At 67.8% G+C, this 56,039-nt stretch carries 51 protein-coding genes and 1 riboswitch (2 of these 52 only partly in view); of the genes, 25 read left to right on the top strand and 26 right to left on the bottom strand.

All coding sequences use genetic code 11. The features are described 5' to 3' along the window. The 3 genes from QMZ16_RS06815 to QMZ16_RS06825 form a co-directional block, all read left to right on the top strand. Window positions 1-2,792 carry the 3' portion of a bifunctional aconitate hydratase 2/2-methylisocitrate dehydratase gene (locus QMZ16_RS06815; protein WP_282602654.1) on the top strand. The gene continues 1 nt to the left of window position 1, outside the view, so only the last 2,792 of its 2,793 coding nucleotides appear in the window; its start codon straddles the left edge of the window (only 2 of its three bases are visible, at window positions 1-2); it ends in the stop codon at window positions 2,790-2,792. 171 nt (window positions 2,793-2,963) lie between these two features. Next, complete coding sequence (locus tag QMZ16_RS06820) at window positions 2,964-4,073, top strand: metallophosphoesterase (RefSeq protein WP_282602655.1); 1,110 nt, start codon at window positions 2,964-2,966, stop codon at window positions 4,071-4,073. Further along, on the top strand, window positions 4,070-6,649 hold the full coding sequence (locus tag QMZ16_RS06825; protein ID WP_282602656.1) for an AAA family ATPase: 2,580 nt from the start codon (window positions 4,070-4,072) through the stop codon (window positions 6,647-6,649). Before QMZ16_RS06820 ends, QMZ16_RS06825 begins: the two co-directional genes overlap by 4 nt. Window positions 6,650-6,653: 4 nt before the next feature. Here QMZ16_RS06825 and QMZ16_RS06830 read toward each other — a convergent pair whose 3' ends face one another. Both QMZ16_RS06830 and QMZ16_RS06835 read right to left on the bottom strand, forming a co-directional pair. After that, window positions 6,654-7,589, bottom strand: coding sequence for a DMT family transporter (locus QMZ16_RS06830; protein ID WP_022706162.1), 936 nt, complete (start codon window positions 7,587-7,589; stop codon window positions 6,654-6,656). 33 nt (window positions 7,590-7,622) lie between these two features. Further along, a complete protein-coding gene (locus tag QMZ16_RS06835; protein ID WP_282602657.1) occupies window positions 7,623-8,168 on the bottom strand; it encodes a TetR/AcrR family transcriptional regulator in 546 nt (181 codons plus the stop codon). 80 nt (window positions 8,169-8,248) lie between these two features. On the opposite strand from QMZ16_RS06835, the gene QMZ16_RS06840 reads away from it, so the two are divergent. Beyond that, the gene (locus QMZ16_RS06840; RefSeq protein WP_282602658.1) at window positions 8,249-9,316 is read left to right on the top strand and encodes an alcohol dehydrogenase family protein; all 1,068 of its coding nucleotides are present in this window, start codon (window positions 8,249-8,251) and stop codon (window positions 9,314-9,316) included. On the opposite strand, the gene QMZ16_RS06845 is transcribed toward QMZ16_RS06840, so the two are convergent. The 3 genes from QMZ16_RS06845 to QMZ16_RS06855 all read right to left on the bottom strand — a co-directional run bounded on the left by QMZ16_RS06845 (window position 9,317) and on the right by QMZ16_RS06855 (window position 12,446). Then, complete coding sequence (locus QMZ16_RS06845; protein WP_282602659.1) at window positions 9,317-10,195, bottom strand: sugar kinase; 879 nt, start codon at window positions 10,193-10,195, stop codon at window positions 9,317-9,319. It abuts the gene before it with no gap. Between the two features lie 115 nt (window positions 10,196-10,310). Continuing rightward, a complete protein-coding gene (locus QMZ16_RS06850) occupies window positions 10,311-11,375 on the bottom strand; it encodes a DUF475 domain-containing protein (protein ID WP_282602660.1) in 1,065 nt (354 codons plus the stop codon). Window positions 11,376-11,537: 162 nt separating this feature from the next. Continuing rightward, entirely contained in the window at window positions 11,538-12,446 is a 909-nt protein-coding gene (locus tag QMZ16_RS06855) for a LysR family transcriptional regulator (protein WP_282602661.1), read from the bottom strand. A 121-nt stretch (window positions 12,447-12,567) separates the two neighbouring features. On the opposite strand from QMZ16_RS06855, the gene QMZ16_RS06860 reads away from it, so the two are divergent. The 4 genes from QMZ16_RS06860 (at window position 12,568) to argE (ending at window position 16,782) form a co-directional block, all read left to right on the top strand. Further along, window positions 12,568-13,539 (top strand): tripartite tricarboxylate transporter substrate binding protein, encoded by a 972-nt coding sequence (locus QMZ16_RS06860; RefSeq protein ID WP_282602662.1) that lies wholly within the window; start codon window positions 12,568-12,570, stop codon window positions 13,537-13,539. Window positions 13,540-13,602: 63 nt separating this feature from the next. Next, window positions 13,603-14,091: a tripartite tricarboxylate transporter TctB family protein gene (locus QMZ16_RS06865; RefSeq protein WP_282602663.1), complete on the top strand. Its 489-nt coding sequence runs from the start codon at window positions 13,603-13,605 to the stop codon at window positions 14,089-14,091. 13 nt (window positions 14,092-14,104) lie between these two features. Further along, window positions 14,105-15,595, top strand: a complete 1,491-nt coding sequence (locus QMZ16_RS06870) for a tripartite tricarboxylate transporter permease (RefSeq protein ID WP_282602664.1) — start codon at window positions 14,105-14,107, stop codon at window positions 15,593-15,595. Beyond that, the gene (gene argE / locus QMZ16_RS06875; protein WP_282602665.1) at window positions 15,592-16,782 is read left to right on the top strand and encodes an acetylornithine deacetylase; all 1,191 of its coding nucleotides are present in this window, start codon (window positions 15,592-15,594) and stop codon (window positions 16,780-16,782) included. The genes QMZ16_RS06870 and argE overlap by 4 nt, the downstream gene beginning before the upstream one ends. Window positions 16,783-16,841: 59 nt before the next feature. Here argE and QMZ16_RS06880 read toward each other — a convergent pair whose 3' ends face one another. Genes QMZ16_RS06880 through QMZ16_RS06895 form a run of 4 tightly spaced genes read right to left on the bottom strand, consistent with a single transcriptional unit; the run spans window position 16,842 to window position 20,420 of the window. After that, on the bottom strand, window positions 16,842-17,291 hold the full coding sequence (locus QMZ16_RS06880) for a YaiI/YqxD family protein (protein WP_022706172.1): 450 nt from the start codon (window positions 17,289-17,291) through the stop codon (window positions 16,842-16,844). A 13-nt stretch (window positions 17,292-17,304) separates the two neighbouring features. Then, window positions 17,305-18,837 (bottom strand): tripartite tricarboxylate transporter permease, encoded by a 1,533-nt coding sequence (locus QMZ16_RS06885; protein ID WP_282602666.1) that lies wholly within the window; start codon window positions 18,835-18,837, stop codon window positions 17,305-17,307. 7 nt (window positions 18,838-18,844) lie between these two features. Continuing rightward, window positions 18,845-19,321, bottom strand: coding sequence for a tripartite tricarboxylate transporter TctB family protein (locus QMZ16_RS06890; RefSeq protein ID WP_282602667.1), 477 nt, complete (start codon window positions 19,319-19,321; stop codon window positions 18,845-18,847). 52 nt (window positions 19,322-19,373) lie between these two features. Then, entirely contained in the window at window positions 19,374-20,420 is a 1,047-nt protein-coding gene (locus QMZ16_RS06895; RefSeq protein WP_282602668.1) for a tripartite tricarboxylate transporter substrate binding protein, read from the bottom strand. 115 nt (window positions 20,421-20,535) lie between these two features. Here QMZ16_RS06895 and QMZ16_RS06900 point away from each other — a divergent pair, with 115 nt between their 5' ends. The 3 genes from QMZ16_RS06900 (at window position 20,536) to QMZ16_RS06910 (ending at window position 22,739) form a co-directional block, all read left to right on the top strand. After that, entirely contained in the window at window positions 20,536-20,688 is a 153-nt protein-coding gene (locus QMZ16_RS06900; RefSeq protein ID WP_282602669.1) for a hypothetical protein, read from the top strand. Continuing rightward, complete coding sequence (locus tag QMZ16_RS06905) at window positions 20,685-21,374, top strand: FadR/GntR family transcriptional regulator (protein ID WP_282602670.1); 690 nt, start codon at window positions 20,685-20,687, stop codon at window positions 21,372-21,374. Before QMZ16_RS06900 ends, QMZ16_RS06905 begins: the two co-directional genes overlap by 4 nt. Window positions 21,375-21,449: 75 nt before the next feature. Further along, window positions 21,450-22,739: an O-acetylhomoserine aminocarboxypropyltransferase/cysteine synthase family protein gene (locus QMZ16_RS06910; RefSeq protein ID WP_282602671.1), complete on the top strand. Its 1,290-nt coding sequence runs from the start codon at window positions 21,450-21,452 to the stop codon at window positions 22,737-22,739. A gap of 56 nt (window positions 22,740-22,795) precedes the next feature. On the opposite strand, the gene QMZ16_RS06915 is transcribed toward QMZ16_RS06910, so the two are convergent. Continuing rightward, on the bottom strand, window positions 22,796-24,181 hold the full coding sequence (locus QMZ16_RS06915) for an NAD-dependent succinate-semialdehyde dehydrogenase (protein ID WP_282602672.1): 1,386 nt from the start codon (window positions 24,179-24,181) through the stop codon (window positions 22,796-22,798). A 181-nt stretch (window positions 24,182-24,362) separates the two neighbouring features. Between QMZ16_RS06915 and QMZ16_RS06920 the strand changes: the two genes are divergently transcribed. Both QMZ16_RS06920 and QMZ16_RS06925 read left to right on the top strand, forming a co-directional pair. Then, complete coding sequence (locus tag QMZ16_RS06920; RefSeq protein ID WP_282602673.1) at window positions 24,363-25,394, top strand: tartrate dehydrogenase; 1,032 nt, start codon at window positions 24,363-24,365, stop codon at window positions 25,392-25,394. Between the two features lie 89 nt (window positions 25,395-25,483). Continuing rightward, a complete protein-coding gene (locus tag QMZ16_RS06925; RefSeq protein WP_282602674.1) occupies window positions 25,484-26,809 on the top strand; it encodes an esterase-like activity of phytase family protein in 1,326 nt (441 codons plus the stop codon). A gap of 21 nt (window positions 26,810-26,830) precedes the next feature. Here the strand turns inward: QMZ16_RS06925 and QMZ16_RS06930 are convergent, their stop codons facing one another. From QMZ16_RS06930 to QMZ16_RS06945, 4 genes are all read right to left on the bottom strand, one after another. Then, the gene (locus tag QMZ16_RS06930; RefSeq protein ID WP_282602675.1) at window positions 26,831-28,006 is read right to left on the bottom strand and encodes an MFS transporter; all 1,176 of its coding nucleotides are present in this window, start codon (window positions 28,004-28,006) and stop codon (window positions 26,831-26,833) included. 159 nt (window positions 28,007-28,165) lie between these two features. Continuing rightward, a complete protein-coding gene (locus QMZ16_RS06935; protein WP_282602676.1) occupies window positions 28,166-28,621 on the bottom strand; it encodes a host attachment family protein in 456 nt (151 codons plus the stop codon). Then, on the bottom strand, window positions 28,621-28,854 hold the full coding sequence (locus tag QMZ16_RS06940; RefSeq protein WP_022706184.1) for a hypothetical protein: 234 nt from the start codon (window positions 28,852-28,854) through the stop codon (window positions 28,621-28,623). Before QMZ16_RS06940 ends, QMZ16_RS06935 begins: the two co-directional genes overlap by 1 nt. Window positions 28,855-28,919: 65 nt before the next feature. Then, complete coding sequence (locus QMZ16_RS06945; RefSeq protein ID WP_022706185.1) at window positions 28,920-29,540, bottom strand: LuxR family transcriptional regulator; 621 nt, start codon at window positions 29,538-29,540, stop codon at window positions 28,920-28,922. 135 nt (window positions 29,541-29,675) lie between these two features. Here QMZ16_RS06945 and QMZ16_RS06950 point away from each other — a divergent pair, with 135 nt between their 5' ends. Continuing rightward, on the top strand, window positions 29,676-29,885 hold the full coding sequence (locus tag QMZ16_RS06950) for a hypothetical protein (RefSeq protein ID WP_022706186.1): 210 nt from the start codon (window positions 29,676-29,678) through the stop codon (window positions 29,883-29,885). 13 nt (window positions 29,886-29,898) lie between these two features. Then, a complete protein-coding gene (locus tag QMZ16_RS06955) occupies window positions 29,899-30,513 on the top strand; it encodes an acyl-homoserine-lactone synthase (protein WP_022706187.1) in 615 nt (204 codons plus the stop codon). On the opposite strand, the gene QMZ16_RS06960 is transcribed toward QMZ16_RS06955, so the two are convergent. From QMZ16_RS06960 to QMZ16_RS06975, 4 genes are read right to left on the bottom strand one after another with little or no spacing between them, the layout of a single operon-like run. Then, window positions 30,510-32,012 (bottom strand): ABC transporter permease, encoded by a 1,503-nt coding sequence (locus QMZ16_RS06960; protein WP_282602677.1) that lies wholly within the window; start codon window positions 32,010-32,012, stop codon window positions 30,510-30,512. The genes QMZ16_RS06955 and QMZ16_RS06960 overlap by 4 nt on opposite strands. Continuing rightward, a complete protein-coding gene (locus tag QMZ16_RS06965; protein WP_282602678.1) occupies window positions 32,002-32,655 on the bottom strand; it encodes an ATP-binding cassette domain-containing protein in 654 nt (217 codons plus the stop codon). The genes QMZ16_RS06960 and QMZ16_RS06965 overlap by 11 nt, the downstream gene beginning before the upstream one ends. Then, window positions 32,655-33,506 carry a putative selenate ABC transporter substrate-binding protein gene (locus QMZ16_RS06970; protein ID WP_282602679.1) on the bottom strand — a complete coding sequence of 284 codons (852 nt, stop codon included), beginning with the start codon at window positions 33,504-33,506 and terminating at the stop codon, window positions 32,655-32,657. Before QMZ16_RS06970 ends, QMZ16_RS06965 begins: the two co-directional genes overlap by 1 nt. Window positions 33,507-33,563: 57 nt before the next feature. Beyond that, the gene (locus QMZ16_RS06975) at window positions 33,564-34,028 is read right to left on the bottom strand and encodes an Lrp/AsnC family transcriptional regulator (RefSeq protein ID WP_022706191.1); all 465 of its coding nucleotides are present in this window, start codon (window positions 34,026-34,028) and stop codon (window positions 33,564-33,566) included. A gap of 109 nt (window positions 34,029-34,137) precedes the next feature. Between QMZ16_RS06975 and putA the strand changes: the two genes are divergently transcribed. Continuing rightward, window positions 34,138-37,527, top strand: a complete 3,390-nt coding sequence (gene putA / locus QMZ16_RS06980) for a bifunctional proline dehydrogenase/L-glutamate gamma-semialdehyde dehydrogenase PutA (RefSeq protein WP_282602680.1) — start codon at window positions 34,138-34,140, stop codon at window positions 37,525-37,527. On the opposite strand, the gene QMZ16_RS06985 is transcribed toward putA, so the two are convergent. Beyond that, a complete protein-coding gene (locus tag QMZ16_RS06985) occupies window positions 37,524-38,759 on the bottom strand; it encodes a Hint domain-containing protein (protein ID WP_282602681.1) in 1,236 nt (411 codons plus the stop codon). The genes putA and QMZ16_RS06985 overlap by 4 nt on opposite strands. Window positions 38,760-38,958: 199 nt before the next feature. After that, window positions 38,959-39,079, top strand: a riboswitch (TPP riboswitch). Window positions 39,080-39,196: 117 nt separating this feature from the next. On the opposite strand from QMZ16_RS06985, the gene thiC reads away from it, so the two are divergent. Together thiC and QMZ16_RS06995 are read left to right on the top strand one after the other, a co-directional pair. Next, window positions 39,197-40,975: a phosphomethylpyrimidine synthase ThiC gene (thiC, locus tag QMZ16_RS06990; RefSeq protein WP_282602682.1), complete on the top strand. Its 1,779-nt coding sequence runs from the start codon at window positions 39,197-39,199 to the stop codon at window positions 40,973-40,975. Window positions 40,976-41,217: 242 nt separating this feature from the next. Next, window positions 41,218-43,002 carry a Hint domain-containing protein gene (locus QMZ16_RS06995; protein ID WP_282602683.1) on the top strand — a complete coding sequence of 595 codons (1,785 nt, stop codon included), beginning with the start codon at window positions 41,218-41,220 and terminating at the stop codon, window positions 43,000-43,002. 3 nt (window positions 43,003-43,005) lie between these two features. Here the strand turns inward: QMZ16_RS06995 and QMZ16_RS07000 are convergent, their stop codons facing one another. Next, the gene (locus tag QMZ16_RS07000; RefSeq protein ID WP_282602684.1) at window positions 43,006-44,184 is read right to left on the bottom strand and encodes a pyridoxal phosphate-dependent aminotransferase; all 1,179 of its coding nucleotides are present in this window, start codon (window positions 44,182-44,184) and stop codon (window positions 43,006-43,008) included. Between the two features lie 17 nt (window positions 44,185-44,201). Beyond that, on the bottom strand, window positions 44,202-44,852 hold the full coding sequence (locus tag QMZ16_RS07005; RefSeq protein WP_282602685.1) for a TetR family transcriptional regulator C-terminal domain-containing protein: 651 nt from the start codon (window positions 44,850-44,852) through the stop codon (window positions 44,202-44,204). A gap of 178 nt (window positions 44,853-45,030) precedes the next feature. Between QMZ16_RS07005 and QMZ16_RS07010 the strand changes: the two genes are divergently transcribed. The 4 genes from QMZ16_RS07010 (at window position 45,031) to QMZ16_RS07025 (ending at window position 48,219) form a co-directional block, all read left to right on the top strand. After that, window positions 45,031-45,798: an ATP-binding cassette domain-containing protein gene (locus QMZ16_RS07010; protein WP_282602686.1), complete on the top strand. Its 768-nt coding sequence runs from the start codon at window positions 45,031-45,033 to the stop codon at window positions 45,796-45,798. Window positions 45,799-45,817: 19 nt separating this feature from the next. Next, window positions 45,818-46,588: a transporter substrate-binding domain-containing protein gene (locus QMZ16_RS07015; RefSeq protein WP_282602687.1), complete on the top strand. Its 771-nt coding sequence runs from the start codon at window positions 45,818-45,820 to the stop codon at window positions 46,586-46,588. Between the two features lie 64 nt (window positions 46,589-46,652). Further along, window positions 46,653-47,372, top strand: coding sequence for an ABC transporter permease (locus QMZ16_RS07020; protein ID WP_282602688.1), 720 nt, complete (start codon window positions 46,653-46,655; stop codon window positions 47,370-47,372). Window positions 47,373-47,388: 16 nt separating this feature from the next. Then, window positions 47,389-48,219 carry an ABC transporter permease subunit gene (locus tag QMZ16_RS07025; RefSeq protein WP_282602689.1) on the top strand — a complete coding sequence of 277 codons (831 nt, stop codon included), beginning with the start codon at window positions 47,389-47,391 and terminating at the stop codon, window positions 48,217-48,219. A gap of 14 nt (window positions 48,220-48,233) precedes the next feature. Here the strand turns inward: QMZ16_RS07025 and QMZ16_RS07030 are convergent, their stop codons facing one another. Next, window positions 48,234-48,968 (bottom strand): class II aldolase/adducin family protein, encoded by a 735-nt coding sequence (locus tag QMZ16_RS07030; RefSeq protein WP_282602690.1) that lies wholly within the window; start codon window positions 48,966-48,968, stop codon window positions 48,234-48,236. Between the two features lie 10 nt (window positions 48,969-48,978). Continuing rightward, window positions 48,979-49,917: an NAD(P)-dependent oxidoreductase gene (locus QMZ16_RS07035; RefSeq protein WP_282602691.1), complete on the bottom strand. Its 939-nt coding sequence runs from the start codon at window positions 49,915-49,917 to the stop codon at window positions 48,979-48,981. A 135-nt stretch (window positions 49,918-50,052) separates the two neighbouring features. Here QMZ16_RS07035 and QMZ16_RS07040 point away from each other — a divergent pair, with 135 nt between their 5' ends. Next, on the top strand, window positions 50,053-50,982 hold the full coding sequence (locus QMZ16_RS07040) for a homocysteine S-methyltransferase family protein (protein ID WP_282602692.1): 930 nt from the start codon (window positions 50,053-50,055) through the stop codon (window positions 50,980-50,982). 76 nt (window positions 50,983-51,058) lie between these two features. Here the strand turns inward: QMZ16_RS07040 and QMZ16_RS07045 are convergent, their stop codons facing one another. Both QMZ16_RS07045 and QMZ16_RS07050 read right to left on the bottom strand, forming a co-directional pair. Further along, a complete protein-coding gene (locus tag QMZ16_RS07045; protein WP_022706205.1) occupies window positions 51,059-52,156 on the bottom strand; it encodes a ParB N-terminal domain-containing protein in 1,098 nt (365 codons plus the stop codon). Further along, the gene (locus tag QMZ16_RS07050; protein ID WP_022706206.1) at window positions 52,153-53,457 is read right to left on the bottom strand and encodes an AAA family ATPase; all 1,305 of its coding nucleotides are present in this window, start codon (window positions 53,455-53,457) and stop codon (window positions 52,153-52,155) included. The genes QMZ16_RS07045 and QMZ16_RS07050 overlap by 4 nt, the downstream gene beginning before the upstream one ends. 427 nt (window positions 53,458-53,884) lie before the next feature. Between QMZ16_RS07050 and QMZ16_RS07055 the strand changes: the two genes are divergently transcribed. Then, the gene (locus tag QMZ16_RS07055) at window positions 53,885-54,577 is read left to right on the top strand and encodes a hypothetical protein (protein ID WP_022706207.1); all 693 of its coding nucleotides are present in this window, start codon (window positions 53,885-53,887) and stop codon (window positions 54,575-54,577) included. 63 nt (window positions 54,578-54,640) lie between these two features. Further along, window positions 54,641-55,654, top strand: a complete 1,014-nt coding sequence (locus tag QMZ16_RS07060) for a GSU2403 family nucleotidyltransferase fold protein (RefSeq protein ID WP_282602693.1) — start codon at window positions 54,641-54,643, stop codon at window positions 55,652-55,654. On the opposite strand, the gene QMZ16_RS07065 is transcribed toward QMZ16_RS07060, so the two are convergent. After that, window positions 55,651-56,039: the 3' portion of a DeoR/GlpR family DNA-binding transcription regulator gene (locus QMZ16_RS07065; RefSeq protein ID WP_022706209.1), read on the bottom strand. The gene runs 370 nt beyond the window's last position; only the last 389 of its 759 coding nucleotides appear in the window; the start codon falls outside the window, past its right edge; the stop codon is at window positions 55,651-55,653. The genes QMZ16_RS07060 and QMZ16_RS07065 overlap by 4 nt on opposite strands.

The following is a 56,039-nucleotide window of genomic DNA, read 5'->3' on the forward strand; positions in this document are numbered from 1 at the left end:
TGAGCTTGTATACCGACTATCTGGACGAAATCGAAACCCGCAAGGCGCAGGGGCTGGGCCCCAAGCCGGTGGACGGCGCCGATCTTGCGCGCGAGATCATCGCCCAGATCAAGGATCGCGAAAACGAGCATCGTGCGGCATCGCTGAACTTCTTCATCTACAACACCCTGCCCGGCACGACCAGCGCCGCGCGCGAGAAGGCGTTCTTCCTCAAGGAGATCATCCTGGGCGAGGTCGAGGTCCCCGAGATCACCCCCGCCTTCGCATTCGAGCTGCTGTCGCACATGAAGGGCGGCCCCTCGGTCGAGGTGCTGCTGGACCTGGCACTGGGTGACGACCAGGCGATCGCCAAGGACGCGGCCGAGGTGCTGAAGACGCAGGTCTTCCTCTACGAGGCCGATACCGACCGCCTGGCCGCAGCCTTCAAGGCCGGCAACGAGATCGCGAAGGACATCCTCGTCAGCTATTCCGACGCCGAGTTCTTCACCAAGCTTCCCGAGATCGACGAGGAGATCAAGGTCGTCACCTATATCGCCGCCGAAGGCGACATCTCGACCGACCTTCTGTCGCCGGGCAACCAGGCGCATTCGCGTTCGGACCGCGAGCTGCACGGCAAGTGCATGATCTCGGAACAGGCGCAGAAGGAAATCGAGGCGCTGAAGCTGCAGCACCCCAACAAGCGCGTCATGCTGATCGCCGAGAAGGGCACGATGGGCGTCGGCTCGTCGCGCATGTCGGGCGTGAACAACGTCGCGCTGTGGACCGGCAAGAAGGCCAGCCCCTACGTCCCCTACGTGAACTTCGCCCCGATCGTGGCGGGCACGAACGGCATCTCGCCCATCTTCCTGACGACCGTGGGCGTGACCGGTGGCATCGGCATCGACCTGAAGAACTGGGTCCGCAAGACCGGCCCGGACGGCAAGGCGATCCTGAACAATGACGGCAACCCCATCCTCGAGCAGAAATACTCGGTCGAGACGGGCACCGTGCTGACGATCAACACGAAGAAGCACAAGCTCTACAACGAGGATGGCAGCGAAGAGCTGACCGACCTCGCGGCCTCGTTCTCGCCGCAGAAGGTCGAGTTCATGAAGGCCGGCAGCTCCTATGCCATCGTCTTCGGCAAGCAGCTGCAGACCTTCGCCTGCGAGACCCTGGGCGTGCCGCTGAAATCGGCCTTCGCCCCGTCGAAGGAAGTGTCGATCGAAGGTCAGGGCCTGACCGCGGTGGAAAAGATCTTCAACGCCAATGCCGTCGGCACCACGCCGGGCAAGGTGCTGCATGCCGGTTCGGACGTGCGCGTGCAGGTGAACATCGTCGGCTCGCAGGACACTACCGGCCTGATGACCGCGCAGGAGCTTGAGGCGATGGCCGCGACCGTCATCTCGCCCAAGGTCGATGGCGCGTACCAGTCGGGCTGCCACACCGCGTCGGTCTGGGACATGAAGGCGCAGGCCAACACGCCCCGCCTGATGAAGTTCATGCATGATTTCGGCCTGATCACCGCGCGCGATCCCAAGGGCGTCTATCACTCGATGACGGACGTGATCCACAAGGTGCTGAACGACATCACCGTGTCGGACTGGGACATCATCATCGGCGGCGACAGCCATACCCGCATGTCCAAGGGCGTCGCCTTCGGCGCGGATTCGGGCACCGTCGCGCTGGCGCTGGCCACGGGCGAGGCGACCATGCCGATCCCGGAATCGGTCAAGGTCACCTTCAAGGGCAAGATGGCCGACCACATGGACTTCCGCGACGTTGTCCACGCGACCCAGGCGCAGATGCTGGACCAGTTCGGCGACAACGTCTTCCAGGGCCGCATCATCGAGGTCCATATCGGGACGCTGCTGGCCGACCAGGCCTTCACCTTCACCGACTGGACCGCCGAGATGAAGGCCAAGGCCTCGATCTGCATCTCCGAGGACGAGACCCTGATCGAGTCGCTGGAGATCGCCAAGAGCCGCATCCAGATCATGATCGACAAGGGCATGGACAACGATGCCGGCGTCCTGGCGGGCCTCGTGGCGCGCGCCGACGCGCGCATCGCGCAGATCCGCTCGGGCGAGAAGCCCGCGCTGAAGCCCGACGAGAACGCGAAGTACTTCGCCGAGGTGGTCGTCGATCTGGACGCCATCAACGAACCGATGATCGCCGATCCGGATGTCGCGAACTCGGACGTGTCCAAGCGCTATACCCACGACACCATCCGTCCGATCTCGTATTACGGGGCGGAAAAGAAGGTGGACCTGGGCTTCGTCGGCTCGTGCATGGTCCACAAGGGCGACGTCAAGATCGTGGCGCAGATGCTGCGCAACCTTGAAAAGGCGCAGGGTCAGGTCTCGTTCAAGGCGCCGCTGGTCGTCGCCGCACCGACCTACAACATCATCGACGAGCTGAAGGCCGAAGGCGATTGGGAAGTGCTGCAGAAATACTCGGGCTTCGAGTTCGACGACAGCGCCCCCAAGCAGACCGCGCGGACCGAGTACGAGAACATCCTGTATCTCGAGCGTCCGGGCTGCAACCTGTGCATGGGCAACCAGGAAAAGGCCGGCAAGGGCGACACCGTGCTGGCGACCTCGACCCGCCTGTTCAAGGGCCGCGTGGTCGAGGATGCCGGCGAGAAGCTGGGTGAATCGCTGCTGGCATCGACCCCGGTCGTCGTCCTCTCCGCGATCCTGGGCCGCACGCCCAATATCGAGGAATACAAGACCGCCGTCGAAGGGATCGACCTGACCAAGTTCGCCCCCCCGAAGGCGACCCCGCTGGACACGCTGTCGGTTCATTACTGATCCGACCCATCCGACAAGAAGGCCCCGGCATCGCGCGATGCCGGGGCCTTTTCGTTGCGCGCGGCGGGCGCGCAATCTTTATGCAATCGTCCGTTTCAACCGCGCGTCCACGCTGTCATGAATGGTCCGGGGCGCATCCCCCGCATTCATCACGGCATTTCACGAGCATCCATGAGTTTCCGCTTCATCCACAGCTCCGACCTGCATCTGGGCAGGAAGTTCGCCAGCATCCCCCAGCCCGCCGACGGCAATATCCGGGGCCGCCTGATGGAGGCCCGCCACGGCGCCATCGCAGCCCTTGCCCGCGCGGCGCGGGATCACGGGGCCGCGCATGTCCTGCTGGCGGGCGACAGCTTCGACACGCCCACCCCCTCGCCCGCGATCGTGCGGCAGGCCGTCGCTGCGATGGCCGAGGCTGCGGACCTGACCTGGTGGCTGCTGCCCGGAAACCACGACAACCTGCGCGACGCCGAACCCTTGTGGGACACGGTCCGGCAGGCGGGGCATTCCAACATCGCCGTGCTGGACGCCGATCGCCCCGTCGCGATCCGCCCGGGCGTCACGCTGCTGCCCTGCCCCGTCCGCTTCCGCGCCGGTGCCTCGGACCCGACCGAGGCGATGCAGCAGATGGAGGTCCCCGCGGGCGACATCCGCATCGGGCTGGCCCATGGCGGCGTGACCGATTTCACCGACAGCGGCGGGGCCATCGCCCCCGATCGCGACGCGCGCGCGCGGCTCGACTATCTTGCGCTTGGCGACTGGCATGGGCGGATGCGCGTGTCCGACCGCGTGCATTACTGCGGCTCGCCCGAACAGGACCGGTTCAAGCACGGCACGCCCGGCCTCTGCCTGGCCGTCACCATCGACGCCCCCGGCGCCGCGCCGCAGGTGACCGAGGTTCGCACGGGGCATTTCCACTGGACCGAGATCGCGCTGCAGGTGACCCCCGGCGCGGATGCCGTGGCGGCGCTGGCGCTGGCGCTGCCGCCCACGGGGCGGCGCGACACGCTGCTGCGGCTGCGCCTGTCGGGCCGCGCGCGGCTGGCAGGACGGGCCGAACTGATGGCGGCTGCCTTGGCTGCCGCCCCCGAATTCGCCCATTTCGAGATCCGCGCAGACGATCTGGCGACCGAGCATGACGCAAGCGATCTGGACCTGATCGACCGCCCCGGCGGCGCGCTGCGCATCGCGGCCGAGGCGCTTGCCGCCGATCCCGACGACCGCATCGCCCGCGACGCGCTGGCGCGGCTCTACTCCTATGTGAAGGAGGGCGCGGAATGAGACTGCGGTCCATCGCCCTGACGAATGTGCGACAGTTCACCGGAACCGTCCGCATCGACGGCTTCCAGGACGGGCTGAACGTGCTGAGCGAACCGAACGAGTTCGGCAAGTCCACCCTGTTCGACGCGATCCACGCGGTCTTCTTCAAGGCCCATGGCAGCGCCGACAAGGAGATCAAGGCCCTGCGTCCCCATTCCGGCGGCGCACCCGAGATCTCGGTCGAGATCGAGCTGCCCGACGGCCGCTTCACCATCACCAAGCGCTGGATGCAGAAGCCTGCCGCGACCGTCACCCGGGGCGGCACCATGATCGCCCAGTCCGACGCCGCCGAGGATTGGATCGCGCGGTGCCTTGGGCAGGACGCGGGCGGTCCGGCGGGGCTCATCTGGGTCCGGCAGGGCATGACGTCCTTGGTCGAGGCCGGCAAGGCCGAGAAGGCCGCCGGGCTGGAAGCGCGGCGCGACCTGCTGTCCTCGGTTGGCGAGGAGGTCGAGGCGATGACTGGCGGGCGGCGCATGGACGACGCGCTGCGCCGCTGCCGCGAGGAGCTGCGGCTCTATGCGACCGATACGGGGCGGGTGAAGGCGAACGGCCCGTGGCGGGCCGCGCAGGATCGCGTCGCGGATCTGACGGTCGAGCGTGACCGGCTGTCGCGGCTGGCCGACGACCTGCACGGCGCACTGGCCCGCAGGCAGACCGCAAGGCGAGAGCTGGCGGAGCTGACCGACCCCGAGGCCGTCGCCGCCCGCGCCAAGCGGCTGGAGATCGCGCAGGCCGAACATGCCGCCGCCGAACGCCATGCGGCCGAGATGGACCGCCTGGGCGGCATCCTGCGGACCGCGCGCCTGCAGGCGGATTCCGCGCAGCGGCGGCTGGCGGATCTGGATCGCGCCCGCGTCGAACAGCAGCAGTCGGCGCAGCTTCTGGCGGATGCCGATCTGTCGCTGGCCGATGCGCAGGCAGCCTATGCCGAGGCGCGGGACGCGCTGGATGCGGCGCAGGCCGAACTGGACGCCGCGACCGCAGCCCTGCAGCGGACCGAGGCCGAGCGCCAGCGCGCCGACCGCGCCCATGCCGCACGCCAATCCGCCGCCCTCCGCAAGGACCTGACCGACCGCATCGCGCTGGCCGAAGCCGCGCGGACCCAGCAGGAACAGGCCCGCGCCCGCATCGGTGGGGTCACGCAGGACCAGCTTGCCCGGATCGAGTATCTGTCGCTGCGCCTTGCCACCGCTGATGCCGCGCGGCGGGCCTCGGCCACGCAAATCACCGCAAGCTATTCCGGCGCGGTACGGTTGCAGCTGGACGGCGCGCAGATCGAGGATGGCGCGACGCTGCCCCTGTCGCGCGTCGCGACCATCGCGATGCCGGGCATCGGCCAGCTGACCATCCGCCCGGCCCAGGGCGGCGACGACCAGGCGCACGAGGACGCGGCCAAGGCGCTCCGCGACGCGCTGGCCGCGCTGGACGTGCCCGATCTGGCCGCCGCGCGCGCAAGCGCTGCCGCAAGGGCGCAGGCGGAACGCCAGCAGGCCGAGGCCGCCGCAAGGCTGGCGGGCATCGCGCCTGACGGCCTGGACGCGCTGCGCAGCCAACTGGCCGCCCTGCCCGAGGATCGCGCCGACCCCGATGCGCCCTTGCCGACCGAGGCCGCAAACGCGCATGACGCGGCCCGCCAGGCCGAAACGCTGGCGCGCGCCACCCGCGATGCCCGCGCAGGTCGTCTGGCCGAACTGCGCGACACGCTTACCCGCGCGGAAATGCGGCAGGCCGAGATCCATGGCCGCCTGACCCGCGCGACCGACAGCCTTGCGGGGTTCGAGGATGCGGACGCCATCGCCGGGGCCGCGCGGGACGCGAATGCCGCGCTTGCCCTTGCCCATGCCGAGCTGGAACGCGCGGGCACCGATGCGCCCGATCTTGCGGGATGCAAGGCGGCGCTGACGCGCGCCCGCTCGGTCGACGAGGGCGCGCGCAACCGGACCGAACAGATCCGGGTCGAGCTTGCGACGCTGGACGAACGCATCGACCATGCCTCGGGCGAGGCGGTCGAGGAACGGCTGACCGCCTGCCTCGAGGAACTGGACTTCGCCACCGGCGAATTGCAGCGGATCGACCACGAGGTCGCCGTGCTGCAACGCCTGGCAACCGCGCTGACGGCCGCCCGGACCGAGGCCCGCGAACGCTATTTCGAGCCGATCGCCCGCGAGTTGCGCCCCCTGCTCGCGCTATTGTGGCCCGATGCCGACCTGTCCTGGTCCGAGGATTCGCTGCTGCCCGACGCGCTGATCCGCGACGGCCGGCCCGAGCCGCTGGACATCCTGTCGGGCGGCACTCAGGAGCAGATCGCGCTGCTGGTGCGGCTGGCCTTCGCGCGGCTTCTTGGCAATGCGGGCCGCAGCGCACCGGTGATCCTGGACGACGCGCTGGTCTTTACCGACGACGAACGGATCGAGCGGATGTTCGACGCGCTGCACCGGCAGGCCGCCGACATGCAGATCATCGTGCTGACCTGCAGGCAGCGTGCCTTCCGCGACCTCGGCGGTCAGAGCCTGCGGCTGATGGCCGAGGCGTGACGGATCAGCCCTGCGGGGTCATCGCGCGGCGCTGGCGGGTGCGTTGCAGCCCCAGCCTGCGTTCGCGCCAGATGATCAGCAGCCCCGCAAGGATCACCAGCGCGGTCCCCGACAGCACGATGGCGGTCGGGGCCTCGCCGAAGGCGAACCAGCCGATGACGATCGCCAGCACCATCGAGGTATAGTCGAAGGGCGCCACCAGCGACGCATCGGCAAAGCGATAGGCCGAGGTCAGCAGGATCTGCCCCAACCCGCCCAGAAGGCCCATCGCGATCAGCAGCGCCAGCGTCTGCCCGTCCGGCATCACCCATCCGAAGGGCAGCGTCGTCAGGCTGAGCAGCGTCGAGGTGATCGAGAACCAGAAGACGATGGCCGATGTCCTCTCCTCCTCGACCAGCTTGCGCACGAAGATCTGCGCCAGCGCCGCGCAGCTTGCCCCGCCAAGGGTCACGACCGCGCCCAGCTGGCGCGCGGTGTCCGACACGCCGATATGCAGCTGCGGCGACAGCACGATCATCACCCCCGCAAGGCCAAGCCCCACCATCCCCAGCCGGAACAGGCGCACCTCCTCGTTCAGGAACATCGCCGCGAAGATCACCACCAGCAGCGGCGCGGCATAGCCGATGGCCGTTACCTCGGGGAAGGTCAGCAGCGACAGCGCCCAGAAGTTCAGGCCCATCGCCATTGTCCCCACGACCCCGCGATAGAAATGGCCCATCGGGCGGTGCGTGCGCAGGCCGACCGACAGCTCTCCTCGGGCGATCAGCCAGCCGAGGATGACGGGGATCGCGAAGAAGGACCGGAAGAAGACCTGTTCACCCGCGGGGACCGCCATCTGCCCGCCCGAGGTGGCCTTCACCAGCGCGGCCATGCAGGTGAAGACGGCCACGCTGAGGCATTTCAGCGCGATGCCGCGAAGGGGGGAATCGTTCGGGGGCATGATGCGGGTCCTTTTGCAGGACCAAGGGCTAGCCTATTGCCGGGGCGGGGCAAAGCCCTGCGGGGGCGATTTCGCGGCATCGGCCCGCAGCAGCGCACCAAGCGCCTGCGCCGCGTCCAATGCGCGGGCATCATGCAGCGTCCAGCCCTGTGTCAGCCCCTCGACGATCAGCAGCAGCGCGACCTCGTGGCCCTGCAGGCCGGTCGCGGCGGCGATGCGCCCCGCAACCTCGGCCTTGTGACGCTGCAGCAGGTCGCGCAGGGCGGCATCCTGCGGGGCGGCGGCGACGGCGGCGTGGAACAGGCAGCCATGCGAGGTCTCGTCCCGCATCCAGCCGGCGACGCGGGCCAGCACCTCGTCCAGCGCGGCGGGACCGTCGGGCAGGTCGTCCAGCACCCGCGCCAGGTATCGGCGGTGCCGGTTCTCCATCGCGGCATGCACCATGTCCTGCCGAGAGGGCACGTATTTGTAGAGCGTGCGCAGGCTGACCCCCGCCGCGTCGCGCAGGTCCTCCACACTGGGTTCGGCAAAGCCGCGCGCCGCGAAGCATGCTTCGAGCCCTGCGGCGATCCTGGTCATCGTCTCGTTCATGCTTGACGATGTAGAACGAACTCTCTACCTCGGCAAGTAGAAGGAACGTTTTACCTAAAGGATCCGAAATGACCCTGACGATGAAAGGCATGGTGCTGACCGGACATGGCGGGCTGGACCGGCTGGAATGGCGCGAGGATCTGCCCGTGCCGCAACCCGCCCCCGGCGAGGTGCAGGTCCGCGTGCTGGCGGCGGCGGTGAACAATACCGACATCAACACGCGCACCGGCTGGTATTCCAAGGCCGTGCGCGGCGATACCGCGTCGGGTGCGGCGGGCGGCTATGACGGGGATTCGGACGCCGATGGCGGCTGGAACGGCGCCTTGCAGTTTCCGCGCATCCAGGGCGCGGATTGCTGCGGGATCGTCAGCGCGGTCGGGGCGGGCGTCGATCCGGCCCGCATCGGGCAGCGCGTCCTGCTGCGCCCGATGTTCGCGCCCGCGGGCGATACCGGCGATCTGCCGCTGGCGACGATGGGGTCCGAACGCGACGGCAGCTTTGCCGAATACACCACCGCCGAGGCGCGTCACGCCATTCCCGTCACCTCGGATCTGAGCGATGTCGAGCTGGCAAGCTTTCCCTGCGCCTTCTCGACCGCCGAGGGGATGATCCAGCGTGCGGGGCTGGGGGCCGAACGCGTGCTGATCACCGGTGCCTCGGGCGGGGTCGGGTCGGCGGCGATCCAGCTGGCCAAGCGGCGCGGGGCGCATGTCACCGCGATCAGCACCGCGTCCAAGGCCGATGCCCTGACCGCGCTTGGCGCGGACGAGGTGCTGGACCGCGACGCCCCCCTGCCCGAGGCCCGCTTCGACGTGGCGCTGGACCTTGTGGGGGGCGCGGGATGGGAAAGCGTCTTGGCCGCGCTGCGCAAGGGCGGGCGCTATGTCACCTCGGGGGCCATCGCGGGGCCGATCGTGGAACTGGACCTGCGCACGCTGTACCTGCGCGACCTGACGCTGATGGGCAGCACCTTTCAGCCCGAAAACGTGTTCACCGACCTGGTCCGCTATGTCGAGGCGGGCGAGATCCGTCCCGCCCTGGCGCGCACCTTCGCCCTGCGCGACCTGCGGGCCGCGCAAGAGGCGTTCCTGGCAAAGGGCCATGTCGGCAAGATCGGCATCGCCGTCGCCGGGTGATCAGCCGCGCGGGATCGCCCCGTGATGCCCGATCACCTGCCCCGAGGTCGAGATGGCCGCACGGGCGGCGGCATCCGGGGCGGTCCCCTTCAGACGCTCGGCCAGGTAGCGGCCGTTGAAGCTGTCGCCCGCGCCGGTCGCATCGACGACGCTGGCCACGGGCGGCACCTCGATCTGGCTGTCTTGTCCGTCCGCGCGCAGGCGGGCGGGCTTCGGCCCGTCCTTCACCACGATCTCGGCCCGGGGATTGGCGCGGGCATAGCGTTCGACGGTCGCCGCCGGATCGGCATCGCCGAAATGCACGGCCTCGTCGTCGAAGCTGGGCAGGACGATGTCCGACAATGCTGCGGCACGCATGATGACGTCGCACATCACCTCGGCGCTTTCCCACAGGATCGGGCGGATGTTCGGGTCGAAGGCGACGCGGCAATCCTTGAGCGCGCCCAGCAGGCGTTCGCGCGCCGCGGGCGACAGGATGGCCAGCGTGATCCCCGACAGATAGACGAGGTCGCGACCCGCCATGACCTGCGACAGGTGGCCCGCATCCTCGGCCAGCATCCGCGCGGCGGAATTCTCGCGCCAATAGGTGAAGTGCCGGTCGCCGTCGCGCTGTTCGATCATGTAAAGACCGGGGCGGCGTTCGGGAATGCGCAGCACGCCGGTCGTGTCGATATCGGCGGTGGCGAAGAAGTCCAGCATCCGGTCCGACATGCGGTCCGTCCCGACCGCGGTATAGAAGGCGACGGGCACGTCACCCAGATGCGCCTTGGCGTGCCAGGCGGTGTTCAGCGTGTCCCCGGCAAAGCCCCCCCGATAAAGATCGTCCTGACCGCCCGAAAGCTCGATCATGCATTCGCCGATACACAGTAGTCCGCTCAACTCGCTTGCTCCGTTTCCACGGCGACGCGCAGGGCGTCCGCCGATATCCTCCACTCGCGGTTTTCTGCCCCGAACGGGGCGCCGGGCGCAACCCGATGTTCCGCCCGGCGCGATTTCATCGGGCGGCCGCCCTGTTGTGACGGACCGATGCCCAGAAGGACAGCCCGATCAGCGCCGCGCCGCCAAGGCCGGTGATGACCTCGGGGATGTGCACCAGCGCCTGCGCATACATGATGACCGACAGCGCGATGATCGCCCAGAAGGCCCCGTGTTCCAGGTACCGGTATTCGGCCAGCGTCCCCTTCTCGACCAGCATGATGGTCATGGATCGCACATACATCGCGCCGATCCCAAGGCCGATGGCGATGATGAACAGGTTCTGCGACAGGGCGAAGGCCCCGATCACGCCGTCGAAGCTGAAGGACGCGTCCAGCACCTCGAGATACAGGAACGCGCCGACGCCGCCCTGCGCACCCGCCTTCAGCGTCTCCTGGCTGCGGTCCAGAAGGCCGCCCAGCACCTCGACCAGCAGGAAGGTCAGCAGGCCCCAGATGGCGGAATGCAGGAAGACCTCGCGTTCGACCGGACCCAGCAGGCGCGAGAAGCCCAGCATGACGACCAGCACGAAGGCCACCTCGATCCCGCGGACGGTGGCGTATTCCTGCATGCGCCGTTCCAGCCAGCGCACCCAGTGCACGTCCTTTTCATGGTCGAAGAAGAAGCTCAGCCCGACCATCATCAGGAAGGTGCCGCCGAAGGCCGCGATGGGCAGATGCGCGTCATGCATGATGCGCGCGTATTCCGCGGGCTGGCTGGCGGCCAGCACCAGCGCCTGCCACGGCCCGATGCCCGCCGCGATCACCACGATCAGCAGCGGAAAGACGATGCGCATCCCGAAGACCGCGATCAGGATGCCCCAGGTCAGGAAGCGGCGCTGCCATTCGGGGGTCATCGTCTTCAGCTTGTTCGCGTTGACGATGGCATTGTCGAAGGACAACGAGATTTCCAGCACGGCCAGCACCGTGCAGATGAAGAAGATGCCAGCCATGCCGCCGATGGTGCCGGTCATCTGCCAGCCCAGCACCGCGCCCATCGCGAGCCCAAGCGCCGTCACGATGAACGCCCACTTGAAATAGCCCGCCATGGCGCGGCCGGGGACGTCGATTGTTCCCTGTGTCATTTTCGGAAATTGTCCGTGCGGCGTGTCTCGTATCGGTGCCGACATCACGGAATGCGCCGCCACATCCGCCAGAGGGGCCCGGTCACCCAAGATGGGCCGCAGGGGACACTGCGACCTTTCGCCACTATGCCTGCGCGGGCCGCGTTCCGCAAGCTGGCCGCATCAGGTGACGATGCCGCTATGCTTCAGGATATCGATCTCGGCCTGGACGGCATCGGCGAAGGCGCGGGCCGCGATGCCGGGGGGACGGTCGCGAGGGGCGAATTCCGCGATCTCCCAGGTGATGGCGGGGACCAGGCGGTGCGAGGTGACCTTGGCGGGGTCAATCAGCCGCAGCGCGACGGGATCGACGATGGCGACGCCCACGCCGCGTTCGACCAGGCTGACGATGCCGTGGAGCGTGCGCAGCTCGGCGGCGATGTCGCGATGGACGTCGATGGTCTGCATCATGTTGTCGATGCGCTGGCGCAGCGGGCTGCCCTGGGCCAGGTCGATGAACCATTCGTGGCGCAGGCGCGGCAGCGGGATCTCGGGCTGGTCGCCCTGGGGGTGACCCTTGGGCAGGATGCAGCGCGCCTCGCAATCGGCCAGCGTCCGAGAGGTGCCGCCGAAGGCCTCGGCGTTAAGGGTGATCCCGAAGGCCAGGTCGCAGCGCCCCTCGCTGATCATGCGCAGCATCTCGGCCATGCCGACATCGACGATCTGGACCGTCACCTCGGGGTGGGTCAGGCGGAAACGGCCAAGCGCGTCCAGAAGGAAGGTGTCGCAGAAGATCGGCTGCGCGGCGATCACCAGGTGCCCGACCTGCCCCGCCGCGATCGCCGAGGCCTCCTGTTCCAGCGACCGCAGGCCCGCAAGGTGACGCGCGACCGTGGGGTGGAAACGGAACGCCTCGGGCGTGGGGGACAGGCGGTTGCGCTTGCGCAGGAACAGCTCGAACCCCAGCTTTTCCTCCAGCGATATCAGCAACCTGCTGATCATGGGCTGGCTGCTGCCCAGGTGCTCGGCAGCCAGCTTGACCCCGCCCAGCCGCATGAAGGCGTCGAAGGCTTCCAGTTCGCGGATCTTCATGGCGTTCCCTCGGTATGCACGTTTCGCATACTGATAGCGCGTTCTTGCCAGCTGCGGAATACTGTGGATGGTGGCCCCGTCCAACAAGATCCACACGGATCAATCAAGGCGAGGTAGCCCCATGAAGAAGATTCTCGGATCCGTCGCACTGGCCGCGATGGCAACCGCAAGCCCCGTATTCGCCCAAGCCTATCCCGATCAGGCGGTCACGCTGGTCGTGCCCTACGGCCCCGGCGGCGCATCCGACCTTGCCGGTCGCGCCTTGGCCGAGGTCGCGCCGGAATATCTGGGCCAGCCGGTCACGGTGATGAACAAGCCCGGCGCGGGCGGCATGAACGGCGCGCGTTCCGTGACCGAGGCCGATGCCGACGGCTATACCCTGCTGCTGGCGCGGGTCGGCATGGCGCTGTCGCCTGCCGTCACGCCGGGCAACGCGGTGCCGCACGATGCCTACACCTTCCTCGGCGCGCTCGAGGCCACGCCGATGATCCTGGCGGTACGCGCCGACGCCCCCTATGACAGCGTGGAGGACCTGATCGCGGCCATTCGCGACAGCAACGGCGCGATGACCTATGCCGCGTCGGGCGCGACGGCGATCGACGGCTTCACCACGCAGGCCCTGCTGGCCGACAGCGATCTCGATCCGCTGACCGCCGCGACGCTGGTCCCCTACAAGGGCGGCGGCGCGCTGGCGACGGCGCTGCTGGGCGGCCATGTCGATTTCGTGGCGATGGCCGCGGGGTCGCTGATGCCGCATATCGCCAGCGGCGACATGAAGCCGCTGATGGTCTTCGCCCCGCAGCGCATGGACGCCCTGCCCGAGGTCGCCACCGCGTCCGAGCTGGGCTTCGAGAAGGCCGGCCAGATCGCGGGCTGGAGCGCGCTCTACGGTCCCAAGGACCTGCCCGCCGAGGTAATCGAGACATGGGACGGCGTTCTTGGCCAGGTCGCCCAGAACGATCAGTGGCAAGAGCTGGCGGAGCGTCGCGGCTCGATCTCGACCATCGGCAGCGTCGAGATGGCGGAGTATGCCCAGTCGCAATACGACCTGTTCCACGGCATGGCCGTCGAATTCGGCTATCTGCCCCAGTAAGGCAACCGCGCGCGGCCCTGCAGGGGGCCGCGCCGCAGTCCACATCCCTTCCAGAGGCATCCCATGTCCAAGCCCGTCCTGCGGGGGCTGCTGATCACTGCCTTCTTCGCGGTGACAGCCGCCCTGCTGATCCCCATCCACGTCCCCCGCCCGGCCTTCATCCCCGGCTTCGCGCCCCCGCCCGACATGTGGCCGCGCACCGTCGCCATCGCGGGCGCGGTTCTGGGCCTTCTGGCCCTGGCCGCGGCCCTTCTGCGCAGCGCGCCCCCCGAGCCGGTCGATCACGACGGCAGCAGCCCCCTTCGCATGGCGATGCGGCTGGCAGGCGTCGTCGCGGCCTTCGCGGCGTTCCTGGCGCTGGTGCCGGTCGCGGGCTTCGTCGTGGCAGGCATGGCCCTGACGCTGGCGATGATCCTGATGACCGGCGAACGCGGCCGCCATGTCTGGATCGCGCTTCTGGCGATCGGCGGGCCGGTGGCGCTGGCGATCTTCTTCCACTCGGCCCTGGGAACGCAGTTCCCGCAGGGCCTGTTCAAGCCCTTCGGCTTCTGAAGGAAGGACCGATATGATCCATGACATCCTGACGGCGATCCAGGCCGTCGCGACGATCCAGAACCTGCTGATCATGGCGGCGGGCATCTGGGGCGGCGTCATCGTCGGCGCCATTCCCGGCATGACCGGGACGATGGCCGTGACGCTGGCCCTGCCCTTCACCTTCTACATGGACCCGGTGCCGTCGATCCTTCTGCTGGTCGCGCTCTACAAGGGGTCGACCTATGGGGGGTCGGTCTCGGCCATCCTGATCAAGACGCCGGGCACGGCATCGGCGGCCTGCACCGCGCTGGACGGCTATCCGCTGGCGCGGCAGGGCAAGGCCGGCAAGGCGCTGAACATGGCGCTATACTCCTCGGTCATCGGGGATTTCGTGTCGAACCTGTCGCTGATCTTCTTCGCCGCGCCGCTTGCGATGCTGGCGCTGAAGATCGGCCCGCCCGAGTTCTTCATGCTGATGCTGTTCGCGCTGACCACGGTGGCGGGCGTCTCGGGCAACTCGTTGCTGCTGGGGCTGGTCTCGGCGGCGTTCGGCCTGCTGCTGGCCACCGTGGGCGAGGACATGTACGGGTCCTTCCGCTTCGCCTTCACGCCCGACATGCAGGCGGGGCTTGCCATCGCGCCGGTGCTGATCGGGCTGTTCGCCCTGCCCGAGCTGATCAAGCTGATCGTCCTGCGCGCCGATACCCGCGAAGAGGCCGCGACCCTTGGCGCGCAGCATGTCACGCGGGCCGAGTTCATGGGCTCGCTCCGTTCGATCCTCAAGGGCTCGGCCATCGGGTCGGTGCTGGGGGCCATCCCTGGGATCGGGCCGTCGGCGGCGGCGTTCTTTTCGTATGGCGAGGCGCAGCGCAGCAGCCGCAACGGCGCGAATTTCGGCAACGGAGAGCTGGAGGGCATCGCCGCATCGGAATCCGCCAATAACGGCGCATGCGGCGCGACGATGATCCCGCTGCTGGCGCTTGGGGTGCCGGGCGATGTCATCACCGGCGTGATGCTGGGCGCCTTCATGATCCAGGGCCTGACGCCCGGGCCGATGCTGTTCCAGACGAACCTGCACGAGATCTACATGCTGCTGATCGGGATGCTGGTATCGTCGGTGCTGCTGTTCTTCGCGGGCAAGGCGACGATGCGCATGTTCCAGCACGTCTCGCACATCCCGCAGACGCTGCTGACGCCGCTGGTCCTGCTGCTGTGCCTGTTCGGGATCTATGCCATCTCGTCCAGCATGTTCGACGTGGCGGTGCTTCTGGTCATGGGGCTGGTGGGCTTCGCGATGTTCCTGCTGAACATCCCCACCGCGCCCTTCCTGATCGCCTTCATCCTGGGCCCGACGCTGGAAGAGAACATGCGCCGCGCCATCGCAATCTCTCGTGGCGATCCGATGGTGCTGGTCTCGACGCCGATCACATGGGGCTTTGCCGCCCTGATCGTCTTCGTGATCGCCATCACCATCCGCCGCGAGATCCGCAAGAACAACGACAGAAAGGCCCTCGCATCATGAGCGCCCCCACCCAAAACCGAAGCAGCGATCTGGACCGGACGATCGGCCACCTGGCCGACCTGATCGGCTTCGACACGGTATCGCGCAACGGCAATCGCGACCTGATCGACCACATGGCAGCCTTTCTGGGGGCCTTGGGCGCACGGATCGCGATCCTGCCCGACGCGACCGGGCAGAAGGCGAACCTGGTCGCCAGCTTCGGCCCCGAGGATGCAGCCGGCATCGTCTGGTCGGGCCATACCGACGTCGTGCCCGCCGACGAGCCCGAATGGCAGGGCGATCCCTTCTCGGCGCGGGTCGCGGACGGGCGGCTTTACGGTCGGGGGGCCTGCGACATGAAGGGCTTCGCGGCCTGCGCGATGACCGTCGCGCCAAGGGTTGCGCAGGCCGAGCTGACCCGGCCCGTCCACCTGTGCTTCAGCCATGACGAAGAAATCGGCTGCCTGGGCGCACCCGCCATCGCGCGGCATCTTGCGGCGATGCCCGTGCCGCCGGAACTGGCCATCATCGGCGAACCCTCGATGATGCGGCTGGTGACCGGCCAGAAGGGCAAGATCGCGATGCGCGCACGGGTCACCGGCACCTCGGGGCATTCGTCCTTCGCGCCCCGGCACGTCAACGCCATCGAACATGCCGCCCGCGCCATCGACATGATCGCCGAACATGCGCGGGGATATGGCGAAAACGGGCCGTTCGATCACGACTTCACCGTGCCCCATGCCACAATGCTGGTCACCATGATCGAGGGCGGCGTTGCCACGAACATCACCCCCGAAAGCTGCAGCTTCACGTTCGAGCTGCGCTCGATCAGCGGGATGGATGCGGAAGGCGACATGGCAGGGCTTCTGGCCCGGATCGAGGAACGTGTCGGACGCCCGATGGCGCAAATGGCCGACGGGGCGGGGATCGTCTTCGAACGGATCTTCGCCTATCCGGCCATGGGCGAGGCGCGCGGCACCGATGCCTTCGCCCGCCATGCGGACCTGTTCCCCGAATGGGGCGGCAAGGTGTCCTTCGGCTCCGAAGGCGGCGTGTTCGAAACGCTTGGCGGGATTCCGTCGGTCATCGTCGGCCCCGGCTCGATCGACCAGGCGCACAAGCCGAACGAGTTCGTGGCGCTGGACCAGCTGGACCGGTGCAACGCGTTCCTTGGCAGCATCATCGACAGGCTGTCGCGCGACGCCTGACGGGTTCCGTGATCCCACTCACGGGGAAAGGGGACCGGCGCCACCCCGGCGCCGGTCCCTCATTTTTTCGCCACCGCGCGCAGGACGCGTTCCAGCCCGTCAAGGAACCGCGACCGGTCGGCCTTGGTGAAGCCGCGCCCCCGCCCCTGCATGAAGGGATCGGCGGATCGCAGGTCGGTCATCAGGTCGCGCATGGCCAGAACGCTGCCAATATTGTTCGGGCCCAGTTCCTCGCCGTCATGGCGCAGGACGCGGGCGCCGGCCTCGACGCAGCGGGCGGCAAGGGGGATGTCGGCGGTCACCACCACATCCCCCGGTCCCGCCTGTTCGGCGATCCACTTGTCGGCCTCGTCCGGGCCTTCGGGCACCACCACCATCCGCACCAGCGGGTTCTGAGATGGGCGGATGCCCCCGTTCGACACGACGACCATCTGGACGCGATGGCGGGTGCCGACACGCTCGACCTCGGACTTGACGGGGCAGGCATCGGCATCGACGAAGATGGTCATGGGGCGCGGGCCTTCAGTTCTTGCTGTGGCCCGCCTTCTGCAACGGACACCCCGCCGGGGCAAGCATCCGCCTGACCGCGCCCAGGATCGCCAGCCCCCAGATCAACAGCACCGCCACCCCGAGCGTGGCCGCGATGGGCCTGTCGAAGAACGCGCCCAGATCGCCGCCGGACTTGATCATCGAGGTCATGAACATCCTCTCGAACATGCCGCCCAGGACCAGGCCCAGGATGATCGGCGCGACGGGAAAGCCGTTCTCCTCCAGCAGCCAGCCCAGCACCCCGAGCGCAAGCATCACCACGATCCCGAAGACCGAATTGGTCATCGCGAACGCCCCCACGATGCAGAAGCTGAGAACCACCGGCAGCAGCACCCGCGGCGGCACGCGCAGCACCTGTCGCGCGGCCTTGACCGCCACCCAGCCAAGCGGGACCATCATCAGCGTCGTCAGGATGAAGATCATGAACACCGCATAGATCAGCTGCGGGTTCTGGATGAACACGGTCGGGCCGGGGTTCATCCCCTTCATGTACAGCACGCCGATCACGATGGCCGTCACGCTGTCGCCGGGGATGCCGAAGACCAGCGCCGGGATCCACGCCCCGCCCACGGCCGAGTTGTTGGCGGCCGAGGCATCGACCAGCCCCTCGACATGGCCGGTGCCATAGGCCTCGGGCGTCTTCGAGAACCGCTTGGACACGGCATAGGACATCCAGGCCGCGATATCGGCCCCCGCCCCCGGCAGCGCACCGATCAGCGCCCCCAGCAGCGATCCGCGCGCGATATTGCCCGGATGACGGCGGATGACGCCGCCGACGCCCTTGAACAGCGCCCCGTCGCCGCGCGGCATGGCGGGGGGCGGGCTGCCGTGGTTCAGCCGGATCACGCCGCGCATCACCTCGGCCAGCGCGAAAAGACCGATCATGGCGGGGATGAACTCGACCCCCGCCATCAGGTCCACCTGACCCATGGTGAAGCGCGGCACCCCCGTCGTGGGGTCCAGCCCGACCGTCGCCATCGCCAGCCCGATCAGCAGCGCCACGCCCGCCTTCAGCGGGTCGGCCGAGGCGATGAAGATCGCGCAGGACAGGCCCAGTGCGGCCAGCCAGAAATATTCGTAGGACGTGAAGCGCAGCGCGAACTCGGCCAGCATGGGGGCGGCGGCGATCAGCACGGCCACGCCGAACAGCCCGCCGATGCAGCTGACCAGCAGGTTCGTCCCAAGCGCGAGGTTCAGCTTGCCCTTCATCGCCAGCCGGTGGCTGTCCTCGACATAGGCGGCCGAGGCGGGCGTGCCCGGAATGCGCAGCAGCGCGCCCGGAATGTCGCCCGCGAAGATCGCCATGCCGCTGGCCGACACGATCGCGGCCAGCGCGGGGATCGGCTCCATGAAGAAGGTCATGGGGACCAGCAGCGCCGTCGCCATCGTGGCCGTCAGCCCCGGCATGGCGCCGACGAACATGCCGAAGGCCCCGGCCAGCAGCGCCGTGATCAGCACGCGCGGTTCGGCGACCAGCATCAGCGCCTGCAGAAGAATGTCGGTCATGGGCATCTCAGACGATCCCTTCCAGCAGACCGCGCGGCAGCGGCACGCGCAGCAGCACCGCGAACAGCCACCAGCACAGCGCCGTCGTCCCGACCGCCAGCCCCGCCGCCTGCAGAAGCGGCAGCCGCAGCACGAGGAACAGCACCAGAAGCCCCGCTACCGAGACCGGAAGATAGCCCAGATGCGGTCCCAGCAGCACTTGCGCCAGCACGTTGCCCAGCACGGCGGCCATCGCGGCCCAGCCCGCGGGACGCCGCAGTTCGTCCGCGAAGGCCACGATCGGCCCGCCCGCCTGCCTGCGCGCGGCGATGTCGCGCAGGACCAGCAGCGCGCCGCCGATCACGAAGCCCGCGGCAAGGATGCGCGGCAGCAGCGCCGCCCCGTAGGGCTGGCCCGCGAACACGGGAAATTGCGCCGCCTGCCACAGCATGAACAGCCCCAGCAGGATCAGCGCCACCCCCGACAGCGCGTCGGTGAGTTTCATGTCGTCCCCCTCGTTGGGTGAAATGGGGCGGGCATGGCGCCCGCCCTTCGGCTCAGCCCTGGATCAGGCCGGCGGCGGTCATGGCATCCGCCATCTGCGCGTCGGCATCCTGCATCATCTGTCCATGGGCCTCGGGCTCCACATAGGAGATGTTGAAGCCGCGGCTGGCCATGAACTCGGTGAACTCGGGATCGACCGCGATCTCGGACAGGGCGGTGGCGATGGTGGACCCGATCTCGGGGGGCAGGTCGCGGGGGCCCGCGATGCCGCGCCAGGTGGCCAGCGCGAAATTGCTGCCGCCGCCCTCGGTCAGGGTGGGCAGGTCGGGGTGGCTGGACGCACGCTCGGTGCTCATCAATGCCAGGTTCACGGCGCGACCCGCATCGACCATCGCCTTGGTTTCCGCCAGCGACACGGTCACGATGTCGATCCCGCCCGCGATCAGGTCCTGCATCGCCGGGGCCGAGCCTTCGGACGGCACCCAGGTCACGTGATCGGCGGCAAGGCCCAGGCTTTTCAGCCAGCCGACCAGCGCCAGGTGCCAGATGCCCCCCTGCCCCGTGCCGGACGCCTTGAAGGTGCCGGGCTCGGACGCCTTCACCGCCTCGGTCAGGGCGCCGATATCGGCAAAGCCCGCATCGCTGGACACGGTGACCGCCGGGCTGTCGGCGTTCATCAGTCCAAGCGGCGTGTAATTCGCCGAGGTCAGCTCGGTCAGGCCCATGTGGTGCATCATCGCGATCTCGACCGTGACGACGCCCAGGGTATAGCCGTCGGCCGGTGCGGTCGCGATGGCCGAATGGCCGACCACGCCCGCGCCGCCCGTGCGGTTCACGACGTTGACGGGCTGGCCCAGCTTGCGTTCCAGCAGCGCCGAGATCATGCGCGCGGTCGCATCGGTGCCGCCGCCCGCGCCCCAGGGCACGATCATGGTCAGCGGGCGCGACGGGTAATCGGCGGCCCATGCCAGCTGCGGCAGCAGGCTTGCACCCGCAAGCGCCGCGGCACCCCGCAGCAGTCCGCGGCGGGTCGAATTGGTGAAGTCGGTCATCGTTTCCTCCCAGATGATGACGCCCGGAACCGGGCACTGGCCGGGCATGCAGCCTGGCCGATCCTCCTTGCGGACAATTGGTAACCGCGATGCACAAACCGGTCAATAGTTGTAAAATGGGCGCGAAGCGGATAACCGTCATCGACAGGGACGGAGGAACCGAATGCAGCCGATGCACATGGCGGTCGCCAGCAGCGAACGCGATCTGATGGAAGGGGGGCGCGTCGTCCCGGCGTGGCCGGACGGCCTGCGCAGGCCCCGGCTGACGGGATCCGCCCATTACTCGGCGGATCTCGGGATCGCAGGGTCGCCATGACCGAAGCACCCTCGCTTGCCGATCAGGTCTATGACCGGCTGCTGCAACGCATCATGTCGGACGAGTTTCCGCTGAACGGACGCCTGCCCTCGGAACAGAGCCTGTCGGCCAGCTTCGGCGTGTCGCGGCCCGTGCTGCGCGACGCGCTTGCCCGCCTGCGCGAGGACGGGATCGTCACCGCAAGGCGCGGGTCCGGTAATTACGTCACCCGCAGGCCCGATCCGCGGGTGGGCGATCTCGTGCCGCTCGGGTCCATCACGGACATCCAGCGCTGCTACGAGTTCCGCGTGGACCTGGAGGGGGCCGCGGCGGGCTGGGCCGCGTTGCGGCGCGACGATGCCGACCTGGCCGTGCTGGAACGCGCCTACGAGGCGCTGGACAGGACCTATGTCCAGCAGATCGTCGGGGTCGATGCGGACCAGGCGCTGCACATGGCCATCGCGAAGGCCGCGAAGAACCCGTTCTATCCCGCCGTGATCGCGCAACTGACCGCCCAGATCCAGTTCGGGATGACGCTGTCGCGGTCGCTGACGCTGCTGGACGTTCCCGAACGGCAGGCGCTGGTGCAATCGGAACATCGCGCGGTCATCGACGCGATCCGCGCGCAGGATGCCGCCGCCGCGACGCAGGCGATGCGCCATCACATCACCGCCGCACGCGACCGCATGTTCGAGGGTCAGACCTGAGCCTGGCATTTCCACGATTGCAGCGAAGGGCGGGCTGCGCTTAACCTTCGGCCCGAACACGGGAAGGGGGAAATCATGACCGGAAACACCAGGGGCTTCGACACGCTGGCCGTCCATGCAGGGGCCGAGCCGGACCCCGCGACGGGCGCGCGGCAGGTGCCGATCTATCAGTCCACGTCCTATGTCTTTCGCGATGCGGAACATGCGGCGCGGCTCTTCAACCTCGAAGAGGTGGGCTATATCTACTCTCGCCTGACCAACCCTACAGTCAGCGCGCTGGCCGCGCGGGTCGCCGCGCTGGAGGGGGCCGCGGGCGGGATCGGCTGTTCATCGGGCCATGCCGCGCAGATCATGGCGCTGTTCCCGCTGATGGGACCGGGGCGGAACGTGGTGTCGTCGTCGCGGCTCTATGGCGGGACGATCACGCAGTTCAGCCAGACGATCCGCCGCTTCGGCTGGTCGGCCAAGTTCGTCGATACCGATGATCTGGACGCCGTCCGCGCCGCCATCGACGAGGACACCCGCGCCCTGTTCTGCGAGACGATCGCCAATCCTGGCGGCTATGTCACCGATCTGGACGCGATGGCCGCCATCGCGGACGAGGCGGGCATCCCGCTGATCGTGGACAACACGACGGCGACGCCGTTCCTCTGCCGCCCTATCGACCACGGCGCGACGCTGGTGGTGCATTCGGCGACGAAATACATGACCGGCAACGGCACCGTCACCGGCGGGATCGTGGTGGACAGCGGCAAGTTCGACTGGTCGGCCTCGGACAAGTTCCCGTCGCTGTCGCAGCCGGAACCGGCCTATCACGGGCTGAACTTCCACGGCGCCTTGGGGCCGATGGCCTTCACCTTCCATTCCATCGCGGTGGGCCTGCGCGATCTGGGCATGACGATGAACCCGCAGGGCGCGCATTACACGCTGATGGGGATCGAGACGCTTGGCCTGCGGATGGAACGCCATGTGGCGAACGCCAAGGCCGTCGCGGAATGGCTGGAAAAGGACCCCCGGATCGAGGGCGTGACCTATGCGGGCCTCGCCTCGTCCCCCTGGGCCGAGCGTGCGCAGCGGATCGTGCCCAAGGGTGCTGGCGCGCTGTTCACGGTGGCGGTCAAGGGCGGCTATGACGCCTGCGTCAAGCTGGTCGACAGCCTCGAGCTGTTCAGCCATGTCGCCAATCTGGGCGACACGCGCAGCCTGATCATCCACCCCGCATCGACCACGCACCGCCAGCTTGAGGAAGATCAGCAGATCGCCGCAGGGGCCGCGCCGAACGTGGTGCGCATCTCGATCGGGATCGAGAATGTGGACGACATCATCGCGGATCTGGACCAGGGCCTGACCAAGGCCACCGCCTGATGCGAAACGCCCCCGGCCATCACGGTCGGGGCGTCCTTCGTTCATGCAAGGTCGGCTCAGGCGGCCTTGGGCGGCAGGAACACGGCCTTCGCGTTCACGAATTCATGCATGCCGAAGCCGCCATGCTCGCGGCCGTAACCCGAGTTCTTCACGCCGCCGAAGGGCATGTTCGGATCGGCTGCGCCGAACGAGTTGATGCGCACCATGCCGGTGTCGAAATGCTTGCGGGCAAGGCGCACGGCCTTTTCCTCGTCCTGCGAGAAGATGCCTCCGCCAAGGCCATAGCGGCTGTCATTGGCGATGCGCATCGCATCCTCGTCGTCCTTGGCGCGGATGACGGCGGCGATGGGGCCGAAGATCTCGTCGTCATAGGCGGGCATGCCGGGCTTCACGTCACCCAGAACCGTCGCCGGATAGAAGGCGCCCGGACCTTCGGGCTTCTTGCCGCCGCAGAGGATCTTCGCGCCGTTCTTCACGCTGTCCTGCAGCTGGTCGTGGATCGTGTCGCGCTGATCGACGCTGCTCAGCGGGCCAAGCTGGGTGTCGTCGTCGCTCGGGTCGCCGACCTTGATCTTGTCCATCTGTTCCACAAAGGCCGCGACGAACCGGTCATAGACCTTGTCGGTGACGATGAAGCGCTTGGCGTTCACGCAGGTCTGGCCGTTATTGTACAGCCGCCCCATGACCGAGGTCTTCACGGCAAGGTCGATATCCGCGTCTTCCAGCACGAGGTAGGCGTCGTTCGAGCCCAGCTCCAGCACCGATTTCTTCAGCGCCGAGGCCGCCTTCTCGCCGATATGCTGGCCGGCCTTGTCCGAGCCGGTCATGGTGACGCCGCGGACCATGTCATGCGCGATGATCTTGTCGGACACGTCATGGCCGATCAGCACGACACCGAACAGGCCCTTGGGCAGGCCGGCTTCCTCGCACAGCTCGCGCAGGCGCAGACCGCTGCCGGTGCAGATCGAGGCATGTTTCAGCACGCAGCCATTGCCCGCCATCAGCGCGGCGGCCAGCACGCGCACCGGCTGGTACAGCGGGAAGTTCCACGGCTGGACCGAGTAGATCACGCCGATCGGCTGATAGGTGACGATCCCGCGGTTGCCGTCGCCATAGGTCCGTTCCTCGTCGGCCAGCGCCTTGGGGCCCTGCTCGGCGGTGTATTCGAAGATCGCGGCGCAGATCTCGACCTCTTGCCGGGCGTCGTTCAGCAGCTTGCCGACCTCGTCGGTCATCAGGCGGGCCAGCTCTTCCTTGTTCTCGCGCAGCTTGGCGGCGATGTCCTTCAGGAACGGCGCGCGTTCCTCGTGGGTCTTCTGCGACCAGTCCAGAAAGGCATCGTGGCTTGCCTTGACGACATCGAAGGCCTGCGCCTCGGACATCTTGTCATAGGATTTGATTTCCTTGCCGGTGGTCGGATTGACGGTGGTGATCGTCGACATGGATGTCTCCTTTCGTGTTGCACCAAGAACGACGATTTCCCCGCCCCCGTTCCTGCCCGCGCCCCGCACGATTTATTGAGCGGCCTTCGGGAACCCGACCTGCACGTCCTGCAAAATCCGCTTTACCCTGCGGCAGTGCTGCGCCATTCAGGCGTCACGCCACAAGATCACGAGGTTCCCCATGTCCATGCAGCGCATCGCACTCATCCCCGGTGACGGCATCGGCGTCCCGGTCACGCAGGCGGCCATGCGCGTCGTCGCGGCCAGCGGCGCATCGGTCGAGACGCAGACCTTCCCCTGGTCCTGCGACTACTACCTGGAACATGGGCAGATGATGCCCGCCGACGGGATCGAGACGCTGCGCGGCTTCGACGCGATCTTCCTCGGCGCGGTCGGCTGGCCCGCGCGCGTGCCCGACAGCGTGTCGCTGCACGGGCTGCTGCTGCCGATCCGCAAGGCCTTCGTGCAATATGCCAATATCCGCCCCCACCGCCTGCTGCCCGGCGTCGAGGGCCCGCTGCGCAGGACCGGCTTCGACATCCTGTGCATCCGCGAGAATACCGAGGGCGAGTATTCCGGCGCGGGCGGCCGCGTCCACCAGGGCACCGACGACGAGGTCGCGGTCGAGACCTCGATCTTCACGCGCACCGGGGTCGAGCGCATCCTGCGCTTCGCGTTCGAGCAGGCGATGACGCGCCGCCGCAAGCTGGCATCGGTGACGAAGTCCAACGCGCAGCGCCACAGCATGGTCTTCTGGGACGAGATGACCGACAAGCTGGCCGCCGAATATCCCGAGGTCGAGGTCAGCCGCTATCATATCGACGCGATGTGCGCGCGGATGGTGATGCACCCCGACAGCCTTGACGTGGTGGTCGCCTCGAACCTGTTCGGCGACATCCTGACCGACCTGGGTGCGGCGATCCAGGGGGGCCTGGGCTTCGCGGCATCGGCCAACATCAACCCCGACCGCAGCGCACCGTCGATGTTCGAGCCCGTCCACGGATCGGCCCCCGACATCGCGGACAAGGGGATCGCCAACCCGATGGCTGCCTTCTGGTCGGCGGCGATGATGCTGGACCACCTGGGCCAGTCCGAACCCGCCGCCCGCATCATGGCCGCGATGGAGGCCGCGACCGCGCAGGGCATCGGCACCGTGCCGGGCCGCGACACGACCGACGCGATCACCGATGCGGTGCTGGGCCATCTGGGCTGAAACTGTCGCGGGACCTTCACGGTCCCGCCACCCGCCTGTCACTGGGCGAAATTAGGACCCGTGGTCAGACACTTGACCAAAGGTATCCGATGACCCGCACCATCCTTGCAGCCCTTCTGGCCACCGCCGCCGCCGCCCATGCAGACGCCCCCCGCTTCGATGCGGTGCTGAAGGGCCACGCCATCCTGCCCGCCGACACGCTTCTGGACGCCCCCGAGGATGCGCCGGCATCGCTGCGCGCCTCGGGGCGCTTCACCGGCGAGGGCAACCGCCGCGACCTGTCGGAACCGGGCGACGGCCCCGCGATGCCGCTGGCGGGCCAGCCGCTGCAGGGCTTTTCCGGCATCAAGGCCGTGGGCGACGGCAGCTATGTCGTGCTGACCGACAACGGCTTCGGGACCAAGCGCAACTCGCCCGACGCGATGCTGTTCTTCTCGGTCGTGACGCCCGATTTCGATGCGGGCACGGTCGCGGTCGATCGCACGGTGTTCCTGAACGACCCCGACCGCGTGATCCCCTTCCCCATCGTGACCGAAGCCACCGACACGCGCTATCTGACGGGCGCGGATCTGGACCTCGAGGGGTTCCAGCTGGTGGGCGATCACATCGTCATCGGCGAGGAATTCGGCCCCTTCGTCATCGTGGCCGACCGCGAGACCGGCCGCATCGCCGAGTTTCACGAGACGGTCGTTGACGGCCGCACCGTGATGTCGCCCGACAATCCCTTCATCCAGCTGCCCGATCCCGGCGCGGATGCGCCCGAGTACGACGCCAAGCGGTCACGCGGTTTCGAGGGGTTCGCGGGTTCGGTCGACGGGCAGCTGCTCTATCCGATGCTGGAAGGTCCGCTGTGGCGCGACGGCGCGTGGGAAACGGTCGAGGATGGCCGCACCGCGCTGCGCATCCTGGAAATGAAGGCCGACAGCCGCGAATGGACCGGGAATTCCTGGCTCTATCCGCTCGAGGCGGAAAACCACGCCATCGGCGATTTCAACATGATCGACGAGACCCGCGGCCTGGTGATCGAGTGCGACGGCGGCCAGGGCGACGCCGAACTGGCCTGCGAAGGCGAGGCGACCGAGGGCTGCTTCGAAAATCCCGCCCGCTTCAAGCGCGTCTACATGATCGACATGGCGGGCGTGGAGGCGGGCGAGCCGGTCCACAAGGTCGCGCATATCGACCTGCTGGACATGGCCGACCCCGATGGCATCGCCCGCCAGGGCAAGCGCGAGGACGGGCGCTTCACCTTCCCCTTCGTCACGATCGAGGATGTGGACATCGTCGATGACAGCCACATCATCGTGGGCAACGACAACAACTATCCCTTCTCGATGGGGCGGGACATGAACACGCAGGACGACAACGAGCTGATCCTGCTGGAGGTCGGCGACTTCCTGAAGGCGCGGGCCGAGTAAGGCCCGCGCCCAAGGGGGTCGTCACGCGGTGACGGCCCCGACTTGGCGATCGGCGCGGCCCGACAGGCGGACCAGCACGATGCCACCGGCCACGATCGCCGCGCCGATGAAGGGTGCGGCGGTCAGGCCCATCCCCTGCACGACCATCCCGCCGATCCAGGCCCCAAGCGCGATCCCCAGGTTGAACGCGCCGATGTTCAGCCCCGAGGCGACATCGACCGCGTCCGGGCTGACCTCTCGGGCGATCTGCACGACATAGGATTGCAGCGGCGGCACGTTGGCGAAGGCGAAGCCGCCCCACAGGGCCACGACCGCGATGGCCGCCACGGGCGAGGGCAGCGCCACGCCAAGCGCCGCCAGCATCACGGCCAGACCGCCGAAGATCACGGTCAGCGCGGGCACCGGACCCATCCGGTCGGCCAGCTTGCCGCCGATGATGTTGCCTGCCGCGACCGAGGCGCCATAGACCAGGATCACGATGCTGACCGCCCCTGCGCCAAGGCCCGTCACCTCGTTCAGCATCGGCGCAAGATAGGTGAAGGCCACGAAGTTGCCGCCATAGCCGACCGCCGTGATCGCATAGACCAGGAGCAGCCGCCCCGAGGTCAGCACCCGCGCCTGCGCCCGCAGGCCCGGCGCGCTGGCCTGGCGCAGGTTCGACGGAACCAGCACCGCCGAAGCGATCAGCCCCAGGATGCCAAGCGCCACGACGCCCAGGAAGGTCGACTGCCAGCCGAATGCCTGCCCGATCCACGTCCCGAGCGGTACGCCCGTCACCAGCGCGACGGTCAGGCCAAGGAACACCAGCGCGATGGCCGAGCTTTCACGCTCGCGGTCCACGAGGTCGGTCGCGATGGTCGAGGCGATGGCGAAGAACACGCCATGGGCAAGCCCGGTGGCAAAGCGCGCGGCGATCAGCGCCTCGTAGGACGGGGCGAAGGCCGCGAAGGCGTTGCCCGCGATGAACAGGACCAGCAGCGACAGCAGCAGCCGCTTGCGCGGCATCCGGCCCGCCAGCGCGGTCAGGACGGGCGCCCCGATCGTCACGCCAAGCGCATAAAGGCTGACCAGCAACCCCGCCGAGGGCAGCGAGACGCCCAGATCGGCGGCGATGGTGGGGATCAGGCCGACGATCACGAATTCCGTGGTGCCGACGGCGAAGGCGCTGATGGTCAGCGCCCAAAGGGCAAGAGGCATTGGATCACTCCATCCGTTCGAATTGACTGGCGAACAGATGGACGCGCGGAGGCTTTGCGTGAACCGACAGTTGTGGAAAGGGTCGTTGCGCGGGGCGCACGAATAAGGAAAGGCCGCCCGCGATGGGCGGCCCATTCCGGTGTCAGGCCAGTTCCGGTGTCAGGCCAGTTCGGCCCGAAGCACCTTCTCGATCTGGTCCAACGGGTGGTTGGTCAGGGTCTTCGGAACCTCGCCCACCACGCGGGATGCGACCTCCTTGTGCATCTTGTCGCGCAGCTCGGCCAGAACCTTGGGCGCGGCGATCAGCACGATCCGGTCGAAACGGCCCTTGTGGGCGCGTTCGTACAGCATCTCGGCCAGGTGGTCGGCAAAGCGTTCCTTGGCAAGCTGGTGCCAGTCGGTATCCTCGTAGGCCGACCGGCCCGAGCCGACGCTCTGATGCTGACGTCCGGGGCGGTTGGCGGATTGCTCGCGGTCCGAGGGGTTCTCCTGCTTCTCCTCGTCGTGGATGCGCAGGTCCAGCAGGTCCTGGTCGCCGTGATTGACAAGGAACAGCGCCTTTTCGCCATCCGCGATCAGGACCCAGGTGCCATTGGTCAGGTTATCAAGCGACATCAGCGGTTCTCCTCGCCCAGGTTCGAGGTTCCGGGCTTTTCCTCGTCGGCCTTGTGGGGGCGGGTGGTGCCCGCGGGCTTCTCGGCCGTGCGCTTCATCTCGTCCTCGGTGCCGATGGCGCGGGCCAGGTTGCCGCCCTCGCGCCCGCCATGCGCCGGAGCGCCTGCCGGATCGTCACCCAGGATACGGTCGGTATCGCGGCTGCCGTCCTTGGACTGAATTCGTTCTGCCATGATGTCCTCCGCAGTCGTTGTGCAGGGGACCAACACGGGCGTTCGGGCCGCAGTTCCTTATCGCCTCAGGACAGGTAGTTCCGGGCGACCGCGATGGCGACGGCCTGCGTGCGCGTCTTGGCCCCCAGCTTGCTGCAGGCCTTCAGCGCACGCTGCTTGACGGTCGATTCCGCGATCCCGAGGCTTTCGGCAGTGTCCGATTGGCCAAGCCCGTCGCGGAAGCAGCGCAGCACCTCCAGCTCGCCCGCGGTCAGGGCGGCGCGGTTCGTGACCAGGTCCGTCCACAGCGTGAAGCGCGCCTGCGCCATCGAGATCTCGTCATCGGTGAATTCGCGATCGGGATGGGACAGGGTCAGGAACGACCGCTTGCCCGCCACCTTGCGAGAGATCGCGACGCCATAGTTCAGCCGGAAGGACCGCGCGGCGTTCATCACCCCGCGAAGGTCGGGAATCCGCACCTCGGACCAGCGCGCGGAACCGTCATGGGTCATCGTCCACATGGCGATGGGATCCCCGAAGAAATAGTTGCGATCCTCGTAGATGCGCCGCCACGCGTCGGGATAGGCGTTATGCAGGTGCTCCGGCCCCCGATAGGTCAGGTTGAACCCCATGATCCAGCCCGTGGGTGCCAGCTCGTGCATGCGGGCGATCTCTTCGTCGAAATTCGGGATCAGGTCGTGCAGCATGGGCCCTCGGCTATGGTTAACCATAGCATATGTCTTTTCGGACATACTGAAAAGGCAACCTAATCGGTTTTCACGCGACTTTCACGCCTGGTGGTACCATCCATTTCGGATCGTCCATCCAAAAGGAGAAATCGAATGGATACCGGTACCAGGGAACCCAAGCTGGCGACTGCCGAGTTCAGCCGGGACATGGTCGAGACCATGCTCGCCTATTTCGACGCCTATGCCGACGAAGGTGTCCTCAAGGTCGAAGTTACGTCCTGGGGGTTGTGGCTTCCCAACAAAGTCACCGGCGGGCGCCAGTTCCTCGGCCTCGCGAAGCTTCCCGATTGCATCAAGCAGTAAGAAAGGACCGACCATGCAGGACGCACCCATCACCATCGACACCATCAGCCTGCCGCGCGACATGCATCGCTTCGACCTGGTGGCCAGCTTCTTCAAGCTGCGCAAGCAGATCTTCGTGGACCGCATGTCCTGGCCCCTTCACCACGCCGAGGGGATCGAGTTCGAGCAGTACGACACCTTCAACGACACCGTCTATGTCATCGCGCATCGCAACGGCCAGGCCGTCGGCGGGGCGCGGCTGAAGCCCACCGATTGCAGCTTCGGGGCGGGCAGCGTCGTCTACAGCTACATGATCCGCGACGCGCATCTGGGGCTGCTGCCGGGGATGCCGACGAACCTGTGCCATGACGAACCGCCCGTCGATCCGCGCGCGTGGGAGCTGACGCGCTTTGCCGCCCTGCCCGTGCCGGGCCTGGCCGAGCGCATCCTCGAGGCCTCGAACGACTACCTGTTCGGGATCGGCGCAAGCGACTGCCTGTTCCTGGGGCCGCCCGCCTTCCTGCGCATGGCGACGCGCCTTGGCTGGACCCCGCAGAAGATGGGCGACCTGGTGTCGAACGACGACGGCAAGTTCCTGGCCTTCTCCTGCGCGGTGCGCCAGCCCGAGATGCCTGCCATGGCGGCCTAGCAGGAGGCGGCCGTCCTCGACGGGGTTTCGTTCACGATCAGCCTGCCCGCGCCCAACCGCGCGCGCAGGCTGCGCGACGTTCTGTCGATCGCAACCGTCACCAGCGCCGTCGCGACCAGGATCACGACGGCGCGGTCCATGCGCAGTTCCGCGATGGCGTCGTCCAGGAAGAACCCGAGCGTGGCGATCCCCAGGATCCCCATGATCGCTGATTCGCGGATGATGATCTCCCACCGGTAGAGGCACAGCGCCACGAAGCTGCCGAACAGGCGCGGCGCGATTTCCCAGCCCCACAGCGTCAGCCCGCGCGGCGCGTCGGGGCGCAGGGTCAGGCCGCGCGCCTGACGGCCCAGAAGATGCGCGATGATCGCCCCGTTATGCAGCGCCAGCGCAAGGATCGCGGGCAGCATCGACGGGCCCCAGACCTGCAGGAACAGGAAGGCCAGCATGTATTCGGGAAAGGACCGCAGCACGACCAGCACAAGGTTCCCGATCCACGCGCCCACGCGGCCTGCGACGCGCGGCACCACCAGCGCCTGCCCCGCGAAGGCCACCAGCCCGGTCAGGACCAGCGCGATCTGCGCCACGACCATCGTGGCCCACAGTCCCGGCAGGATCGCGCCCGTCAGCATGTCCCACGCCCAGGGCGCCAGCGATGCGGGATCGCCCTGCCGCAGCGGCGCGGGCACGATGTCGCTGGTCAGGAACCGCCACAGCGCGCCCCGCCCCATCGGCGGCGCATCGACCTGCGACATGACGGCGGCGGCGGCCAGCAGCCAGCCCGCCACCAGCCGCGGGCGCATCCACAGCCGCACCGTTCCGATCAGCGCGACATAGATGACCATGACCGCCCCCGCCGCGCCGTAATGGCCCTGCCGGAAGAAGGTATCCAGCTGGAAGCCCAGTGTCGGCAGCCCTACGAAGCCCAGCACAGCCGAGGACCGCAGCCCGCATTCCAGCCGATAAAGCGCATAGCTGGCCATCTCGGGCCGCGCCAGGGGCACCCGCGCCCAGAGGAACCTGCTCAGCGGATCGACCCTGTCGCCCAGCCAGTCCGAGGGGCGGCGGTCGGCCTCGTCCAGGATCTCGGACATGACCTTGGCGAAGATCCCCGCATAGGGCAGCGCGATGGCCAGCACCCCCGTCCAGGCGCCGATGCCCAGCACCTGCATCAGCAGCAGCGCCCAGAACAGCTCATGCACCGAACGCAGCGCGATGGCCGTCCAGCGCACCCCGCGCATGGCATAGAAGGGCGCCATCAGCAGCCCCGCCACCCCGCCAAGCGCGACACCCGCGATGGCGAAGCCGACCGTCAGCGCGACGGCCCACAGGATCTGCTCGATCCCCGCGAAATCGGGCGACAGGAACCCCCGCGCCATGCGCGACAGCGCGGCCCAGGGGTCGTGCCCCGCGACCGTCAGATCGGCGAAGGGCAGCAGGATGACGGCCAGCGCCGTGAAGCCCGCAACCACCGCCAGCCGCGAGATCCTAGCGGGCATAGAGATCCTCGACCGTGGCGGCGTCCAGTTCGGCGATGGGCGCGTCGATCAGGATGCGCCCGCCCCGCAGGCCGATCACCCGCGTCGCGAATTCGCGGGCCAGGCCCACATCGTGCAGCGCAAGGATCGCGGTGGGAAAGGCCGCGCGGATCTCGGCCGCAAGGGCCGTGGCCTGCACGGGATCGACGGCCGACAGCGGCTCGTCGCCCAGGATGACGTCACCGCCGCGATGGATGGCGCGGGCCAGCGCGACGCGCTGCTGCTGGCCGCCCGACAGCGCCTCGACCGGGCGGTCGGCCTCGGGGGTCAGGCCCACGCGGGCCAGGACCGCCAGCGCGGCATCGCGGTCCGCGCGGCGCGGACGGATCAGCGTGGCCAGGTTGCGCAGCGCCCCGTGATCGTCCAGCCGCCCCATCAGCACGTTGCGCAGCGCGCTCAGCTGCGGGACCAGCGCGGTATCCTGCGGCACCAGCGCGACGCGCCGGTCGCCAAGCGCGCGGTGCAGCGCGCCCAGCAGCGTCGATTTCCCCGACCCGCTGCGGCCCAGCAAGGCCACGCGTTCGCCGGGACGGACGGTCAGCCGGACATCCGACAGCACGGGCGTGCCGCCGTGACCCAGATCCTGGCCGTCCAGATGCAGCATCAGTCCAGCAGGTCCAGCTGGCGGGCGACATCCTCGATCGGGGCATAGTCGTCGTTCGTGGCCGGGATGAAGCCCTCGCGCGGGAAAGCCGCCAGCAGCTCGGGATCGTCCATGCCGATCAGCGCGGCCTGCACGCGATCGGCGAAGCCTTCGCCCCAACGCGCATCGACATCGCCGCGGATGGTCCAGTTGTAGTCGGGATAGGGCGGCGTCTTCCAGACGACCTTGGCGGTCTCGACCTCGGGGGCGCCTTCGGCGACGGCCTGGTCATAGACGGCAAAGTTCAGCGCGCCCACGTCCCACGCGCCCGATGCGACCAGCCGCAGCGTCTGGCTGTGATCGCCCGAGAAGCCGACGCGGTCGAAGAACGCCTCGGGCGCCTCGCCGGTCTCTTCGCGGATGTGGAATTCGGGCATCAAGCGACCCGAGGTCGAGGTCTTGGCGCCGAAGGTGAAGGACATGCCCTTCGCGGCCTCGGGGAAGGCGTCGGATTCGGTCAGGCCGGTTTCGGTGTTCGCGATGAAGTAGGTCACGAATTCCGCATCCTCGGTGCCCTGCGCGATGGCGCGGGCATCCTCGACCAGCAGGCGGGCCTGCACGCCGGACAGGCCGCCGAACCATGCCAGCTGCACCTGGTCGTTGCGGAAGGCGGTGACCGCCGCGGGATAGGATTTCACGGGCACGAACTCGACCGGGACGCCAAGCTCGTCGGTCAGGTATTCGGCCACGGCGCCGAAGCGTTCGGCCAGGCGGGTCTCGTCCTCGTCCGGGATGGCCGAGAAGTAGAGCGTGTCCTGCGCCTGCGCGGCGCCGGCAAGCAGCATCAGAAGGGCGGTGAGGCGGGCGATCATCCGGGGAACCTTTCGCAGATTGTCAGTGCCCCCATTACCAACCGCCGCCCCCGCCCGCTAGAGCGTGGCGCCGTTTTCCTCGACCACCGCCTCCATCGCGACATGGCTGGAGGTTCCCAGCACGAAGGGCAGCGTCGAGATGCGTTCCGCCATGATCTGCCGGTAATGCGCCATGTCGCGCGACCGCACCTTGATCAGATAGTCGAACCCCCCCGCGATCATGTAGCATTCCTCGACCTCGGGGATGGCGCGGACGGCCTCGTTGAAGGCATCCAGCGCCTTCTGCCGCGTGTCGCTGACGCGCACCTCGACATAGGTGACATGGGTCAGGCCCAGCCGCACGGGCGACAGGATCGCGCGGTAGCCGGTGATCAGGCCCGCATCCTCCAGCTGCTTGATGCGGATGGCGACGGGCGTCTTCGACAGGCCCACCTTGCGCGCCAGTTCCGTCACCGGGATGCGGGCATTGGCGGTCAGTTCGGCCAGGATGCGGCGGTTGATCGGGTCGAGGATCTCTGTCATGTCTGAAAAACGGTCCCATTTCGGTCTGAACGACCATCGCATGGGGCATCATTGGTCACAATGCCCATTCGTCGCGCTGTATGCTGGCGCAAAGACCAAGGATCACGCCATGAATTTCGATTCCTCCGCCAAGTTCCAGCCCGAAGCCCCGCTGCTGGCCCGCCTGATCGCCGATGCGAACCTCGATGCCGCCACGCGGGCGCGCATCTCGGGGCGTGCGGCCGATCTGGTCCGCGCCATCCGCGCGCAGTCGCGCCCCACCATGATGGAGGCGATGCTGGCCGAATACGGGCTGTCCACCCGCGAAGGGATCGCCCTGATGTGCCTGGCCGAGGCGATGCTGCGCGTCCCCGACCGCGCCACCATCGACGCGCTGATCGAGGACAAGATCGCGCCCTCGGACTGGGGGCGCCACCTGGGCGAAAGCTCGTCCAGCATGGTCAACGCCTCGACCTGGGCGCTGATGCTGACGGGCCGCGTGCTGGCCGAGGAAAGCCCCGGCATCGCGGGCACGCTGCGCGGGGCGATCCGCCGCGTGGGCGAGCCCGTCATCCGCACCGCCGTCACCCGCGTCATGCGCGAGATGGGCCGCCAGTTCGTTCTGGGCCAGACCATCGAGGACGCGCTGGACCGCGCCCGCGGACAGGAGGCCAAGGGCTATACCTACAGCTATGACATGCTTGGCGAGGCCGCGATGACCGCCGAGGATGCAGCCCGCTATGCCGCCGAATACCGTGCGGCCATCGCGGCCATCGCGAAATCCTGCGACAAGGGCACGGTCGCGAAGAACCCCGGCATCTCGATCAAGCTGTCGGCCCTGCATCCCCGCTACGAGGTCGCGCAAGAGGCCCGCGTGATGGAGGAACTGGTCCCCGTCGTCCGCGACCTGGCCCGCCAGGCCCGCGCCGCCAACATGGGCCTGAACATCGACGCCGAGGAACAGGACCGGCTGGCCCTGTCGCTGCGCGTGATCGAGGCCGTGCTGCCCGATCCCGAACTGGCGGGCTGGGACGGTTTCGGCGTCGTGGTCCAGGCCTATGGCAAGCGCGCGGGCGCGGCGATCGACCGGCTCTATGCGCTGGCAGAAGCATCCGACCGACGCATCATGCTGCGCCTGGTCAAGGGCGCGTATTGGGATACCGAGATGAAGCGCGCCCAGGTCGAGGGGTTGCAGGACTTCCCGCTGTTCACCGCCAAGACCGCGACCGACGTGTCCTATGTCGCGCTGGCGCGCAAGCTTCTGGGCATGACCGACCGCATCTATCCGCAATTCGCGACGCATAACGCCCATTCGGTCGCCGCCGTCCTGGAAATGGCCGACGGCCAGCCCTTCGAGTTCCAGCGCCTGCACGGCATGGGCGAACGCCTGCACGACATCGTGCTGAAGAACGAGGGCACCGCCTGCCGCATCTATGCCCCCGTGGGCAAGCACCAGGACCTGCTGGCCTATCTGGTGCGCCGCCTGCTGGAGAACGGCGCGAATTCCAGCTTCGTGAACCAGATCGTCGACGAGGAGGTCACCCCCGAGGAGATCGCCGTCGACCCCTTCGACGCGCTTGAGACCGCGCAGGCGCCCGCGTCGCTGGTCGCGCCCGACGCGATCTATGGCGAGGGGCGCGTGAACTCGATGGGGTTCGACCTGACCGCCGATGACGTGCTGGCCCGCATCGACCAGGCCCGCCGCGTCGACTTTGCCGATGCCGGTCCGATCACCGCCTGCGAGGCCAGCGGCCCGCAGGTGCAGGTCCTGAACCCCGCCACCGGTGCGCCCGTCGCGATGGCCGGCCATGCCGATGCCGCGACCGTCGATGCGGCCATCGCCGCCGCCGCGCCCTGGGATGCCGCACCCGCCGAACGCGCCCGCATCCTGCGCCATGCCGCCGATCTCTACGAGGCCGATTTCGGTCCGATCTTCGCCCTGCTGGCCGCCGAGGCCGGCAAGACGATGAACGACGCCGTGGCCGAGCTGCGCGAGGCGGTCGATTTCCTGCGCTACTATGCCGCGCAGGGCGAAGGCCGCACGGATGCCCCGCGCGGGCGCATCGCCGCGATCAGCCCCTGGAACTTCCCGCTGGCGATCTTCACCGGCCAGGTCACGGCCGCGCTGATGGCCGGGAACGCGGTCCTGGCGAAACCGGCCGAGCAGACCACCCTGATCGCCGCCCATGCCGTGCGCCTGCTGCACAAGGCGGGCGTCCCCGCATCCGCGCTGCAGCTGCTGCCGGGCGACGGTGGCGTGACGGGCGCCGCCCTGACCGCCGATCCGCGCATTGACGGCGTCGTCTTCACCGGCGGCACCGACACCGCGCAGCTGATCGCACGCAGCGTGGCCCGCAACATGGCCCCCGGCACGCCCCTGGTGGCCGAGACCGGCGGCCTCAATGCCATGATCGTGGACAGCACCGCCCTGCCCGAACAGGCCGTGCGCGACATCGTGGCCTCCAGCTTCCGCAGCGCGGGCCAGCGCTGTTCGGCGCTGCGCTGTCTTTACGTGCAAGAGGACGTGGCCCCGCACCTGATCCGCATGATCAAGGGCGCGATGGACGAGCTGCGCGTGGGCGATCCGTGGCACATCTCGACCGATGTGGGTCCGGTGATCGACGACGAGGCACGCCAGGGCATCGCGGATTACCTGGAAGCCCATCGCGACCGTATCCTGCATTCGATCCCCGTGCCGCAGGGCGGGCACTTCATCGCGCCGACGCTGATCCAGGTGGACGGCATCCAGCAGATGGAGCGCGAGATCTTCGGCCCCGTCCTGCATGTCGCGACCTACAAGGCCCGCGATCTGGACCGCGTGATCGAGGCGATCAACGCGCGCGGCTACGGCCTGACCTTCGGCCTGCACACCCGCATCGACACCCGCGTGCAAGAGGTGACGGACGCGGTGCATGCGGGCAACCTCTATGTGAACCGCAACCAGGTCGGCGCGACGGTGGGCAGCCAGCCCTTCGGCGGCGAGGGGCTATCGGGCACCGGACCCAAGGCGGGCGGGCCGAACTATCTGCCGCGCTTCTATGCCCCCGAACCCGGCCAGCCCGGCACCGCATGGGACCGCGCGGACGATCCCGCACGCATCGCCCGCGCATTGCAGGACGCCCCCGCAGGCGCCCCGCGCGACGAGACGCTGATGCCCGGCCCCACCGGCGAGTTGAACCGCCTGGCATCCCTGCCCCGCGGTCCCGTTCTGTGCATGGGTCCCGGCACCGCGGCGGTCACCGCGCAGGCGCAGGCCGTCGAGGCGCTTGGCGGTCAGCCGGTGCAGGCGCAGGGCAGCCTCGATCCGCAGGCGCTGCGCGATCTGCCGGATCTGGCGGCGGTCCTGTGGTGGGGCGACGAGGCGACGGGCCGCGCCATGGCCGAGGCGCTGGCCCTGCGCGACGGCGCGCTGGTTCCGCTGATCGCGGCCAGGCCCGACCGCGCGCATCTGCGCCACGAACGCCACCTGTGCGTGGACACCACCGCGGCAGGTGGCAACGCCACCCTGCTGGCGGGCTAGGACAGGACCGGTCGCTCGTTCTTCAGGTGACGGGCGACCAGCCGCTTCTGACGGGCGGCATCGGGGACGTGGCGCGCCATGGGCCGCGCGTCCCCGCGCCGCAATTCGGGAAAGATCGTGAAGATCTCCTCTCGGCCCTCGTCGGTGATGCTGTCCATGGCCTGCGGGCCGGTATGCAGGCTCTCGGCGGGGGCACCCTCGGCCAGGACGATCTCGTGCCGGTCGAACATCAGGTGAAGATAGGTGACCTGCGTCACCTCCTTATCGACGAAGATCCCCGGCAGCGCGGTCAGCCGGATCGCGGGCAGCAGCACCTCCCGTTCGCCGAACATCCGTTCCGCGATGGCCGAGGACAGAAGGATGCGATGCTGGCGCGACACCAGCAGGTCGCGGCGCGGCAGCCCGCCGCCAAGCGCGCCAGAAAGGATGCGGACGGGGCGCAGCCGGGGGTTCGCCTCCATCTCGGGGCGGGTGATGCGGCGGCTGCCGACCCATGACAGCGGGCGCGGGCCGGAATCCTCGGTCAGGACCATGTCGCCCGGGCGCAGCGCCCGCACCGGAACCGCACCCGCAGGGGTCGCGATCAGCGTATCCGCCGCGAAGCAGACGACGCCCTGGTTGACGTTGAAGCCGGTCCCGTTCGGGTTGTTCACCCCGCTGCCATTCGCCACGACCCAGTTCGAAGTGTCCGAGACGCTTGCGATGACCTCTTCGCGGGTCGCGGTGGCGGGCAGGACGGCATCGCCCACCCATTCCATGTAATCGTTGTCGCCGTCGATGATGACCGCCCCGTTCGAGGTGGTCAGCCCCGTCCCGGTCAGGTTCGGTGTCTGGGCATCGTTGCCGTCGGCCTCGTTGCCGATGACGGCGATGAAGTTGGTGGGCGTCACGATGTCGCCGTCGCGGGTGCCCTGGAACGCCCAGAACATCTCGTTCGCGCCCGCCAGCGAGAAGCCTCCGCGGATATAGTCCAGCGTCCCCCCGGCATCCACGCTGGCCGAGCGGGTGGTCGTGTCCATGTCCACCGTCACGACGGTCCCCGGCGCGATGCCGCCTGCGGGAACGGTCCACTCCATCAGCTGCTCGTTTCCGAAGAAGCTGGTCCCGTTCCATTCGTCATCGGTGAAATAGATGACCTCGCCCGCGACCAGCGGAACGGTCGTGATGAAGGCCGCGTCGTTGTTGTCGGTATCCCAGCCGACAAAGATCAGATCACCGGGCGCAAGGGGCATGTCGCTTCCTTCGTCTTATCGGGTTGTCCATCGGGATCAGGCTAGCCGCCGCAGCACCGGCCCGCGCCTGCACAAAGGGCCAGTCGCTACCCAACAAGCATAGCACGCCTGTCCTTTGGGATAGTGCGACCGATCATCCCGGTCGGGTTTTCCGGCATCTCGCCAGCGCTTGACGCCACCGCCGGATCGGTCCACCCTGCCCGCACGTCAGGGGAGTCCCGCCAAGGGGACTGAGAGGCAGACGGGGGGAAACCCCGGTGACGCGACCCTTAGAACCTGAACCAGTTGATGCTGGCGTAGGAAGACCGAAGGGCAATCCCGCGAACCTTTGAAACAGGGTGCGGTCCTTTCGGGCCGCTGATGGCCCCTGCGCGGGCCGGACCGGTCCGCTTTCTGCCAAGGCTTTCACACTGGCTTTCCGCATGAGGAGACCCGGAATGAAAGACACGATCCCCGCAATCACCACCGGCCCGCTGCCGGCCTCGACCAAGATCCACGTGCCGGGCAGCCTGCACGACATCCGCGTGCCGATGCGCCGGATCGACCTGACCACGGGCGAGGGGCTGACTGTCTATGACAGTTCGGGCCCCTATACCGACCCCGACATCGCGATCGACATCGCCCGCGGCCTGCCACCCGTGCGCGGCGCGTGGCAGCGCGATCGCGGCGACGTGGCGCCTTATGACGGGCGCGCGGTGACGGATGCCGACAATGGCTTTGCCACCGGCGCTCGGCTGGTCGCGCCCTTCCCGCAGGCCCGCCAGCCCCTTGCGGCCACGGACGACCGTGCCGTGACGCAGCTCGCCTATGCCCGCGCGGGCATCGTCACGCCAGAGATGGAATTCGCCGCCATCCGCGAGAACGAGGGCCGCATCGCCGCCCACACGACCGATGGCGACCCGATGGGGGCCGTCCTGCCCGACCTCGTGACCCCGGAATTCGTCCGGGACGAGATCGCGGCGGGCCGCGCCATCATCCCGGCCAACATCAACCACCCCGAACTGGAGCCGGTCGTCATCGGCCGCAACTTCAAGGTCAAGATCAACGCCAATATCGGCAACTCGGCCGTGACCTCGTCGATGGAGGAAGAGGTCGAGAAGATGGTCTGGGCCATCCGTTGGGGGGCAGACACGGTCATGGACCTGTCCACCGGTCGCAACATCCACAACATCCGCGACTGGATCCTGCGGAACGCGCCCGTGCCCATCGGGACCGTGCCGCTGTACCAGGCGCTGGAGAAGGTCGGCGGCGTGGCCGAGGACCTGACATGGGAGATATTCCGCGACACGCTGATCGAACAGGCCGAGAAGGGCGTGGATTACTTCACCATCCACGCGGGCGTGCGGCTGCACATGATCCCGATGACCGCGAAACGCGTGACCGGCATCGTCAGCAGGGGCGGCTCGATCATGGCGAAATGGTGCCTGCACCATCACCGCGAAAGCTTCCTCTATGAACATTTCGACGAGATCTGCGACATCTGCCGCCGCTATGACGTCAGCTTCAGCCTGGGCGACGGGCTGCGTCCGGGGTCCATCGCCGATGCCAACGACCAGGCGCAATTCGCCGAGTTGCACACCCTAGGAGAGCTGACGAAGATCGCATGGGCCAAGGACTGCCAGGTCATGATCGAGGGGCCGGGTCACGTGCCCATGCACAAGATCAAGGCCAACATGGACGAGCAGCTGAAGCACTGCCACGAGGCCCCCTTCTATACCCTCGGGCCGCTGACGACCGATATCGCGCCGGGCTACGACCACATCACCAGCGCCATCGGCGCGGCGATGATCGGCTGGTTCGGGACTGCGATGCTCTGCTATGTCACGCCCAAGGAGCATCTGGGCCTGCCCGACCGCGACGACGTGAAGACCGGCGTGATCACCTACAAGATCGCGGCCCATGCGGCGGATCTTGCCAAGGGGCATCCCGGCGCGCAGGCCCGCGACGATGCGCTGTCCAAGGCCCGGTTCGAGTTCCGCTGGATCGACCAGTTCAACATCGGCCTCGACCCCGACACCGCGCGCGGCATGCATGACGAGACGATGCCCGCCGAGGCCCACAAGGTCGCGCATTTCTGTTCGATGTGCGGGCCGAAATTCTGCTCGATGCGGATCAGCCACGACATCCGCGCCGAGGCCGAGAAGACCCGCGGCATGGAGGAGATGGCCGAGAAGTTCCGCGAGGGCGGCAGACTGTACGTCCCGGTCGAGGACTGACGGCCTCCCTCCCCGCGGGGAAGGTCTGCGGGGAAGGTTCGAAACACGCAGAGGGCGAGAAGCATCGTGCGGCAGGAATTGCTGCGCGATGCGAAAACATGCGGCATCCGGCATGTGTAAGTGCTGAAAATCCTTCTTTCCACCTAACCGAAAGGTTAGGTTTCTCGTTAAGGTTAACACAACCCGGACGAGAACGGCCCCGTGCGGCGTTCGATACCGGGCCCTGATGCGGGATGCTGCCCATGACCCTCGAGACCGTCGATCCCGGTTCCGACCTTCTGCGCCACCTGACGATGGTGCAGGTCAAGTTCTCGGGGGTGCATATCGGCGGCGGGATCTATCTGACGGCGAACCATCGCCCATCGGAGGGGGGGGCAAGCTCGGCGACGCCACAGCGTGGGCTGGATGGCGAAACATCGTCGCATCGGGCCGAAGAATCCGATTTCACGCTGCCTGCCGATTCGACCACATGGGACGATTACAAGGACCCGGACGGCTTCGTCTATGCCGGCTATGACATCGCGATGCAGGCCGACGCCCGCGCCGAGGGCGAGCGGTACGACGGCCCGGCAGCACCGATGCTGATCATGTCCGATCCGGCGGACCTGATCGGCGCGCAGGCTTGGGTGACGGGCTATCTCTCGAACCCGACGGACGGAACGACCCGCTACGAAACCCCTTACGAGACGTCCGGCACGATCGCGGGCTCGGTGGATTACGATGTGAACGGCGATCCGGGGCGGACCTGGAACGTCACGGGCGTCCAGGTCGAAGGCGGCATGAGCGGTGGCGGAACTTGGGCAACCTATACCACCCCTGACGGCCAGACCGGCGAATACCTGATCGGGACCGCGGCCAGGACCTATGGCAGCGGCGGCTACTCTACCGATCTGTCGGCGCAGTATCACGACCTTGCCGCCGCGATCGAGGCGTTGGATGGCGAGGATGCCCGCAGCGCGGACGACTTCGCCCGGAATACTCTGGTCTCCGGCCAGTCCGCCGGTTCGAGCGATACCACGGTGATCGGGACCTTCTTCCACGAAGACCTCTGGGGCGGCGTCAACGACGATCTGCTGTTCGGGGCGGGCGGCGACGACAGGCTGTGGGGCGGCGATGGCGACGACACGCTGGACGGTGGCGACGGCCACGACACCCTGACGGGGGGCGCGGGGCGTGATGTCTTTGCCGGCATGGGGTCCGGGAACGACGTCATCACCGATTTCGACGCCACCGAGGACGTGATCGACCTCGCCAGCTTCTTTCCCAGCATGGCCGCATTGCGCGACGCCTGCACCGAGAACGCGGACGGCTCGATCACCATCATGCTGGCGGCTCCCGGCGCGACCGCGACCGGACAGCTGACGCTGGTCGGCGTGTCGGCAGCCCAGCTGAACGGCGCCGCGCTGATGGTGACGTGCTTCGCGTCGGGCACCATGATCCGCACCCCGCACGGCCCCCGCCCGATCGAGGCGCTGACCGATGGCGACCTGGTGCTGACGCGCGACAACGGCGCGCAGCCCGTCCTGTGGAAGGGCACCCGCGCCATGTCGCCGGTCGAGCTGCTGTGCCAGCCGCAGCTGTGCCCCATCCGCATCCGCGCGGGCGCGCTCGGCCCGGGCTGCCCTTCGGCGGACCTTGTCGTCTCACCCCAGCACCGCATCCTGATCCGGTCGGGCATCGCGCGGCGCATGTTCGGCGCCTCGGAGGTGCTGGTGGCCGCCAAGCAGCTTCTCGGGATCGATGGGATCGAGGCGATGCCGCCCTCGGCGGTCACCTATCACCACATCCTGCTGCCCCGCCACGAGATCGTCTTCGCGAACGGCGCCGAGGCCGAGACCTTCTTTGCCGGTCCGCAGGCCATGGCCGCGCTGGACGACGCGCAGCGCGACGAGATCCTAGCGATATTCCCCGAGCTGCGCGACGGCCCCATGCCGGGGGCGCGCACCCTTCCCTCGGGGCGGCAGGGGCGGCAACTGGCGATGCGGCACCGCAAGAATGCCCGCCCGCTGGTCGCCGCCCTCGACTGATCCTCAGGCCGGGACGGCCATCGCCGCGCACAGCTCGGCGATGCGGGTCATCGCGTCCTCCATCACCTCGTCTGGCACGGTCAGCGCGATGCGCACCAGGTTCGCGGCCTCGGCCCCGAAAGAGCTGCCGGGCATGACCGCCACGGATTTCTCCTGCATCAGGCGCCATGCGAAGGCGTCGCCGTCAAGACCGGTGCCCCCCACATCGACCATGATGAACATGCCGCCGCGGGGCATGTCGGCGCGCAGGCCCGGTATCGCCTGCACGGCCCGCTGCACGATCCCCGCGCGGCGCGCGAAGGCGGTGCGAAGCCTGTCGGCGGTATCGACATGGCCGCGCAGCGCAGCCTCGGTCATGTCCGCGATGAAGGGCTGGTTGCCGAACAGCATCGTCTCCGAGATGGGCAGAAGCCGGTCGCAGAATTCCTCGGGTCCGATGGCCCAGCCGCTGCGGAAGCCCGTCGCCGCGAAGGTCTTCGAGATCGACGAGACGACCACGACCCGATCCCTCAGGCGCGCGATCTGCAGGGGGGATGCGAATTCGCCCGCGAAGATCAGCTTCTCGTAGACCTCGTCGCAGACGATCCACAGGTCATGGGCGACGGCCAGATCGCCGATGCGTTCCAGCACGTCCATGGGGATGATCGCGCCCGTCGGGTTGTGGGGCGTGTTCAGCAGCAGGACGCGGCTTTCGGGGGTGATCGCGGCGGCCAGGGCGTCGGGCTGCAGGACGAACCCGTCCTCCATCCGCAGGGGCACGGGCTGGACATGGGCGCCCGTCGCGCGGACGACGCCTTCATAGGTCGCATAGTAGGGATCGCCGATCAGCACCCCCTGCCCGTCCTGCACCAGCGCCTGCATCACGGCATAGAGCGCGGTCTGCGTGCCGGGGAAGCACAGGATGTTTCCGGGCGCGATCTCGGGCATGCGCGGGAGATAGGTGTCGATCAGGGCCTCGATCAGGTTCCCCTCGCCCCGCCCGTTGGAGTAACGGGTGCGGCCCGCGTTCAGCGCGTCGATGCAGGCGCGGATCAGCGCCGGATCAGTGGTGATGTCGGGCTCTCCGATGGTCAGCTCGATCACGGGATCGCCTGCCGCGATCGCGGCGCGCGCGGCATTGTGCAGCGCCCATTTGTCGCCGCCCAGATCGGCAAGCCTGTCGGTGATGTCGGCATAGCGCATGGCATGTGTCCCTTGTGTCATTGTCCCGCCCGATGGCGGAGAAGCGTTTCTTCCGGCAATCGCAGGATGTCCTCGGCGGCGCGAAGGCCGATGGCGGCCAGTTCGCGCGGATCGTACAGCCCGTGTTCCAGCGACCCTTCCAGCCACAGCCCGTCGATCAGCCCGTTCAGCGCGATGGCCAGCCGCCGGCAATCGGTGGGTGTCGCGGGCAGGTCATGGGCCACACGGACCGGCGCGATCATGACCTGCAGCATCTCCAGGAATTCGCGGTATCCGTCGCGGTGGATCGCGGCATAGGCGGCATCCGACCGGATCATCCCGATGAAGGTCGCCCAGAGCGACAGCTTGAAATCCGACAGGTTCGGGGCCGACAGGTTGGCCTCGACAAAGCCCGCCAGCCGCGCATCCGCATCCGTCCCGCCTAGATCGGCCTGTTCCGCGGCGGTCGAGATCAGCTGTCCGATCAGATGGGCATAGGCCGCGTGCAGCATCTCCTCCTTGGATGCGAAATAGTGCCGGATCAGTCCCGCCGACACGCCCGCCCGTTCCGCGATGCGCCGGGCCGAGGCCGCGTTGATCCCGCAATCCGCGATCACCGCCAGCGTGGCCTCCAGCAGGTCGTTGCGGCGCGCATCCTCGGACAGGCGCTGGAAGCTGCGCCGGGTCATGCCGGGGTGACTGCCCAATATACGGGCAGTGCGCATGCAAAAGGCAGATCCGCCCATTTTTCCATCGAAATGCAGCCTCCGTTCGGGTAACCACTGTCATCGCGGCGCTATTGTTTTACAGTCGTACAACAAGACGGGAAATTCAACCCGTCGACGCCACCAACGCGAAAGGACAGGAATGCAGGACGACCCCGCCATCCAGATCACCGATCTGCACAAGAGCTTCGGTGATGCGCATGTGCTTCGCGGCGTGACGCTGACGGCCCGTCCGGGCGACGTGGTGGCCGTGATCGGCGGGTCGGGTTCGGGCAAGTCCACGATGCTGCGCTGCATCAACCTGCTGGAACAGCCCAGCTCCGGCAGCATCGCCATCCGGGGCGAGGAATACCGCATGCGTCCCGGCCACGGCGGCCTCGTGCCCGCCGATCCGCGGCAGGTCCAGCGCATCCGCGCCCAGCTGGGCATGGTGTTCCAGAACTTCAACCTGTGGCAGCACCGCACCGTGCTGGGCAACGTGACCGAGGTTCCGGTCCATGTCCTGGGCCTGCCCCGCGCGCAGGCCGAGGACCGCGCCCGCGCCGCGCTGGAACGGGTGGGCATGGCCGACAAGGCCGATGCATGGCCCGCGCATCTGTCGGGCGGCCAGCAGCAGCGTGCCGCCATCGCCCGCGTGCTTGCGGTCGATCCGCTGGCCATGCTGCTGGACGAGCCGACCTCGGCGCTGGACCCCGAACTGGTGGGCGAGGTGCTGGCCGTGATCCGCGACCTGGCCGCCGAACGGCGCACGATGATCCTCGTGACCCATGAGATGCGTTTTGCCCGCGACGTCGCCAGCCACGTGGTCTATCTGCGCGACGGCAGGATCGAGGAACAGGGCCCGCCCGAGCAGATCTTCGGCGACCCCCGGTCGCCCCATCTGCGGCAATTCCTCGGGAATGCCGCGTGACACCGCAACAGGAGAGAACATGACACGCATCCTAGCAGCCCTTGCCATAGCAACCGGCCTTGCCACCCCGGCAATGGCCGAGGTCATGAAGGTCGGCGTCTCGGCCGAACCCTATCCGCCCTTCTACACGCCCGATGCCAGCGGCGAATGGACCGGCTGGGAGGTGGACTTCATGCACGAGATGTGCGCCCGCATCGGCGAGGAATGCGAAGTCACCCCCATCGCGTGGGAAGGCATCATCCCCGCGCTGAACACCGGCAAGATCGACATGATCGTGGGTTCCATGTCGATCACGCCCGCGCGCGCGGAACAGATCAGCTTCTCGGACAAGTATTACGACACGCCCACCGGCCTGATCGTCGCCAAGGGCAGCAAATACGGCAACAGCCCCGAGGCGCTGGAAGGCGCGATCATCGGCGCGCAGTCCGGCTCGATCCAGCAGGTCTATGCCGAGAAGTATTACGGCGACGTGGCCGGGCAGATCCGCGTCTACCAGACGCTGGACGAGGAACTGCAGGATCTTGCGGCGGGCCGGCTGGATGCCGTGATCGGTGACGCGCTGGCGATGGACCCGTTCATCAACTCGGATGAGGGACAGGCCTGCTGCGAATACCTGGGCGCGGTGCAGAACGACCCCGAGGTGCTGGGCTATGGCGTGGGCGTCGGCCTGCGCAAGGACGATACCGAGCTGCTGGGCCGCGTGAACGCCGCCATCGCGGAAATCCGCACCGACGGCACCTATGCCAAGCTGGCCGAACCCTGGTTCAACATCGACATCTACGGCGAGTGACGCCCGCTTGGCCGGCCCCGCCATCGGGGCCGGTCGCATCAGACACGACAGAACGGACGCGATCTTGTTTCAGTCCATCGACTTCGGGCTTCTGGCCCTGAACTCTCCGGGTTGGGGGGGCGCGCTGCTTGCGGGCTTCTGGCGCTCGATCCAGCTGGCTGCGGGCGGGTATGCCCTGGGCATCGTCATCGGCATCCTGGGCGCTGTGGCCAAGCTCTATGGCGGGCGGGTGTCCCGCGACCTGGCCGAAATCTATACCATGACCATCCGCGCGGTGCCCGAACTGGTGCTGATGCTGATCTTCTACTATGCGGGCACGGACCTGCTGAACCGGCTGATGGGCCTGTTCGGCGCCGGGGGCGTCGACGTGAACGGGCTTGCCGCGGGGATCCTGGTCATCGGCCTCGTGCAGGGGGGGTACACCACCGAGGTGATCCGCGCCGCGATCCTTGCCGTGCCGCGCGGCCAGATCGAGGCCGCGCATTCCTTCGGCATGTCCCCCATGCGCGTCATGCGCCGCATCACCCTGCCCGCCATGCTGCCCCATGCCATTCCCGGCATGGCGAACCTGTGGATGATCGCCACCAAGGACACCGCGCTTCTGGCGGTGATCGGCTTCAGCGAACTGACGCTGGTGACCAAGCAGGCGGCGGCCGCGACGCGGGAATATTTCCTGTTCTTCATCGCGGCGGGGCTTCTGTACCTGGTCCTGACGCTTGGATCGAATGTCGTCCTGCGCCTGTTCGAGCGCCATGCCCGCCGCGGCATGGTCGCCCCGCGCTGAGAGAGGGGGAAACACGATGCCCGACATGGACACGATCACCCCCCTTCGCCCCACGACCGGCGCCCAGCTTCTGGCGGGCCTGCGCGGATTGCTGATGCCCCACCGGCTGATCATGCTGGCGCTGGCCCTGACGGGGCTTGCGGCGATGGTCACGCAGATGGACTGGTCCTGGCTGCCCGCCTATCTGCCGCGGCTGTGGGGCGGGCTTCTGACGACGCTGTGGATGCTTGCGGGCAGCGTGGCCTTGGGCTTCGCGCTGGCGCTCCCCTTGGGCGTGGTGCAGGTCATCGGCCCGCGCCCGCTGCGCTGGCTGGCATCGGGCTTCTGCACCGTGGTGCGCGGCACGCCGCTGCTGCTGCAGCTCTGGCTGCTCTATTACGGGCTGGGGTCGCTTTTCGCGGCCTATCCCGTCATCCGCGAGACCTGGGCCTGGCCCTACTTGCGCGAGGCGTGGCCCTATGGGCTGCTGGCGCTGACCATTTCCTTCGCCGCCTATGAGGGCGAGGTGATGCGCGGCGCCTTCGCCGGCGTCCCCAACGGAGAGCTGGAGGCCGCCCGCGCCTTCGGCATGTCCCCGCGCAAGGTGTTCTTCCGCGTCTGGCTGCCGCGCGCCGTCCATCGCGCCCTGCCCGTCCTGACCGGAGAGATCATCCTGCAACTGAAATCGACCCCGCTGATCGCGACGATCGCGGTCGCCGATCTCTATGCGATCGTCACGCGGGTCCGGCAGGCGACGCTGCTGACCTACGAGCCGCTGCTGCTGCTGGCGGGGATCTATCTCTGCCTCAGCGCGGTCCTGACGATCGCGCTGAGATGGCTGGAAGGGCGGATGCCCTCGGGGGGCTGAGGCCCCCCCTTCCTTCAGTCGCGGAAATCGGGGGCGGTGCGGTCCAGCATGCGCAGATGCGCCGCCCATTCCAGCGCAAGATCGTCATCCTCGCCCATGTTGCCCTGGTACTGCGCGGCGACATGGGCGGCGGTGGCATCGTCCACCATCCGCAGCGGACGGCCCATCGACAGGGTGGCGACCTGGATCTCGCAGGCGCGTTCCAGATAGAACATGTTGTTGAACATCCGCGCCGCGCTGTCGCCGGTGGCCAGCAGCCCGTGATTGCGCAGGATCAGCACCGGCCTGTCGCCCATGCTGGCGACGATCCGGTCGCGTTCCGACAGGTCCAGCGCGATCCCCTCGTAGTCGTGATAGGCCGTGCGCCCGTGGAACTGCAGCGCGATCTGGTTCAGCGGCAGCAGCCCTTCCTCCATCGCCGAGACGGCGACCCCCGCGCGCGAATGGGTGTGCATGATCCAGGCCGCGTCGTGATTGGCGCGGTGGATCGCGGAATGGATGGTGAAGCCCGCCGGATTGACCCCGTGGGGGCTCTCATCCAGCTTGTTCCCCTCGACATCGATCTTGACCAGCGAGGATGCGGTGATCTCCTCCCATGCCAGGCCATAGGGGTTGATCAGGAACGCCCCCTCCTGCCCCGGCACGCGGGCGGTGATATGGGTATAGATCAGGTCGGTGAACCGGTAATGCGCCGCGAGGCGGTAGCAGGCGGCAAGCTCGATCCGGGTCTGCCATTCGAGATCGGTCATCGGTATCTCCTCAGTATCCCCGGCTGCGGTCGATCAGCAGGTCGGGCGTTTGCCCGTCACGCAGTGCGCGGGCGGTGCGCATGATCTGGTCGGCGACCACCTCGGGGATGGAATCGCTGGCGATATGTGGGGTGATGCGCAGCCGCTTGTCCGCCCAGAAGGGGTGATCGGCGGGCAGAGGCTCGGTCCGGAACACGTCCAGCGTGGCGCCCGACAGATGGCCCGCATCCAGCGCGGCGGTCAGGTCGGCCTCGACCAGGTGCTCGCCCCGCCCGATCTGGATCAGCCGCGCGCCAGGGGCCAGCCGCGACAGCAGCGCGGCGTCCAGGATGTCGCGCGTGGCGTCCGTCAGCGGCAGCACGTTCACCAGCACATCCGCCCCGTCGGCGGCACGACCCGCGGCATCGTCACCCGTCAGGTAGGTCACCCCCGGCAGGGGCGCATCCGGCGTGCTGCGGCAGGCCACACGCAGGGTGAAGCCCAAGACGCGCAGCGCCTCGATCACGGCGCGGCCCATGGTGCCGTGGCCCAGAACGGCGATGCGCAGCGCCTCGGGGGCCTGCATGGGATGGGGGTGCCAGACCCGCCGCGCCGCATTGGCCGCCATCTGCGGGAAATTGCGGCTGTCATGCAGCACCTCGTGGGCGACGAAGCCCGCCATCAGCGCTGCCTGGTGCGGATCGCGCACGCGGGCGATGCCGACATGGCCGGGCAGCCCCGAATGGTCCAGCAGCGCATCCACCCCTGCGCCAATGGACATCGCCACCTCCAGGTTCGGATAGGCCGCGAAGGCCCCCTGCCCCGGCTGCCAGCACACCGCCAGGCGCACCGCCGCCGGATCGGCCACATCCTCGGGCCGCCGCAGCACGACATCCTCGCCCAGGTAATCGCCATAGAGCGCCTGCAGATCCAGACTGTCGCTCAGATACACGCCCTCGATGCGGTCCATGAAACCCCCTTTCGCCTGCTTGTTGACCGTTTGTATAACAACGCCGCCGCGACGCAACCGAAAGCACGGGTCTGTCATCCCCCTGCCCTTTCGATTAGCAGCGGCGCCGGAACCACATCGCCCGAGGAACATGACATGAGCGGGATCACCCTTCTGGACGGCGGCATGAGCCGCGAACTCGAACGGCAGGGCGCGACGCTGCGCCAGCCGGAATGGTCGGCGCTGGCGCTGATGAACGAACCTGCCAAGGTCCGAGACGCGCATGCCGCCTTCATCGCGGCGGGATCGCGGGTCGTGACGGCCAACAGCTATGCCGTCGTGCCCTTCCACCTGGGGCAGTCGGTCTTCGACGAACGCGGTGCCGAACTGGCGGACCGCGCCGGTCGCCTCGCGCGCGAGGCTGCGGATGCCGAACCCGGCGTCCTGGTCGCGGGCGCCCTGCCCCCGGCCTGCGGGTCCTACATCCCCGAGAAATTCGACGCGCAGGCCGCCGCGCAGATCCTGTCGGTGATGGTCGCAGGCATGCAGCCGCATGTCGACCTGTGGCTGGCCGAAACCATGAGCAGCATCGAAGAGGCGACGACCACCGCCGCGGCCGTCGCCGGATCGCCGCATCCGCTCTGGGTGTCCTACACGCTGCGCGACGACGCTGCGGCCATCGCGCAAGGCACGCCGGTCCTGCGGTCGCGCGAAGGCGTGGCCGAGGCGGTCGAGGCCGCGATCGGCGCGGGCGCGTCCGCCATCCTCTTCAACTGCTCCATGCCCGAGGTGATGGAGGGCGCGATCCGCATCGCGAAGACGGTGATCGGCGATCGCGACATCCCCGTCGGCGTCTATGCCAATGCCTTCGAGAGCCAGGACGACGAACGTGCCGCCAACGAGGCCCTGTCGGGCATCCGCGCCGATCTGGACCCGCTGAACTACGGCAACTGGGTCGAGAAGTGGATCGCCGCAGGTGCCACGCTGGTCGGCGGCTGCTGCGGGATCAACGCACCCCATATCGAACGGCTGCGCGACCACCTGCTGAAGCGCCATGACCTGATCGACGCGGAACAGGGCGCCTGACAACGCAGAAGGGCGGGGAAACCCGCCCTTTTTGTTTTAGTATCAATGGGTTAAGTGATCTTCCCCGCGGGGAAGATCACTCGATCTGGTCCAGCATCGAGGCCACGGCGGCCTCCAGCCTGCGCCGGTCCACGGTCGAGAAGTCGCGCGGCAGCCGGATCTCCAGCCGCCCATTCGCCGCGACGCATTTCGCCTGTCCCTGGGGTCGGCGCAACTGGAAAGTCGTCTTGGCCTTGCCCGCCGGCTGCTTTTCGCCCGACGGCTTGGCGGCCTTGCCCGCAGGTGCAGGCGCCCCCTGCCCCGCATAGCGGCGCAGCACCTCCAGCTCGTCCGTGATCGACCGCGTGTCCCAGTTCTTCAGCTCGGCCTTGATCGCCGCCCCGGTCCCCGGCACATCCTCGAGCCGCTGCGCCAGCGACAGCCCGAGCGCGCGCGGGATCTCCTGCGCATACATCAGCGTCTCGCCCAGCTTCTCGACCAGCGGGATGAAGTTCCGGATATAGCTGCGCTTCTGATAGCCCGCCGACTTGAACAGGATCGCGACCGCCTTCTCGGGATCGTTCTCGGGGGTCAGCGGGTCCATGGCATAGTGCAGCGCAAGCTGCGCCATCTCGGCGAAGGAGATGTCCTTGCGGACCAGGTTCTCGTCGACCATGCGACGGTACAGGTCGTCCAGCGCCTCGCCCTTGGCCGAGATGCCCGCCGGAATGCGCCCCCATTTGTCGGCGTCCTTCGTCTCATCCAGCAGCCGCTTGAAGGCCGACAACCTGCGCCAACCCTGGATCAGCTCGTATCGCCCCTCGCCCACGGGCTCGACCCGGATGGGGTTCGACAGCCCGATGTCGCGGATCGACGAGACCAGCTCCTCCAGCTCGAAGTCGGCGACCGGACGGCGGTCTCGGATCAGTTTCTGGGTGTCGATGGCGTCCAGTGGGATCAGGTCGGTGATCAGCCCTGCCCGCTTCAGGCGCACATGTTCCTGCGCAAGCGCGTCGTTCTCGGCCCGGATCTGGGCCTCGACCTTGGCGCGGTCGCGGCTGCTCTCGGCGGTTTCGGCGATGGCGGCGGCCATCGGGCCTCGGCGGCTTTCCTTGTCGTCCTTCCCCGCGGGGAAGGTTTGCGGTTCATCCTCGGTCGGGATGTCGATGTCGAACATCCGGCGCTTGCGGCTCATGCTGCATCCTCCAGCTTGTCCCAGGCGGCCATGACATGACCGCGGAATTCCTCGTAGGCCTGATCGAAGGTCGCACGCGCGCGCCGCCACGTCCCCCGCGTCATCTCGCGATAGTCGATCTCGTAGATCGAGGACAGGAAGCGGCCCGACTGTTCGACCGCGCGGGTCAGTTCGATCGGGTGCTGCGCCATGCGGTCGCCGAAGACCTGCCCGAAGGCGTTCAGCATCGCCTGGTGCAATTCGTTCGACGGCTCGTAGCGGGTCATGAGGAAGCGGACATCGGTGAACTGCTTGGGCAGCGTGATCTTCCCCGTGGGGAAGGATTCGAAACCATGGGAAAGATCCTCCAGTGCCTCGGACAGCTGCCCGATGAAGCTGGTGGTCGAGTCGTATTCCCAGTAACCCGGCCCCGAGGGGATATAGAGCATGTCGGCCGCAAAGACCGCGTTCATCGACTGATAGCCGATTGCAGGCGGACAATCGAACAGGATCAGGTCGTAGGCATCGTCCGGCAGCCCGTCGAGGAAGCGCGACACCGCGCCGAAGAAGGTCCATTCCGGATTGAGATGCCGGTACTGGGCGCTTGCAAACTCGACGAAGGCGGCGTTGGCGCAGCTGGGAACGATGTCGATCGTCGGCCAGGCCGTCTGCTTGATGAAGTCGGCGGGCCGCAAGGAGCCCAAGCCCATGTCGCGGATCGAGGATGGCAGCTTGCGTTGGGGCAGGGCGGTCCCGCTCTCGGCGCCCTGCGCGGCGGCGTTCATGCGGTCGGTCTCGCGTTCAAGGTCGCGGGCCATGATGCCCCAGACGGTGTGATCCTCGCCCACATCCGACAGGCCCATGCTGTGGGAGAGGGTCGCCTGCGGGTCGAAATCGACCACCAGGACGCGATAGCCGTCCAGCGCCGCGGCATGGGCGAAATGCAGCGCCACCGTCGATTTCCCCGCACCGCCCTTGAAGTTCGCGATCGCCGCGCGGAAGGCGCGCTTGCCCTCGGGGCGGGGGGGCATCAGCGACTTGCGGTTGATGCGGATGCGGCGGCGCAGCTCGTTGACCTCGTCGAGGCTGAACCAGCGCTGGCGGCCGTCCTCCTCGACTTCCCCGAGGGGAAGGTTCGGATCCGCCGCCAGCTTGCCGCGGAAGGTCGACTGGTTGATGCGGAAGATCAGCTCGGACACCTCCCAGCTGGAGAAGCGGCGCAGCGTCTTCTCGTTCGAGGGGCTGAAGGTCTGCCTGCGGATCCAGCCCTGCATCTTGAGCGACTGCGCCTGCAGTCTTGCGAGGTCTTCGTGCGTGTACATGATTTACCTGTATTCTTAGGACGCAGATTATCGGTGTCTTCGCTTTTACGCCGGATTTGCGTTTTTGGCAAAAGGGAAGTTTAATCTGTCGACGCTTCTTTCATGGCGGCGCAAACCCCTGCCACGGCTGCACGAATCGGTGCTGCGGCAATGCATCGGGCCATAAACGGGACATGAGTCGGGCCATCACCCCGCAATAGGGGACATGGCAGGCCTTATAGGGGACGCCCAAGATGACCCCCTATACCATATGATACCTACTCTTGATCCTTGATACGGGATGAAGACCGTGCGTTGCATCACGCTCTCTTGACAGAATCACGAAACAGGACGCTAATGCCTGCCATGAGGCGAAAGACGTTTGCGGGACGCCAAGATCCCCGACGTCCAGCGGGCAAGGCCGGGCAAACCGGCAGCAGGAGCGGCGATGCAGGTGATCAGGCCCGTCGGCCGGGAATCGGCGGCGAAGAAATACGACATCCTGTCGGCCCTGACGGCGCATGGTCTGTCGCAGGACCAGAACCGACAGCGGCTTGTGATGCGCCTCGTGGCGTTGATCACGACCAGGTACAACTGGCAGCGCAACGAGCTTGCGGTGGGCCAGCGCGAGATCGCGCGGCTCTGGTGCGTCGATGAACGCACGGTCAAGCGCGAGATGGCGAAGCTGCGGGATCTCGGCTGGATCACGGTCAAGCGCCAGGGCGCACGGGGGCGGGTCTCGGTTCTGGGCATCGACCTCGAACGCATCCTTCTGGACACCCGCCCGGCCTGGTCGAATATCGGCGAGGATTACGTCGCGCGCATGTCCGAGCGAACGCAAATCCCCGAACCCACTGCCAATGTCGTTCCGTTCCGACGCGACGTCCCGGGCCCGCAGGGGCAGGGCGAATGGCCGCGGATCTTCGCGCTTCTGGCGCAAGAGGATCAGGCCCTGGCCGATATCTGGCTGGCCCCCCTGACCGAGATCGGGCGCGACGATGCGGGGCGCCTTGTCGTCTCGGCCCCCTCGCGTTTCCACGCCAGTTACCTGCGCACGCATCTGTCGGTCAGGCTGCAGACTGCCGCGCGGCGGGTCGATCCGAGCCTTGTGGGCGTGGTGATCGAAGTGGGGCAGGGGTGATGTTCAACAATCTTGCCATTCGTTGAACATCACCGTATTCAACAGTTGCAAGGATTGTTGAACATGACGCTGAAACCCCATTCCGCCATCGCTCATGCGGCCTATCACGACCTTTTGCGTTCCCTGCGCGAAGAGGCCGTCGGCGATCTGCGCGGAACGCCCACACGGGTCGAGCGGAACGGGCGCGGCTACTGGTATGACAGCTTTCGCGTGGGCGCCGAGGTCCGCAAGCGCTATCTGGGCGAGGACGACCCCCAGATGACCGCCCGGATGCAGGCCGCCCGCGAGGCGCGCGAACCGGCCGAGGCGCGGCGTCGTGCGCGGGCTCGGCTGGTCAGGCTGCTGCGGGCCGAGGGGTTCCTGGGCCTCGATCCCACCACCGGCAGCCTGATGGCCGCGCTGGCCGGGGCAGGGGTGTTCCGGCTGGGGGGCACGGTCGTCGGCACTCACGCCTTCCGCCTGTACGAGGGAGAGTTGAACCTCGCCCTGTCGCTGGAACAGACCGCGCAGACCGACGATATCGACATCGCCAGTTTCGAGCGCCTGTCCCTTGCGCTGGAGGATGCGGCCGCCCCCCCCGTGCAGGAGGTTCTGCGCGATTTCGACTTCGCCCCCGTTCCCAGCCTGGAGCCGGGGCGCACATGGCGCTGGCGGCAGACGCAGGGGCAGGCCCTGGTCGAGTTCCTGACCCCCGCCTTCGGCGAGGAGGGGCTGCGCGATCTGCCCGCCCTGGGCGTGCAGGCGCAGGCACTGCGGCACCTCAACTGGCTGATCGCGGAACCGATCCCGGCGGCGATCCCCTATCGCAGCGGCGTGCTGGTGCAGATCCCGCGCCCCGAGCGTTTCGCCATCCACAAGCTGATCGTCGCGGAACGGCGCCAGGGGCAGGCCCGGCTGAAGGCCGCCAAGGACCGCGCGCAGGCCGAATGGCTGATCGAGGCGCTGGCCCGCGACCGGCCCGACGACCTGCTGGATGCGCTGGAGGATGCGCGAGAGCAGGGCCCGCGCTGGCGGGAACGCATCGCGGCCAGCCTGGAACGGATGCCGGAAACGGCGGCGGCGCTGGCCGCGCTCTAGGCGACGGTCACCTCGGTGCCCCAATCGGCGCAGGCCTGCGCAAGGGGCCGGGGCAGGGGCCTGTCGGTGAAGAAGCGGTCAAGCTCGGACAGGGATGCGATGCGGGCGGGTGCGCTGCGCGACAGCTTGGAATGGTCGGCCACCAGGAAGGTGCGGCGCGACTGGCGCAGGACGGTCTGGCTGACGCCCACCTCCTGGATGTCAAAATCCAGCATGTCGCCATCGGGGTCCAGCGCCGAGCAGCCGATCACGGCCAGGTCGAACTTGAACTTGCGGATCGTGTCCGCGGCCAGGTTGCCCACCAGCCCGCCATCGGCGCGGCGCAGGCTGCCGCCCGTCACGATCACCTCGCAATCGGGGTTCTGGGCCAGGATGTTCGCGACAT

It is taken from the genome of Paracoccus sp. PARArs4, from assembly GCF_947311865.1.
In the GTDB taxonomy this organism is placed as follows: domain Bacteria; phylum Pseudomonadota; class Alphaproteobacteria; order Rhodobacterales; family Rhodobacteraceae; genus Paracoccus; species Paracoccus zeaxanthinifaciens.

Coding starts and splice junctions, on each gene's coding strand:
- QMZ16_RS06835 (WP_282602657.1), bottom strand. CDS start 8,168: ATGACCAGGATCGCCGCAGGGCTCGAAGCATGCTTCGCGGCGCGCGGC.
- QMZ16_RS06955 (WP_022706187.1), top strand. CDS start 29,899: ATGCAGGACGCACCCATCACCATCGACACCATCAGCCTGCCGCGCGAC.
- QMZ16_RS06950 (WP_022706186.1), top strand. CDS start 29,676: ATGGATACCGGTACCAGGGAACCCAAGCTGGCGACTGCCGAGTTCAGC.
- QMZ16_RS06970 (WP_282602679.1), bottom strand. CDS start 33,506: ATGATCGCCCGCCTCACCGCCCTTCTGATGCTGCTTGCCGGCGCCGCG.
- QMZ16_RS06945 (WP_022706185.1), bottom strand. CDS start 29,540: ATGCTGCACGACCTGATCCCGAATTTCGACGAAGAGATCGCCCGCATG.
- QMZ16_RS06910 (WP_282602671.1), top strand. CDS start 21,450: ATGACCGGAAACACCAGGGGCTTCGACACGCTGGCCGTCCATGCAGGG.
- QMZ16_RS06965 (WP_282602678.1), bottom strand. CDS start 32,655: ATGCTGCATCTGGACGGCCAGGATCTGGGTCACGGCGGCACGCCCGTG.
- QMZ16_RS06820 (WP_282602655.1), top strand. CDS start 2,964: ATGAGTTTCCGCTTCATCCACAGCTCCGACCTGCATCTGGGCAGGAAG.
- QMZ16_RS06940 (WP_022706184.1), bottom strand. CDS start 28,854: ATGGCAGAACGAATTCAGTCCAAGGACGGCAGCCGCGATACCGACCGT.
- QMZ16_RS07000 (WP_282602684.1), bottom strand. CDS start 44,184: ATGCGCTATGCCGACATCACCGACAGGCTTGCCGATCTGGGCGGCGAC.
- QMZ16_RS07015 (WP_282602687.1), top strand. CDS start 45,818: ATGACACGCATCCTAGCAGCCCTTGCCATAGCAACCGGCCTTGCCACC.
- QMZ16_RS07025 (WP_282602689.1), top strand. CDS start 47,389: ATGCCCGACATGGACACGATCACCCCCCTTCGCCCCACGACCGGCGCC.
- QMZ16_RS07040 (WP_282602692.1), top strand. CDS start 50,053: ATGAGCGGGATCACCCTTCTGGACGGCGGCATGAGCCGCGAACTCGAA.
- QMZ16_RS07010 (WP_282602686.1), top strand. CDS start 45,031: ATGCAGGACGACCCCGCCATCCAGATCACCGATCTGCACAAGAGCTTC.
- QMZ16_RS06930 (WP_282602675.1), bottom strand. CDS start 28,006: ATGCCTCTTGCCCTTTGGGCGCTGACCATCAGCGCCTTCGCCGTCGGC.
- QMZ16_RS06850 (WP_282602660.1), bottom strand. CDS start 11,375: ATGACACAGGGAACAATCGACGTCCCCGGCCGCGCCATGGCGGGCTAT.
- QMZ16_RS07050 (WP_022706206.1), bottom strand. CDS start 53,457: ATGTACACGCACGAAGACCTCGCAAGACTGCAGGCGCAGTCGCTCAAG.
- QMZ16_RS06830 (WP_022706162.1), bottom strand. CDS start 7,589: ATGCCCCCGAACGATTCCCCCCTTCGCGGCATCGCGCTGAAATGCCTC.
- argE (WP_282602665.1), top strand. CDS start 15,592: ATGAGCGCCCCCACCCAAAACCGAAGCAGCGATCTGGACCGGACGATC.
- QMZ16_RS06890 (WP_282602667.1), bottom strand. CDS start 19,321: ATGAAACTCACCGACGCGCTGTCGGGGGTGGCGCTGATCCTGCTGGGG.
- QMZ16_RS06885 (WP_282602666.1), bottom strand. CDS start 18,837: ATGACCGACATTCTTCTGCAGGCGCTGATGCTGGTCGCCGAACCGCGC.
- QMZ16_RS06935 (WP_282602676.1), bottom strand. CDS start 28,621: ATGTCGCTTGATAACCTGACCAATGGCACCTGGGTCCTGATCGCGGAT.
- QMZ16_RS07045 (WP_022706205.1), bottom strand. CDS start 52,156: ATGAGCCGCAAGCGCCGGATGTTCGACATCGACATCCCGACCGAGGAT.
- QMZ16_RS06975 (WP_022706191.1), bottom strand. CDS start 34,028: ATGACAGAGATCCTCGACCCGATCAACCGCCGCATCCTGGCCGAACTG.
- QMZ16_RS06900 (WP_282602669.1), top strand. CDS start 20,536: ATGCAGCCGATGCACATGGCGGTCGCCAGCAGCGAACGCGATCTGATG.
- QMZ16_RS06985 (WP_282602681.1), bottom strand. CDS start 38,759: ATGCCCCTTGCGCCCGGTGATCTGATCTTTGTCGGCTGGGATACCGAC.
- QMZ16_RS07055 (WP_022706207.1), top strand. CDS start 53,885: ATGCAGGTGATCAGGCCCGTCGGCCGGGAATCGGCGGCGAAGAAATAC.
- QMZ16_RS06915 (WP_282602672.1), bottom strand. CDS start 24,181: ATGTCGACGATCACCACCGTCAATCCGACCACCGGCAAGGAAATCAAA.
- thiC (WP_282602682.1), top strand. CDS start 39,197: ATGAAAGACACGATCCCCGCAATCACCACCGGCCCGCTGCCGGCCTCG.
- QMZ16_RS06860 (WP_282602662.1), top strand. CDS start 12,568: ATGAAGAAGATTCTCGGATCCGTCGCACTGGCCGCGATGGCAACCGCA.
- QMZ16_RS07005 (WP_282602685.1), bottom strand. CDS start 44,852: ATGACCCGGCGCAGCTTCCAGCGCCTGTCCGAGGATGCGCGCCGCAAC.
- QMZ16_RS06920 (WP_282602673.1), top strand. CDS start 24,363: ATGTCCATGCAGCGCATCGCACTCATCCCCGGTGACGGCATCGGCGTC.
- QMZ16_RS06960 (WP_282602677.1), bottom strand. CDS start 32,012: ATGCCCGCTAGGATCTCGCGGCTGGCGGTGGTTGCGGGCTTCACGGCG.
- QMZ16_RS06855 (WP_282602661.1), bottom strand. CDS start 12,446: ATGAAGATCCGCGAACTGGAAGCCTTCGACGCCTTCATGCGGCTGGGC.
- QMZ16_RS06905 (WP_282602670.1), top strand. CDS start 20,685: ATGACCGAAGCACCCTCGCTTGCCGATCAGGTCTATGACCGGCTGCTG.
- QMZ16_RS06825 (WP_282602656.1), top strand. CDS start 4,070: ATGAGACTGCGGTCCATCGCCCTGACGAATGTGCGACAGTTCACCGGA.
- putA (WP_282602680.1), top strand. CDS start 34,138: ATGAATTTCGATTCCTCCGCCAAGTTCCAGCCCGAAGCCCCGCTGCTG.
- QMZ16_RS06880 (WP_022706172.1), bottom strand. CDS start 17,291: ATGACCATCTTCGTCGATGCCGATGCCTGCCCCGTCAAGTCCGAGGTC.
- QMZ16_RS07060 (WP_282602693.1), top strand. CDS start 54,641: ATGACGCTGAAACCCCATTCCGCCATCGCTCATGCGGCCTATCACGAC.
- QMZ16_RS06895 (WP_282602668.1), bottom strand. CDS start 20,420: ATGCCCGGCCAGTGCCCGGTTCCGGGCGTCATCATCTGGGAGGAAACG.
- QMZ16_RS06865 (WP_282602663.1), top strand. CDS start 13,603: ATGTCCAAGCCCGTCCTGCGGGGGCTGCTGATCACTGCCTTCTTCGCG.
- QMZ16_RS07030 (WP_282602690.1), bottom strand. CDS start 48,968: ATGACCGATCTCGAATGGCAGACCCGGATCGAGCTTGCCGCCTGCTAC.
- QMZ16_RS07035 (WP_282602691.1), bottom strand. CDS start 49,917: ATGGACCGCATCGAGGGCGTGTATCTGAGCGACAGTCTGGATCTGCAG.
- QMZ16_RS06995 (WP_282602683.1), top strand. CDS start 41,218: ATGACCCTCGAGACCGTCGATCCCGGTTCCGACCTTCTGCGCCACCTG.
- QMZ16_RS06925 (WP_282602674.1), top strand. CDS start 25,484: ATGACCCGCACCATCCTTGCAGCCCTTCTGGCCACCGCCGCCGCCGCC.
- QMZ16_RS06840 (WP_282602658.1), top strand. CDS start 8,249: ATGACCCTGACGATGAAAGGCATGGTGCTGACCGGACATGGCGGGCTG.
- QMZ16_RS06870 (WP_282602664.1), top strand. CDS start 14,105: ATGATCCATGACATCCTGACGGCGATCCAGGCCGTCGCGACGATCCAG.